Genomic DNA, 54532 nt, shown 5'->3' on the forward strand with positions numbered 1-54532 from the left:
GGTCTGGGGCGAGGCGGGTTCAGGGGCGAGGCCGCTTCGAGGCTGAAGACGTAGGCGATGACCTGGGCCACGGCGTGGTACAGGTCTTCGGGTACTTGGTGCTCGACTTCGGTGGTGAAGTAAATGGCACGGGCCAGGGGGGCGGCTTCAAAGATGTGGATGCCGTGGTTTTTGGCTTCGGCGCGAATCAGGGCGGCCATGTGGTCGGAGCCTTTGGCCACCATGATGGGCGCACCGTCGCCGGTGGGGTCGTACTCGAGGGCGACGGCGAAGTGTTCCGGGTTGGTGATGACGACGTCGGCGTCTTTGATGCGGTCCATCATGCGCGAGTTGGCCATTTCGCGTTGACGCCTGCGGATCTGCGCCTTGACTTCGGGGCTGCCTTCCATTTGCTTGTATTCGTCTTTGACCTCTTGCTTGGTCATGCGCATTTTTTTGGTGAAGCTGTGCTTTTGCCAGGGCACGTCGATCATGGCGATGACGGCCAGGCTCAGGGCCACCAGCAGGCCCGATTGGAGGATCATCTTGCCTGCCGCATCCAGGGCGGGCTCCAGTCCCATTTGGCCAATTTGGACAAGCGAGTCCATGTTGGCCATGAGCGACCACCACAGCACGGTTGCCACCAGCACAAATTTGAGGATGGCTTTGCCCAGTTCAACCAAGGCGTGTGTGCCAAAGATGCGTTTAAGCCCGCTGATGAGGTTGAGCTTGGAGCCCTTGGGCATGACGGCACCGAGGGAAAACAGGTAGCCCCCGGTGAGTCCCGAGGCGATGATGGCGGCCACCAGGGTGAAAAGGATGACGGGCATCACAAAAATGAAGGCGGACAGCAAGTGCTCGCCAAAGTGGGCGGGCAGGAGCAGGGGTTTTTCGATCAGTTGGCGGTCAAACACGAAGCCTTTCGCAAACACGGTGGACAGCCGGCTGATGAGCCAGCTGCCCATGACCATGAGTATGGCAATGGAGCCAATGACAATGACGGCGGCAGGCAGTTCCATGGAGCGGGCGACCTGGCCATCGTCGCGCGCTTTTTTGAGCTTTTGCGCCGTCGGGTCTTCGGTTTTGTCTTGTGCGCTGTCAGACACGGGGCGCTCCTATGACGTCACGAACCAGCGAAAAGCCTTGAACCCAAAGCCACTCGATACGCCCGCCAATGCTGTCGAGCGAGATGATCAGAATGACCAGGCCCGCCATGATCATGGCGGGAAAGCCGACAGCAAAAATATTCAGGCTGGGTGCGGCGCGTGTGACGATGCCCAGGCCGACGTTGATGAACAGCAGCGAGACCATGACGGGCAGGGCCATCAGCACGGCGCCCAAAAACATCATGGAGCTCCATTGCAGCACCCGGCCGTAGACGGCTTGGTTGAGGATGTCGGTGCCAATGGGCAGGCTGTTGAAGGATTCAAGGATCAGTCCCAGCAAGATGGCATGGCCCCCGAAGCCGACAAAGATGAGGGTGGACATGACGATGAGCAGCTGCGAGATGACGGGTACGTTGCCCATGTTGGGGTCGATCATGTTGGCCATGGACAGGCCCATGGCGGCGGCGATGCTTTGGCCTGCCACCACCACCGCAGCGACCACGATTTGCAGGATCAGGCCCATGGTGGCGCCGATCATGATTTGGTTGAAGACTTCGAGCAGCCCTTGGGCGCTGGTGGGGTCGATCACGGGCCAGGTGTAAAGGGGGTAGACCAGCCAGGCCAGCACCAGCGCCACCAGGATGCGCATGCGGGTGTTGAAGGCGCTGAGCGAGAAAATAGGCGCGGTGATCATGAGGGCCGAGATGCGCAGCATGGGCCACAAAAAGGTGTAAAACCTTTCGACGACATCGGCGGCCAGGAAGTTCATGGGTTGACCTGCGAGCGGCTCAGACGAACAAGGTCGGGATGCGCTCGAAAATGCTGCGCGTGAAGTCGACCAAGGTGACCAGCATCCAGCTGCCAAACAGCAACAAAGCCAGGGCCATGGCAATCAACTTGGGGATGAAGCTGAGTGTCATTTCGTTGATGGAGGTGGCGGCCTGGATGATGCCGATGAACAGACCCACGGCCAGCGCCACCAACAGCAGCGGGGCGCTGACCAGGGCGATGGTCCAGAGGGCGTGGCGGCCCAGGTCGATGACGGTGGCGGTGTCCATGGTGATGTCCTTTAGGGCATGGCAAAACTGCCAGCCAGTGAGCCCATGATCAGGCTCCAGCCGTCCACCAGCACGAACAGCATGAGTTTGAAGGGCATCGAGATCATCATGGGCGAGAGCATCATCATGCCCATGGACATGAGCACGCTGGCGACGATGAGGTCGATGACGACGAAAGGGATGTAGATCAAAAAGCCGATGGTGAAGGCGCTTTTGAGCTCGGAGGTGAGGAAGGCGGGCACCAGGGTGGTGAAGGGCACGTCTTGCGGGCTGGTGAAGTTGGTGTTGCGCGCGATGTCCATGAACATGGCGATGTCGTCTTCGCGGGTTTGCAGCAGCATGAAGGCGCGGATGGGTTTTTCTGCCGCGGCCAGGGCTTTGTCGAAGCTCATGCCCTGGTTCATGTAGGGCAGCAGCGCGTTTTGGTACACATCGGTGAGCACCGGGGTCATGACAAACAGGGTGAGAAACAGCGACAGCCCAACGATGACCATGTTGGGAGGGGTCTGGCCGGTGCCCAGGGCTTGGCGCAGCAGCGACATGACGATCACGATGCGCACGAAGGCGGTCATCATGAGCAAGACCGAGGGCAGCACCGACAGCGTGGTCATGAGCGCCAGCAGCTGCAGCGTCAGGCTGTATTGGGTGCCCTTGCCCGTGTTGGTGGCGGTGATGGCGGGCATGTCAGGGGCCGCTTGCGCCAACAGGGGCAGCAGGCACAGGACAAGGGTAAAAATCAGCCCAAGGGAGAGGCGGCGCTTCATGGCGTGTGGGTTTCTATGGGTTCAACAGGTGCAGGCGAAGGCTCAGTTGCAGACGCAGAGGCTTGCACGGGCCAGGGGGACAGGGCGGTCATTTGGTGGGCCGTCACGCCGACCAGCACGTCCTGGCCGTCGACCTGGATAAGGAGAATTTTTTGTCGAGGGCCGACGGACATGCTTTCAATCGTTTGTAAACGTTGTGCGTTTTTGCGCAGGAAACTGGCGCCGCTTTGCATTTTTTTAAGGCCCCACAGCACGGCCAGCAGCAAGCCGATGACCAGCGCGAAACTGAACGCGTATTGCAGCCAGTCAGTGAAGGTCCATCCGGTGTTCATGGCGGGCTTTAGAGGTTGTCCAGCCGCTCAGAGGCGGGCACCACACGGGTCAGTCGGATGCCGTAGCGGTCGTTGACGAGCACGACCTCACCCTGTGCCACCACGGTGTTGTTGACCAGCAGGTCAAGGGGTTCGCCTGCGATGCGGTCGAGTTCGACCACGCTGCCTTGGGTCAGGCGCATGAGGTCACGGATCTTGATTTGGGCGCGGCCCACTTCAATGGAGAGCGTGACCGGGATGTTTTGCAACACGTCGGTGTGGATTTGGCCTTTGTCCGTGGCTTCGGTGGGGGGCAGTTCGCTCATGCGCGTTCCTTGTTGTGGGGTTCAGGTGGGGGCGTTGGGGCTGATGGCAGTGACGATCTTGATCGCCACTTGGCCACCCAGGGCCCCGACTTCGACGTCGTAGACCGGCATGTCTTGAATCAGGGCACGGGCGTGATCGGCTTTTTTGAAGGGCAGGATATCGCCCGGTTGCATGGTTTGAAGCTGTTGCAAGGACAAGCTGAGTTTGCCCAAGTGAATTTGTATTTCCAGTTCGGCGTCGTGTACGGCGTCGTTCAGTAGGGCGCGCCAGACTTTGTCGGAGTCTTCGTTGCCATCACCGGTTTGCACGCGGCTGCGCAGCAGGTCTCGCACGGGCTTGAGGGCCACATAGGGAATGACCATGTCGACATAACCTGAGCCTTGCGAGGTCGCTTCAGATTCGAAGCGGCTGAGGATGACGAGGTCGTTTTCGTCGACGATCTGGGCAAACTGGGGGTTGATTTCGGAACTGATGTGCTCGAATTCGACCGGGGTCAATGGGGACCAGGCTTCTTTGAAGGATCGAAAGAAAACCTGCAGGATGATTTTGATGATGCGGGTTTCGGTGGGTGTGAACAGTCTGCCGGGGGGCAGTTGGCCTACGCCTCGTCCGAAGCCACCAAAAAAGCTGTCGAGGGAGCTGAACACCACAGTCGGCTCGATCACGACCATGGCGTAGCCGCGCAGGGGGCTCATGCGCACGACGTTGACGGAAAGGGGCGCCTTGAGGTCTTTGAGGTAGTCACCAAAGCGCATGATCTGCGTGCGCGTGGGGTTCATGCGGGGGCTGGTGCGCAGCACTTCAAGCATGCCCAGTCGGAACAAGCGGATGAAGCGCTCGTTGATCATGTCCAGCGATGCAACGTTGACGCCCAGGCTGCTGTCTTCCGCGGCCAGATCGTGTTTGCGCACCTGCACGTCCAGGTTGTAGCCCGGTGTGGTGTTGCTGTCTTCGTCGCTCAAAATGGCCGACAAAGCGGCCAGTTCTTCACTGGACAAAAGGGATTGGGATTCAGCCATGGTCAAGCAGTAGGGTGGGGTTCACTGGGCCACAAAGCTGGTGAAAAACACTTCTTCGATGCCGCCAAAGTCTTCGTATTTTTCCAGGACGGCGTTGAGTTCAAGGCGGATTTTTTCGGCCATTTTTTTGCGGAAATCAGGCTGGCTCAAATCGGCATCCGTGGTCAGGCGCATCACGTCGAGTGCGGTCGAGCGCAGCGCAAACTCATGTTTTTTGACGTTTTTGAAGACGCGCTCGTCGTAGTGGGTCATGATGGCCAGCTTGACCTGAATCACTTTGCGTGAGTTGGTCAGGTTGGCCACCAGTTCTTTTTCGAGTTCCATGTAATGGTTTTCGAAACGGGTCAGCTCGGGGGAGTCTTTGGTGACCTTTTTGGGCTGCGCCTCGCTGGCTGCATTTTTGGCCCCAGAGGCTTCTTTCTCCAGTGCCTTGAGTTGGGCTTCGGCCGCGGAGGTGTCTTTTTTGTCGAAAAAGCCCGTCACAAACAGGGTGCCCACCACGGTGCCTGCCAAGACCAAGATGGCCACGACGGCGATCAGGATGATCTTGACCAGAGGTGATTTCTTTTTGACTTCGACTTCGGTTTCTTCATCTGCCATGGTTCGTCCTCGTTGGTTGGCGGTCAGACCAAAACGTCCAGGCCCTCATTGGGGTCCTTGACGCGCGGTGCTCGGGCTATTTCTGGGGTGGTTTCCTGGCCGCTTTCCTGGGCCTGCGTGGGCTTGCCCTTGGAAAAACCAGGTGTCGGGTCTCCGCCACTTTGGCCGGTCTGACCTCCACCTACATGGATATTAGCAACATCCATGCCCATTTGGCTCAGTGTTTCCCTGAGTTTGGTCATGCCATCTTGCAACAGATCGCGGGTGACGGCGTTGGGTGCCGTAAATATGGCATCAAATTCGCCGCTTCGCATCCGCATTTCAATTTCGATGTGGCCCAGTGTGGCGGGGCGCAGTTGCAGTTTCAGGTGCCATTGGCCTCTTTCCATCTCGGACAGGATGCGTTGCCCCACGGCTTGGCCCATTTTTGCGGCCAGGTTCTGGATGTTTTCGCTGCGCGCGTTGGTGTCGGGCAGGTCGGGCGCAGGGCCGCTGGTGTTGGTGGTGTCGTTGCGCAGGTTGGCCTGGGCGTCCCAGCGGGCGGCAAAGTTGGCGTAGGCCGTGCCGTGGGTGCCTGTGCTGTGGGCGCCGCCTTCGGTGCCAAGCAGCTGTTGGAGCGTTTCGCCGCCCCAGTCCGCGCCCAGGTCCAACTCGCTGAGGCAGATGTCGGCTTCTTTTTGAGCGATGTCGGCCTGCCGCTGCACGCTTTGGATGGCGTTGCGTTGCATCCAGAAGGCTGCTGGGGGCGGCATGCGCAGCATGGGGAGGGTGAGCGCTTCTTCGGTGCTGGGGCTTGCCGCGGGCTTTGGGGCCTGACCCGCGTCGTCGGCCATGGCCCCAAGGACTTGCGCTGCGGTCAGGGCATGGCCGAGCAAGCTTGTGGCCGCGACGGGGTTTTGTCCATTGGCGCTTGCGCTGACTTGCCCTGTGGCGGCCCCGGTCTGTGCGGGCGCCAGTGAGGCGAGTTGGATCGGCGGCAGGCTGCCTTGGACGTTGCCCTGGCCCTCGCTGGCCCCGAGGGCAGCGCCTGTGGTCACGACATTGGCGCCGCTGGGGTGGGTGGTCAGGGTGCCTGCATGGCCGCCAAAAAGCCAGTGGACGGCATTTTCGTCCAGGCCCTGGGCGCGGGCAAATGCTTCCAGGCTTTGTGGGTCCGGGGGAGAGGTTTCTGGCGTGATGACACTCAGGTGAGGCCCCAGGGTGACGGCTTTCAAGGTCAGGGCATTCAGGGGTTCGGCGGCGGTGCCGAGCACGGCCGCTTGCCCGTCCAGGGTGACGGGGACGGCAATTTCCTGCCCTGGCTGTTCTGCCAGCTGCGTTTCCTGGTCCGCGATCTCGGCTGAGCTTTCGGCCTGGGCTTGGATCAGGTCAGACATGAGTTGCCCAAAGCTTTGGCCATCCGGGCTGGGGATGGCGTCTGATTTGAATTCAAAAGTACCGGCATTTGGGGTGGCGCTGGTTGGGCTGAGGTTGTCGCTGAGGGTGATGGTCATGGGTTGAGCTTTTCTAAAGTTGTCTGTACCTGAAACGGCGGCGGCCAATCTTTGCCGTTTTTCGGGCTTGGTCTTGTGATGAGCAAGTTGCGCACCAACTTCGGCTGGTTCGCTCCAAAGTCATGTTTTGGGGTTCGCTGCTGTCAGTTTGGTTGGCACACAGCTTGCTTTATGGTGTTGAGCAACCGTTAAACCTTGATTTTTTCTCCCTAAAACAGCGGCATTTTGAACATGAACACCTTGACCCTGTCAACGATCCGACAGAATTTGTCACGCTACGATCTGGCGGGCTTGGGTTTGCCCGTTCTGGTTCTGTTGATCATGGCGATGTTGGTGGTGCCACTGCCCCCCTTGCTGCTGGACATCTTGTTCACCTTCAACATCATGATCAGCTTGGTGGTGATCATGATCGCGATTGGCACCCGCAAACCGCTTGAGTTTTCGTCTTTCCCCTCGGTTTTGCTGTTTGCCACCATGTTGCGGTTGGCGTTGAACGTGGCGTCCACCCGTGTGGTGCTGGTGCATGGCCATGAGGGGCCTGATGCCGCCGGTAAAGTGATTGCGGCTTTCGGCGAGTTCGTCATCGGCGGCAACTATGTGGTGGGTTTTATCATCTTCGTGATCTTGATGATCGTGAACTTTTTTGTGGTGACCAAGGGCGCGGGTCGCGTCTCCGAGGTCAATGCCCGCTTCACACTGGATGCGATGCCTGGCAAGCAGATGTCGATCGATGCCGACTTGAACGCCGGGGTCATCGATCAGGAAACTGCCAAAAAACGCCGGGAAGAATTGGCCCAGGAGTCTGACTTCTTCGGCTCCATGGACGGTGCCTCCAAATTCGTCAGTGGTGATGCGATTGCGGGTTTGTTGATTTTGATCATCAACATCGTCGGGGGCTTGGCCATCGGCATTGGCCAGCACAACTTGCCGGTGGGCGAGGCGACCAAGTTGTATGTCCTGTTGACCATCGGTGATGGCTTGGTTGCCCAGATTCCTTCTTTGTTTTTGTCGTTGGCCACCGCCATCATCGTGACCCGGGTGACGACCTCCGAGTCGATGACCGAGCAGGCGAGCAGCCAATTTTCGAATGTGCCGGCCTTGTTCATCTCGGCCGGCATTTTGACCATCATGGGATTGGTGCCAGGCATGCCCCATCTGGTGTTTCTGACGTTGGCTGCCGCCACAGCTGGGATGGGTTTCATGGTGTTGCGCAAACAGATGCAACTGGAGCAAAGTTTGGCCGCGCCGGCTTTGCCGGCCAATGAAGGACCCAAGGAGCTGGACTGGGACGATGTGGAGCAGGTGGATTTGATTGGCTTGGAAATTGGCTATGGCTTGATCCCCTTGGTCAACCAAGAGTCGGGTGGCCAGTTGATGGCGCGCGTCAAGGGTGTGCGCAAAAAACTGTCGGCCGAATTGGGCTTTTTGGTGCAGCCGGTGCGCATTCGCGATGCCCTGAACCTGGAGCCGGACGCCTATCACATTGTCCTCAACGGCGTGGTGCGTGGCCGAGGCGAGGTTAAGGTGGGCCGGGAGTTGGCCATTAACCCCGGCAAGGTGTATGGCAAGGTGGAGGGCCAGCCGACCAAGGAGCCTGCTTTCGGTTTGGAAGCTGTCTGGATCGAGCCTGCTTGGCGTGATCAGGCCCGTGCCTTGGGCTACACCGTGGTGGACCCGAGCACGGCGATTGCCACCCACATGAACAAGGTGTTGCGTGACAGCGCTCACGAACTGTTGAGCCATGACGAAGCCCAAAAATTGCTGGACAAGCTGGCGGCCAAGTCGCCCAAACTTGTGGAAGAACTGGTGCCTGGCAAGTTGTCTTTGGGCGTGGTGACCCGCACATTGCAAAATTTGTTGCAGGAGTCTGTGCCGATTCGCGACATGCGCACGGTGGTGGAGGCTTTGACCGAGGTCAGCGGCCGCACGCAAGATCCCGACCAATTGGCGCAGCTGGTTCGCCCCAAGCTGGGCCGCATGATCGTTCAGGGGTTGCTGGAAAACCGCGACACCTTATCGGTGCTGACTTTGGATCCTCAATTGGAGCAGTTGCTGCACAACGTGCTCCAACAAAACAATGGTTCGGCTGGCATGGTGCTTGAGCCCAGTCTGGCCGAAAGCCTCTTTACTGCTTTGCGCGAAAGTGCCCGCACCACCGAAGAGCAGGGCTTTGCGGCTGTGTTGGTGGTTTCGCCTGCGATTCGCCCTTGGATGTCCAAGGCCGTGCGCTTTCGTGTCAGCGACCTGACGGTACTGTCTTACAGCGAAATACCAGACGATCAGCCGGTCAAAGTGATCAACACCGTGCAAGCCGATCCCCGCAACAACCCTTCCGTTACCAAGGCCTGATAGATCATGGAACTCAAACGCATCCTCGCTCGCGACAGTCGCTCTGCCAACGAAAAGGCCATCCAGTTGTATGGATCGGACGTGTTGATCATCTCCACCCAGCGCCTGGACAATCAAACCGAATTGATCGTGGCAGTGGACCTGGATGACAAGCCCGCGCCAGAAGTGTCCGCGCCGGCTGTTGCTCAGGCGAACGGCCAAGACGGAGCGGCGGCGCCTACGGTGCCGTTTTCCAAGTTGTTCCAAAGCGCCAGTTCTTTGGCGCCTTTGTTACCCGAGGCGTTCTTGCCTGATCTGGGTCAGCCGCTGCCAGCGGCAGTGGCCGCGCCAACCGTCGTGGTGTCAGCCCCGGCGGTGAAAGAGGTGGAGGCACTGGCCGAGCAATTGCGCCATGAGGGCCAACGCAGCCAGGAAATCGTGGAAATGCTGCGCCTGGAAATGGCAGCGTTGCGCAAGGACTTTAGCCTGTCGCGACAGATGATGCCTTGGCAAGATGGCCTGCGTTTGTCACCCGCCATCCAGCAACTGTCTTTGGCCATGAGCGAAGTGGGCGTGCCTGCGGGTCTGCGTGCTTTGCTGACCGACAGCATCCAGGAGCTGGAAAGTGTTCAGGAAGCCTGGCCCGTGATGCAGAGTTTGTTGGTCAGTGCTTTGAAACGTCCGGCCATGGCGCCGCCCGAGTCGGGTGTGCACGCGCTTTGCGGTCCTTCGGGTTCGGGCAAAACCTCCATGGTGGGACGCCTGGCTTATGCCGCAGCCCAAGTCCATGGGGTCGATCAACAGGTCATGGTCAGTTTTGCCGATCAGCGCCCTGGTTCCTGGGCCCAGATGCAGTTGTTGGCTGCACAGTCGGGTGTGGCTTGCATGCGCGCCGCCAACTCGGACATGTTGCGCATTTTGTTGCAGGAGCTGGAAGGTAAAACGGTATGGATTGACACGTGCGGGACCGATTTCTGTGCCCAAGCCGAGTTGCTGCAGGCCGAGCATCCCAAGGTCTTGCGTCATGCCGTGTTGCCGGTTGATGCTACAGTGACCAGTGTGCAAAAAATTCTCCAAAATTCTGCTGTGAGCTGGTCCTCCTTGATGTTGAGCAAGGTGGACGAAGCCGCTTATCCTTGGGCGCTGATCAAGGGCTTGAGCGAGCAGCCCTTGGGAGTTTCCTGTGTGGCGGGTTCCAGCCGCATTGATCACGCGGCAGCGCCTTTTGAGGCGTCACGTTTGGTGCAATTGGCGCTGAGCCCTTTGGTACAGCATTTGCCACTGGCGTCCGTTGCGCAAACCGCGATGCCTGCGCCTACAGTGGCGCTTGCGCCGACCCCTGCGCCTGTCCGCGTGTCCCGGGCCAAAAAGCCACCGGCTGCCAAAGCGCCTAAAACCCTCACCAAGGCTGCGAAGTTGCGTGGCAATAACCCGGTGGATGAAGACATCGTGATCCCGACTTTCATGAGCTGCTTGCCCACGCCCCCCTTGCGCCGACCCTCCGCCAAAGCATCTTCCACCTCGAAAGTTGCGCATGGATAAGCCTAATTTTCCTCAGGTCATTGGTGTGGCCAGCGGTAAGGGGGGGGCTGGCAAAACCACGGTGTCCATCAATTTGGCGGTGGCCTTGGCCATGCGTGGCCACAAGGTCATGCTGCTGGACGCCGACCTGGGCATGGCCAACGCCCAAATTGCCTTGGGTGCTTTTGCCCCTTTCAATATCAGCCATGTGCTGAACGGCGAAAAAACCTTGGATGAAGTGCTGGTGACCACCAAGCAGGGCATTCGCTTGGTGCCGGGTGCTTCGGGCTTGCGTGACATTGCAGCGCTGAATACCTCGCAAATTGCCAGCATGGTTCGCGCCTTTGACACCCTGCAAGAGCCAGTGGATTACCTGGTGGTGGATGTGGCGGCGGGCATTGCCCCGGCCGTTCTCGACTTCATGGCCGCTTGCCAGCGCCGTTTTGTTGTTGTGTGTGACCAGCCGGCGTCCATTGCCGATGCTTACGGCTTGATCAAGGTCATGGCCACCGAGCAGTCGCTGGATGAGATTTACCTGATCCCGAACATGGTGGGCAGTGCTCACGAAGGAAGGCAATTGCACCGCCGCCTGAACGATGTGTGCAACCGTTTCCTGGGGGTTTCGGTCAGGTTTTTGCAATCCATTGAAGCCGATGAGTTGGTCTTGCAGTCCTTGCGCAAATACCAGTCGGTGCTTGAATTTGCCCCTGGCAGCGCCGCAGCGCGCGATTTTCGGGCTTTGGCCGAGGCCATCGATCAGCTGCCGCCTGTGGACGGGCCGTCGGGACGTCTGCAGTTTTTCGCCGAGCGCATGTTGCGCGTCTCTGCGCTGAGGTGATCAACGTGTCCAACTCCATATCCCTTTACGAACAGGTGGATAACCGCCATGAGTCATTGATCATCGCGCACATGCCGATGGTCAAGCGTGTGGCCATTCACCTCAAAGCCCGTGTTCCCCCTTTCATGGAACTCGACGAGCTGATCCAGGTGGGGATGGTCGGGCTGATCGAGGCGGCTCGTTCGTTCGATCCGACCAAAGGGTTTGAGTTTGAGCACTTTGCGTTGAGCCGCGTTCGTGGGGCCATCCTGGACGAGGTGCGCAGACAGTCCTTTTTGCCCCGCTCGGCTGTGGCTTTCAATAAAAGTGAAAACGAGGCGGTGCATGTGTTGGCCGCCGAGCTGGGCCGAGCGCCCACCCAGTCCGAGCTGGCCTTGTTCATGGGCAAGGAACTCGACGAGTTCCAACGTGAGCGTGGCCAGGCCAAGCGTTTTGAGACCTATTCCATGGAAGTGGTCACCGAAGAGGTGATGAGCATGCCGGGGGACAGCGCCATGCAGCCTGAGGTCATGGTGGAGGAGGCCGAATTCATGGATGCCGTGGTGCAGGCCATCGACGATTTGCCCGAGCGCGAGAAGCTGGTGATGAATCTCTACTATGTGGAAGAGTTGAACCTGAAAGAGATTGGTGAAGTGCTGGGCGTCAGTGAGTCAAGGGTAAGTCAGATTTTGTCCACGGTGGTCAAAAAACTGCGGCTGACGCTGCAAGTTGGATGATGAAATGATAAAATTAACAGCACTATGGCATCCCTGTTTTCACTCTTTACGCCCAAAGATCCTGACGAAGAAATGAGGAAGGCGGAAGCGCTTTTCGAAAAAATCATCGCTTCAAAATCGGATTCTCGAGAAAGTAGGAGCTTGCGATTGCGCATGGGGATGCTCTGTCGTGCGCACCTGGACAAATCGTTTGTTGCGGGCGCGGAACAGATGGCCTCTTGGCAGGAGTTGGCGGCTTTGGCAATCGCCAAAGGAAATGAGAAGCCGCCGCCGCCCGAGCCCTCGGTTTTTCAAAAAATCAAGGCAGGTGATAACGAAATGTACGTTTATCTGCCTGAAGACTATGCCCATGAAGCGTTTTTTCTGGGCGGGCGCTATCAACGGGCTGAAATTACTGCGCTCAAGGCCATAGAGACCGTGCAAGGCTTGGCCAATCAACTGTGCTACTACGAGTTGAAACTGCCAGAGCCTTTCCAGGTCTTGCAGTTTTTGCGGGACGAATTGGCCCAGTCACCAGACAATGGGCCCCCCTCCCCGGATGCCCTGAAGCCTTGACGCACGGACTTGGAGTGAACACTTATGGACGCTTTTGTGTCTGCTTTTTCAGCCATGGGTATTTTGGTGCTTTTGGTGTGCGTCATTTACCTGCTTGACCGAGTCAATAACCTTGAGAAACAAACCCGTCAATTTGGCGAATCCCTTAAACCTCAAAAAGTGGTGGTTCCCGCTGGGCCTTTTGCTGGCTTGAGTTCGAAAAAGCTCTGGGATGCGATGACAGGGCGGGTCCCCGAGGGGGTAGACCCTGATGAGGTCGAAGAGGCGCGGCCCCACTATGAGACGGTTTTGCACAAGCACGTGGACGCGATCTTCCAAGAGGGTGTCAAGGATGGTCAGCGTGGCATGTTGGGTGAACCCAAAAACACCAAATTGATCAACACCTCCCGCGGCCCTGTGGAGTCGTGGTTGCCCTTGGCACAGGTCAATACCCTTTACAAGTGTGGTCTGGACAGTGCCCAGCTGCCGTCAGATCAACTGGATGCGGTGCGAGCGGCCCTGGATGAAGCGGGCCTAACCCTTTACAGCAAAGCGATGGTGAACTTGGCCCAGCCGCTGTCCGCCAGCTTGATGCCTCTGCCGGTTGCCGAGTTGCCGGTTTTGGCGCCTCCTGCGGCTCCTTGATTTTTTTCTGCCTCGTTGCGCTTTGGGGGCTCAAGTTTCCCCCAGCCTTTCCGATACTGTTTGTACAAGCAGTTGATAAAAGGTTTTCACCATGCGTTCATATTCAAGGTTGGCTCAAAGTTACGGTTCGGTACAAGTGGTCACAGGCGTTGCCACAGCGGACAATGTCCAACTGATCCAGATGCTGTTTGACGGTCTGGCCGAGAGTCTGGCTTCGGCCAAGGGCCACATCCAAAACAACGCGATTGAAGAAAAGTCCAAAGCCTTGTCACGCGCCGGCCGCATTGTGGTGGGTTTGCAGGGGGCGCTGGATTTCGAGCGTGGTGGCGAGTTGGCTCAAAACCTCAACGAGTTGTATGCCTATGTGACCCGCCGCTTGTTTCATGTCAATGCTTACAACGATTTGACAGCGCTCGAAGAAGTTCAAAGCCTCATCAAGGACATCACAGAGGCCTGGAAGTCACTGCCCAGCCTGCTGGGCCAGAATCAGCCAGCTTTGCGCTACACCACTTGAAGTGTTGCGCCCTCCTGAAGCAGCCTCTTGATGGGGCAAGAGTTCTATCTTGACGAAGCTCTGGCTTTCGCAGGGTTGGGGGGGAGTGGTCTGCCCGACAGGGATCGAACCTGTGACCCACAGCTTAGAAGGCTGTTGCTCTATCCAACTGAGCTACGGGCAGAAAAAATACGCAGCATGAACACTGAAAAATAAACACCCAGCATAAACACAAAAGGCCCTTGATGGGCCTTTGTTGTTGAATTCAATAGGGTCAATGCGCGGGTTGGGCATGCATTGAAATGGTCGGAGCGGCGGGATTCGAACTCGCGACCCTCTGCTCCCAAAGCAGATGCGCTACCAGGCTGCGCTACGCTCCGACTGGTCAGTATTCTAACCCCCAAAAGAGGGTGGATCAGAGACGTTGGTCAAAAAAATCTGATTAGTTTTTGGCGCCATGCGCCAATGCGCGTTCGCGGCTGGCGGCCAGCGTCTGGGCGTCTGGTGCTGACAAGTCCCAAGCTTGCATGTGGTCCAGGCTGATGTCGGCCAGGGCATCAATCCACTGCGCGTGGTTGTTCAGGCAGGGGATGTAGCTGAAGCTTTCGCCCCCCGCATGAAGATAAGCTTCTTTCGCTTCTTGCTGGATTTCTTCCAGTGTCTCCAGGCAGTCGCCTGTGAAGCCGGGGCAGATCACATCCACCTTTTTCAGGCCTTGCTGTGCCATCACCACCAGCGTGGGTTCGGTGTAAGGCTCCAGCCATTTGGCCTTGCCAAAGCGCGATTGGAAGGTGAGTTTGTATTGGTCTTTGGACAGGCCCAGCGCCTCGGCCAGCAGGCGGCCGGTCTTCATGCATTCGCAGTGATAAGGGTCACCCAGGTGCAAGGTGCGCTCGGGCACGCCGTGAAAGCTCATGACCAACTTCTCGGCCTGGCCGTGGATGGCCCAATGTTCACGAACTGTTTGCGCCAGCGCGGCGATGTAGCGCGGGTCATCGTGGTAGTGGTTGACAAAGCGCATCTCGGGGATGAGCCGGGTTTTGAGGCCCCAGCGGTAGACCGCATCAAACACGCTGGCGGTGGTGGTGCCGCTGTACTGTGGGTAAGCCGGCACGATCAGCACACGCTGGACGCCCTCGGCTTTGAGGTCATCGAGCTGTGAGGGGATGGACGGCTGGCCGTAGGTCATGGCGTAACGAACGGTGACGCTGTGGCCGCGCTCTTGCAGGGCCGTGCCGAGCGATTGGGCCTGCTTTTCAGTGAAAACTTTGAGCGGTGAACCATCTTTGGTCCAGATGCTGGCGTATTTAGCGGCCGATTTTTTGGGGCGCACGCGCAAGATGATGCCGTGCAAGATCAGCCACCAAATGGGTTTGGGGATTTCGACCACGCGACTGTCACCCAAAAACTGGGCCAAATAGGTGCGCAGGGCAGGGGCTGTGGGCGCGCTGGGGGTGCCCAAGTTGCAATACAGCACCGCTGTGCGGGCGGCCTGACCATGCTGGAAGGAGGGTTCTTTTTGGAATGCCATGCGTTATTCTCCCACCACCATGATTGACATTTCTAAAATCAAAGCCATTTCCCTCGATTTGGACGACACCTTGTGGCCAGTTTGGCCCACGATTGGACGTGCGGAGGCTTTGTTGACGGCATGGTTGACCGCGCATGCCCCCAGCACTGCGGCGCTGTCGGCCGATGTCGAGCTCAAAAAAGCCGTGCGGGCCGAAATCAACGCCCGCCATGCCGATCGGGCGCATGACCTGTCGTTTTTGCGTCTGCAGTCGATACGCGCTTTGTTGCAGCACGCCGGTGACCCGGTGCACTTGGCTGAGGCCGCTTTTGAGGTGTTTTTTGCCGAGCGCCAGCGGGTGGACCTGTTTGACGACGCCTTGCCCGCACTCTGTTTTTGGAGCGCCAAGTACCCGATCGTTGCGCTGTCCAACGGCAATGCCGATGTCCACCGCGTGGGCATTGGCCAGCACTTTCACGCCAGCGTGAGCGCCCAGTCTTTGGGGGTGGCCAAGCCGGACTTGCGCATTTTCATGGCTGGCGCGGCAGCGGCGGGTGTGCAGCCCCATGAGGTGCTGCACATTGGCGACGACGCCCATGCCGACTGCGTGGGCGCTTTGGCTGCAGGCATGCAAGTGGCCTGGCTCAACCGCGAAGGCCACGACTGGACCCATGGCGAGACCCGTCCGCACCTGGTGGTGCGCGACTTGCACGCGCTGTGCGCCAGTTGGCCTGATTACGTGGCGTAGGTCGGGCCTTTATGGTCCGACATGCCTTGTTTTCGCGCAGCGACATTTCATCAGGAGACAGAGATGACTTTGAAAATTTACGGCATCAGCGCATCCCGCGCCGCACGGCCCTTGTGGGCCGCACTGGAACTGGGCGTGTCCTTTGAGCACATGGCCATGACCTACAAGGCGGGCGCTACACGCACGCCGGAGTTTTTGGCGCTCAACCCCAATGGCCACATTCCGGTGGTGGTGGACGAGCGGCCCGAAGGCAGCGTCACCGTGTGGGAAAGCATGTCCTGCGCCCTGTACATCGCCCGCGTGCATGGCCAGGCCGATGGCCAGTCGATCACCCCCGCTACGCCCCGCGAAGAGGCCGAGGCCTTGCGCTGGGGTTTCTGGACGGTGACCGAGCTGGAAAAAGACGCGCTCACCGTGCTGATGCACCGCATGGCCATGCCCGCCGACCAGCGCAAGCCCGAACTGGCCGAGCAAGCCGAAAACCGATTGAAGGTGCCGCTGGCCGTGCTGGAGGCGCATTTGCAAGCCCAGCACGCCCATGGCCAGGCGCATGTGGCGGCCGATCGTTTCACCGTGGCCGATGTGTGTGTGGCCAGCGTGGCCAACTGGATTCGCCCGGCCCCGGGCTTGCTGGCACAATTTCCGGCGGTTTCGGGTTGGCTGCACGCGTGCATGGAGCGGGAGGCGCAAAAACGCGTGCGGGCGATGCCGTGAGGGTGAAGCCCGCTGATGTATGCGTTTCCCGAACGGGAAATTTAGCAAGCCATCACCCGTATTCGTTCATCACAGCAATTGGGCGATGCCATCCGCTTGGCCCGCAAGCAGCTTGCACTCACGCAGCCGCATTTGCCTTGGCTGCCGGGGTGGGGGTGCGCTTTGTGGTGGAGCTGGAGGCCGGCAAGCCCAAGGTGCGGCTGGTGCAGGTGCTGCGCGTCCTACACGCGCTGGGTGGCGAAATCCATATCCATGGCTGGCCAGAGGCTGGCGTTTGACGGTCTTGACAAGAGGTCTAGGGGCACGCCCTTTGCGGTGAGCACTCAAAACCGCCCCAGCGCCTGCATCTTCCACGCCAACCACAGCTTGCGAAGCGGCGTGAGCGCGATGCGCTGGTGCAGCACCTGAAAGCCCGATGCCTCGATCTCGCGCAGCAAGGTGCGGTAGATGCTGGCCATCATGAGGCCGGGTTTTTGGGCGCGGCGGTCGGCCACGGGCAGCAGGGCCAGGGCTTCGTCGTACAGCGCGTGGGCGCGGTCGGTCTGGAACTTCATCAGCGCGGTGAAGCGGTCTGAGTAGTCGCGCTGCATCAGTTCGTTGGCTTTGACGCCAAAGCGTTGTTGCTCGTCCAGCGGCAGGTAGATGCGCCCGCGCATGGCGTCTTCACCCACGTCGCGGATGATGTTGGTCATCTGAAAGGCCAGGCCCAGCTTGTGCGCATAGGCCTTGGTCGCTCCGTCGGTTTGGCCAAAGATGCGGGCAGCGACTTCGCCCACCACGCCCGCCACCAAATGGCAGTATTTCGTCAGGCCCGCAAAGTCCAGATACCGGGTTTGGTTCAGGTCCATTTGGCAGCCTTCGATCACGGCCATCAGGTGGCGGCTTTCGATGCCGAAGGTGGCAGCCAGGGGCATTAGGGCGTGCATGACCGGGTGGTTGGGCTGTCCGGCGAAGGCTTGCAGTACTTCTTTTTGCCACCAGGCGAGTTTGGTCGCGGCGACGCCGGGGTCTTTGATTTCGTCGACCACATCGTCCACTTCACGGCAGAAGGCATAAAAGGCGGTGATGGCCGCACGCCGCTCGGGGGGCAGAAAAAGGAAGGCGTAATAAAAGCTGCTGCCCGAGGCGGCGGCTTTTTGCTGGACGTAGTCTTGCGGGCTCATGGGCTGGGATTCTCGCATCCAAAGGGGGTATTCAAGAGCGGGGCAGGCCAGACATTTTTTGGAATTGCTGGTTCAACACTGCCCCTGAGCCACATCCCAGCGCGATGCGCCAGAGCATGGCGCGCATCTCGTGGCGAGGCATTTTGATGTGCTGGGTCAGGGCCGCTGGCCCGGCCTGGCGCAGCCGTGCCAGGGTGCGTGCGCCAATCAGGGCGGGCAGGGCGCTGGCCAAGCGCAGGCGCAGTGGCTTGAGCGACAGGGCGTAGCGCATGCCATCGGCCAGTTGCGCTTGGGTGTGGTCCAGCCACTGGTTGTACAGCGGGGTCAACGCATGCAAGGCGTCGGCTTGGCCCGTGTTATCGCCCGCTTCATCGCCCGTTTTGGGGCCAATGTGTGCCGCTCGGGCCAGCATCGCCGGGGTCAAGCCCGCTTGGGCCAGGGTTTCGACAGGCCAGTAGCAGCGCCCAGCGGCCAAGTCGGCGCCGGCATCGCGAATGATGTTCAGGCGCTGCAGGCCCATGCCATATTCGCGCCCGATGCGCATCATCTCGGCCTGGGGCAAATGGCTGTAACCGGGCAGGTGGCGGCCGCAGAGTTCGGTCCAAAATTCGCCCACGCAACCGGCCACCAGCCAGGTGTAGTGCGCCAATTCGGCTTCGGTTTGCAAAGCCTGCAGGCCGGGGCCAAAGCGGGTCATGTCCAGCTGTTGGCCATGGGTGATGTGGCGGAGCACTTGGCGCACGCTGGTTTGGTCGGCCTCTGTCAGGGTGTGCAAAAGCGGCAGGCATTGGGGCAAGGCCTGCATCAGGGCGCGTTCATGCGGGTCGGTTTGCTGCGCGGCAAAAGCTTGGGTGAGGCGGTTCAGTTCGGCTGTGCGGGTGGTGCACGCCTGGCGGGCATCGATCGCTTGGCTTATCAGCGTCAGCAAATCTTGCCGCTTGGCCAAGGGCAGGGCTGTGGTGTCGGCCACGGTGTCGGTGGCACGGGCCAACAAGTAGCCGACGGCCACTGGCGCTTGCAGGGCCGCGGGCAGCAAGCGGATGGACAGGTCAAAAGAGCGCGAGACCCGGCGCAGCAGGTGTCGCTGCTCGGCATTCAGTCCTGCGCGCTGTGGCTGCATCAATAGGGGTTTTTTGAGCATGGTCAATCCGTATTGTCGCTTGACAGCTGGAGCTACTTTGAATAGATTACTAACCAGTCAGTCATTATTATTTCCGAAAAATCCCATGCCCTCTTCCTTGTCACTCGCCGCGCGGCGAGTTTTTCATTGGTGTGCCCTTGCGGCCTTTTTGACCACCTTGTGGGCCTGCTCCAAATCCGAAGCGCCGCCAGCGCCTTTGCGCTCGGTCAAGTTGCTCACGGTGTCCGGCACCGATCTGGCTGTGGGTGGTGAGTTTTCTGCCGAAGTGCGGGCGCGTGTGGAGTCTCGGCTGGGCTTTCGGGTGGGGGGCAAGCTGGTGCAGCGGCCTGTGGACGTGGGGCAACGGGTGGCCGCTGGGCAGCTGTTGGCCTTGATTGACGCGCAAGACTACCAATTGGCCGCTCAGGCTGCCCAGGCGCAGGTGAGTGCTGCGCAAAGTCAGCGGGATTTGGCCGCGGCCGAATTCAAGCGCTTCGAAGCCTTGACTGCGCAAAATTTCATCAGCGGCGCGGAGTTGGAGCGGCGCGAAGCCGGCCTGAAGTCGGCCGAAGCGGCTTTGAGCCAGGCCAAAGCCCAAGCGCAAGCGCAGAACAACCAAGCCGGCTACGCGCGCTTAACAGCCAGCCATGCCGGCGTGATCACTGCCATCGAAGCCGAAGCGGGGCAAGTGGTCTCAGCGGGTCAACCCATCGTGCGTTTGGCCCATGAGGGCCCGCGTGACGCCGTGTTTGCCGCGTCTGAGCAACTGGCCTTGGCCTTGAAAATCGGCCAAAGCATGACGGCCACCTTGCTCAGCACCGGTCAGCCTTTGAAAGGAAAAATTCGGGAATTGGCCGCCAGCGCTGATCCGATGACGCGCACCTATGCAGTCAAATTGGCTTTGGATGCCTCGGCCAATTTGCCCTTGGGTGCCACGGTGAACGTCCATGCTGCCCCAATCAGCGGCAGCCAAGCTGAAGTGATCAAATTGCCCACCAGCGCATTGCGCCAAGAGGGCGCGGGCAGCGCAGTGTGGGTGCTGGATGAGGCGAGCATGACGGTGAATTTGAAACCGGTGCAAGTGGCCACGGTGGATGGCAACCAGGTGGTGATCAGTGGCGGCTTGCAAGCAGGCCAAAAAGTGGTGTCTGCGGGCGTGCATGTGCTGACCCCGGGGCAAAAAGTCACGGTTTACGTGGACCCCGCTGCCAAGGCTGCAGCACCTACCCCATCGGGACGGTGATTGGTCATGGCAAGCCACGAGACAAAGTTCAACCTCTCGCGTTGGGCGTTGGAGCACCCGGCCTTGACGCGTTACCTGATGGTGGCGTTGATGGTGCTGGGCATGGCGTCCTACTTTCAGTTGGGGCAGGACGAAGACCCGCCCTTCACCTTCCGGGCCATGGTGGTGCGCACCTACTGGCCAGGGGCCACAGCCCAGCAGGTGGCCGAGCAGGTCACTGACAAGCTCGAACGCACCCTGCAGGAAGTCCCTTACTCGGACAAGATCCGCAGCTACTCTAAGCCGGGTGAGTCGCAAATCATTTTGGAGCTCAAGGATTTCTCCAAAGCCAGCGAAGTGCCGCAGGTTTGGTACGCCGTGCGCAAAAAGATTGGCGACATGCGTGGCACTTTGCCGCCGGGCGTGGTGGGGCCGTTTTTCAATGACGAATTTGGCGACGTGTATGGCGTGATCTACGCCCTGAGCAGCGATGGTTTCAGTTTGGCCGAGGTCAAAGTCCAAGCCGACCGCATGCGGCAAACCCTGTTGCGGGTGCCCGATGTGGCCAAGGTCGAGTTGTTCGGCGTGCAAGACGAAAAGGTCTTTATCGACGTTTCGCAAAAAAAGATCGCACAAATGGGCTTGGACATGGCTTCGGTCTTGGCGCAACTGAGCCAGCAAAACGCGGTCGAGTCGGCGGGCACTTTGCAGTCACCCCAAGACGTGGTGCAGGTGCGTGTGGGCGGTCAGTTTCAAAATCTGGACGATGTGCGGGCCATGCCGATTCGCGGCGGCTCGGGCACGCAACTGCGCTTGGGGGACATCGCTGAAGTCAGCCGGGGCTATGTGGATCCACCCACCGTCAAGGTGCGACACGACGGTGAGCAAGTCATTGCGCTGGGGGTGAGCATGACCAAGGGCGGGGACATCATCGCCTTGGGCAAGGCCCTGAAAACAAGCTCGCAGCAGTTCGAGGCCCAGTTGCCGGCGGGCATCACGCTCAAACAAGTGCAAGACCAGCCTTCGGCCGTGGCCAACTCGGTCAACGAGTTCATCAAGGTCTTGATCGAGGCCGTGGTCATTGTGCTGGCCGTGAGTTTTTTGGCGCTGGGCTTGCACAGACGCCCGGGTGAAAACCCTTTGTGGCGACGCTGGACGCTGGATGTGCGTCCGGGTTTGGTGGTGGGCATCACCATTCCCCTGGTGCTGGCGGTGACCTTTTTGGCCATGAATTACTTTGGCATCGGTCTGCACAAAATTTCGCTGGGCTCGCTCATCATTGCGCTGGGCTTGTTGGTGGACGACGCCATCATCGCCGTCGAGATGATGGTGCGCAAAATGGAAGAGGGCTACGACAAGTTGCGCTCGGCCACCTTTGCGTATGAGCTCACAGCCATGCCGATGCTGACAGGCACCTTGATCACTGCCGCAGGCTTTTTGCCCATTGGCTTGGCCAAGTCGGTGACGGGTGAATACACCTTTGCCATCTTTGCAGTGACCGTGATCGCCTTGATCATCAGCTGGGTGGCTTCGGTGTATTTCGTGCCTTACTTGGGCGCGTGGCTGCTTAAGCCGCCAGCGCATGCCGTGGCTGAGCGCAGCCACGACAGCGCCGACATGTTCGACACGCCGTTTTACCGACAGTTTCGTGCTTGGGTGACTTGGTGCGTCACACACCGTTGGAAGACCATTGGCATCACCATCGCTTTGTTTGTGCTGGGCATCGTGGGCATGGGCAAGGTTCAGCAGCAGTTCTTTCCCGACTCCAGTCGCCCAGAAATTCTGGTGGACCTGTGGCTGCCCGAAGGCGCGCCTTTTGGGGCGAGTGAAGAAGTGGCCAAGCGGGTCGAAAAACGCTTGGCGCAAGAGCAGGGCGTGCGTTCGGTGACCACCTGGGTGGGCTCTGGAGTGCCCCGTTTTTATTTGCCCATGGACCAGGTTTTCCCGCAAAGCAATGTGTCTCAACTGATTGTTTTGCCCAAAGACTTGCAGGTGCGAGAGGCCTTGCGCATCAAGCTGCCCGCTTTGTTGGCGCAAGAGTTCCCTGAGGTACGTGGTCGCGTGAAGCTGCTGCCCAACGGGCCACCCGTGCCTTACCCGGTGCAGTTTCGGGTGGTCGGCACCGAGCCTTTGGTTTTGCGCCAAAAGGCCGAAGAGGTCAAAGCCGCCATGCGCTTGAACAACAACACCCGTGGCGTGAACGACAACTGGAACGAGTCGGTCAAAACTGTGCGCTTGGAAGTTGACCAGGCCAAGGCCCGTGCCTTGGGCGTGACCAGTCAGTCCATTGCGCAGGCCTCGCGCACCTTGTTGTCGGGCACCCCTGTGGGCCAGTTCCGGGAGGGGGACAAGCTGATTGACATGGTCTTGCGCCAACCTCTGAACGAGCGAGATGCTTTGTCTGATTTGGCGCAGGCCTATGTGCCCACCGCTTCGGGCAAATCGATTCCGATCTTGCAAATTTCCAAGCCCGTCATGGGCTGGGAGCCGGGCGTGATGTGGCGTGAAGGCCGCCAATACGCCATCACGGTGCAGTCGGACATCGCCGAAGGCTTGCAGGGCGCCACGGTCACGGCGCAACTCAAGCCTGAGCTGGACCAGCTGCAAGCCCAATGGGCGGCCAAAGGGGAGATGGATTACCGCATCCAAGTGGCGGGCGCGGTGGAGCAAAGCTCTAAAGGCTCGGCTTCGATTGCGGCGGGAGTGCCCATCATGCTGTTCATCACCTTCACTTTGCTGATGTTGCAGTTGCAAAGCTTTAGCCGCTCGGTGTTGGTGTTCCTGACGGGCCCCTTAGGCATGGCCGGTGTCGCCGCATCTTTGTTGGTCTTGGACCGCCCGTTTGGCTTTGTGGCCTTGTTGGGAGTGATCGCGCTCATGGGCATGATCCAGCGCAATTCGGTGATTTTGATCGACCAGATCGAGCAAGACCGTGCTGCCGGGGTGGAGCCGTGGATGGCCATTGTCGAGTCGGCCGTGCGCCGCCTGCGCCCCATTGTGCTGACGGCCGCGGCCGCTGTGCTGGCCATGATCCCGCTGTCGCGCAGCGTGTTCTGGGGGCCAATGGCCGTGGCCATCATGGGCGGCCTGATCGTGGCCACGGCTTTGACGCTGCTGGCGCTGCCTGCCATGTACGCGGCTTGGTTCAGGATTGAGCGTCCCAATCAAGACCGTGCCTGAATCTATCCTACTGAAGCGGCTAAAATATAAAGTTGACCGATTTCAACCGGGCGGTCAGGTGCGTCAGGTGGCCTTCGGGCCGTCCAGCGAGCCTGACGCCCTTTTTGTTTGGACCTGCGCGGGTGGCGAAATTGGTAGACGCACCAGGTTTAGGTCCTGACGGTGGCAACACTGTGCGGGTTCGAGTCCCGCCCCGCGCACCAACTGACTTGTGGACAAAGGGGTAACCCGGCGGCCTGAGAGACATTCAATTAACCGAGAACGACAATGACTGTGACTGTTGAAACCCTTGAGAAGCTGGAACGCAAGATCACCCTGACTGTGCCCGTGACGACCATTCAGTCCGAAGTGGATGCACGCCTGAAGAAAATGGCCCGCACGGTCAAAATGGACGGTTTTCGTCCTGGCAAAGTGCCTATGAACGTGGTCGCCCAGCGCTATGGTTACTCGGTTCAGTACGAAGTGATGAACGACAAAGTGGGTGAGGCCTTCTCGGTGGCCGCCAATGAAGCGCAAGTGCGCGTCGCCGGTCAACCCCGTATTTCCGAAAAAGAAGGCGCGCCTGAGGGCGAGCTTCACTTTGAAGCCATCTTCGAGGTGTACCCCGAAGTCAAACTCGGCAACCTGGCCGACACCCAAGTCGAAAAGTTGACCGCCGAAGTGTCTGACGCCGCCATCGACAAGACCGTGGACATCTTGCGCAAGCAGCGCCGCACCTTCGCCCAGCGCCCTCAAGAGGCGACGGCCCAGGACGGCGATCGCGCGACCATCGACTTCGAAGGCAAGATCGACGGCGAAGTGTTTAACGGCGGCAAAGCTGACGACTTCCAGTTCATTTTGGGTGACGGTCAGATGCTCAAGGAATTTGAAGACGCCGTGCGTGGCATGAAGTCCGGCGAAAGCAAGACTTTTCCGATGGCGTTCCCTGTCGACTACCACGGCCAAGATGTGGCCGGCAAAACCGCCGACTTCATGGTCACCGTCAAGAAAATCGAAGCGGCCAATTTGCCCGAAGTCAACGAAGCCTTGGCCAAGTCTTTGGGCATTGCCGACGCTTCGGTGGACGGCCTGCGCACGGACATCCGTAAAAATCTCGAGCGCGAAGTGAAGTTCCGCTTGCTGGCCCGCAACAAACAAGCTGCCATGGAGGCTTTGGTGGCCAAGGCCGAGCTGGACCTCCCCCAGGCCATCGTGCAAAATGAAATCGAACGACTGAAAGATGGCGCCCGTGCCGACCTGAAGCAACGCGGCATTAAGGACGCCGACAAGGCCCCCATCCCTGACGACATCTTCCGTTCCCAAGCCGAGCAGCGCGTGCGCTTGGGGTTGGTGGTGGCCGAAGTCGTGCGTGGCAACACCTTGCACGCCAAGCCCGAGCAGATCCAGGCCCACATCCTGGAGCTGGCTTCCAGCTATGAGCGGCCCGACGACGTGGTGCGTTGGTACAACAGCGACAACCAGCGCATGGCCGAAGTCGAGGCCGTGGTGATCGAGAGCAATGTGTCCGAATTCGTTTTGGGCCAAGCCACAGTGGTTGAAAAAGCCATCTCGTTTGAAGAACTGATGGGTCAGCAGGCCTGATGGGGTTTTGAACCCCTCGAACCGTGGGGCTTGCGCTGAACTTGTGGTTCGGCTGACAAGCCCCATCTCATTGGGGGGCTTGATCACTCAGGTTAAAGTTCTATTCATATTTTTGGAGAAATGATGAGCACACTGGACATCACAAGCTTGGGCATGGTCCCCATGGTCATCGAGCAATCGGGCCGCGGCGAACGCGCCTACGACATCTATTCGCGTTTGCTCAAAGAGCGCGTGATCTTTTTGGTCGGCGAAGTCAATGACCACACGGCCAATGTGATCGTGGCCCAGTTGCTGTTTTTGGAGAGTGAAAACCCTGAAAAGGACATTTCGTTGTACATCAACTCGCCCGGCGGTTCGGTGAGTGCGGGTATGGCGATCTACGACACCATGAACTTCATCAAGCCCGATGTTTCCACGCTGTGCAACGGCATGGCCGCCAGCATGGGCGCGTTTCTGTTGTCTGCAGGGGCCAAGGGCAAGCGGTTTTCGCTGCCCAACTCCAAGATCATGATTCACCAGCCTTTGGGCGGTGCGCGGGGTCAGGCCACCGAGATCGAGATCGCTGCACGCGAAATCGTCAAAACCCGTGCCCACCTGAACCGCATCCTGTCCGAGAACACCGGCCAGCCGCTGTCCAAGATCGAACTCGACACCGAGCGCGACTATTACCTGTCGGCCGACGAGTCCAAAGACTACGGTTTGATCGACGAAGTCATCTCCAAACGCGCTTGAGGGCGGCCGGGCTTTCCGGCGCTCTGGCTGACGGCGTTGACCTCTCAAGGTGAACGCCGTTTTTCTTTCGTTATCATTGATGAATTCCGGATTCCGAGGCGACACATATGGCCGATAAAAAAGGCTCAAGCACTGAGAAAAACCTGTTCTGCTCCTTTTGCGGCAAAAGCCAGCACGAGGTTAAAAAGCTGATAGCAGGTCCGTCGGTTTTTATTTGTGACGAATGCATTGATTTATGCAACGACATCGTGCGCGATGAGCTGGCCTCCACCACCACCGTGGGTGAGGGCACCAAAGAGGGCTTGCCCACCCCGTTGGACATCAAGACCAACCTCGACAACTACGTGATTGGTCAGGAAAAAGCCAAACGCAGCCTGGCGGTGGCGGTGTACAACCACTACAAGCGACTGAAACACAAAGAGAGTGCCAAGAAAGACGAAGTTGAGCTGGCCAAGAGCAACATCTTGTTGATCGGCCCCACAGGCTCGGGCAAGACCTTGCTGGCCCAGACCATGGCCCGCATGCTGGACGTGCCCTTTGTCATGGCCGACGCCACCACTTTGACCGAAGCCGGTTATGTGGGGGAAGACGTTGAAAACATCGTCGCCAAGCTCTTGCAAACCTGCAATTACGACGTCGAACGTGCCCAGCGCGGCATCGTCTACATCGACGAAATCGACAAGATCACCCGCAAGTCAGACAACCCATCGATCACCCGTGACGTGTCGGGCGAGGGCGTGCAACAAGCCTTGCTGAAATTGGTCGAAGGCACCATGGCCAGTGTCCCCCCGCAAGGCGGGCGCAAGCACCCCAACCAGGACTTTTTGCAGATCGACACGACCAACATCCTGTTCATTTGCGGCGGTGCGTTCGCGGGTCTGGAAAAAGTCATCGAGAACCGCACCGAATCCGGCGGCATTGGCTTTGGCGCAACAGTCAAGAGCAAAAAGCAGCGCTCGCTCACCGACGTCTTCAACGAAGTCGAGCCGGAAGACCTGATCAAGTTTGGCTTGATCCCCGAGCTGGTGGGCCGCCTGCCGGTGGTGGCCACTTTGGCAGAGCTCAGCGAAGATGCCTTGGTGCAAATTCTGACCGAGCCAAAAAACGCGGTGGTCAAACAGTTCACCAAATTGCTGGCCATGGAAGGTGTCGAACTGGAGGTGCGTCCCAACGCCCTCAAGGCCATGGCCCGCAAGGCGCTGGCTCGCAAGACCGGTGCCCGAGGCCTGCGCTCCATCATGGAGCAAGCCCTGATTGACACCATGTTTGAATTGCCCAACCAGTCGAACGTTGAAAAAGTGGTGGTGGACGAGTCGGTCATCGATGACAACAAGCCGCCGCTGCTGGTTTACCACGAGTCGGCCAAGCAGGCCTGACCCACAGAGGCCGCACCGCCATGAATACCCTTGTTCAAGACTGGGTTGAAATCGCAGGTTCGGCAACCATGTGCAGTTGAATTGACCCGAGGGACACACCATGTCTGGACACACACCTTTGCCGCCCACTCTGATTGAACTGCCCATGTTGCCGCTGCGCGACGTGGTCGTGTTTCCTCACATGGTGATTCCGCTCTTTGTAGGGCGCCCCAAAAGCATCAAGGCGCTGGAGTCGGCCATGGTCGCCGAGCGCCGCATCATGCTGGTGGCCCAAAAGACGGCCGCCAAGGACGAACCGGGCGTCGAAGACATGTTCGACGTGGGTTGCGTGTCCACCATTTTGCAGATGCTCAAACTGCCTGACGGCACCGTGAAGGTGCTGGTTGAAGGCCAGCAACGCGCCTTGGTCAAATCCATCGCGGACGGTGAGGCGCATTTTGTGGCCGCCGTCACCCCGGTGGACCCGGTTTCCGAGCAGTCCGATGACAGCAGCGAGATCGAGGCCCTTCGCCGCGCCGTGATGCAGCAGTTTGACCAGTACGTCAAACTCAACAAAAAAATTCCACCGGAAATCCTGACCTCGATTTCCAGCATCGATGATCCCGGACGCCTGGCCGACACGATCGCAGCCCACTTGCCGCTCAAGTTGGAAAACAAGCAACAAGTGCTCGACTTGGCCAACATCAAATCCCGTTTGGAAAACCTGTTTGCTCAGTTGGAGCACGAGGTGGACATTCTGAATGTGGACAAGCGCATCCGTGGCCGCGTCAAACGCCAGATGGAAAAGAACCAGCGCGACTTCTACCTGAATGAGCAGGTCAAGGCCATCCAGAAAGAGCTGGGCGATGGCGAAGAGGGCGCGGACATCGAGGAAATCGAAAAGAAGATCAAGGCCGCCAAGATGTCGGCCGAGGCCCGCAAAAAAGCTGAGGGAGAGCTGAAAAAACTCAAACTCATGTCACCCATGTCGGCCGAAGCCTCGGTGGTGCGCAACTACCTGGACGTGCTCATTGGCTTGCCTTGGGGCAAAAAAACCAAGCTCAAGCACGACCTGGCCAACGCCGAAGAGGTGCTCAACCAGGACCACTTCGGCCTGGACAAGGTCAAAGACCGCATCCTGGAATACCTCGCGGTGCAGCAGCGCGTGGACAAGGTCAAAGCACCTATCTTGTGCCTGGTGGGACCACCCGGCGTGGGCAAGACCTCGCTGGGTCAATCCATTGCCAAGGCCACGGGGCGTAAATACGTACGCATGGCGCTGGGCGGCATGCGTGACGAAGCCGAAATTCGCGGTCACCGCCGCACCTACATTGGTGCCTTGCCCGGCAAGGTGCTGCAAAACCTGAGCAAGGTGGGCGCCAGGAACCCGCTGTTCTTGCTCGATGAGATCGACAAGCTGGGCACGGATTTTCGGGGTGACCCGTCGAGTGCTTTGCTGGAGGTGCTGGACCCCGAGCAAAACCACACTTTCGGTGACCATTACGTCGAGGTCGACTTTGACCTGAGTGATGTGATGTTCGTGGCCACCTCCAATTCGATGAACATTCCTTCGGCCCTGCTCGACCGGATGGAGGTGATCCGTTTGTCGGGTTACACCGAAGACGAAAAAACCAGCATCGCCATGAAGTATTTGCTGCCCAAGCAATTGACCAACAACGGCGTGAAGGACTCAGAGCTGCAGGTGACCGAAGAGGCCGTGCGCGATGTGGTGCGTTACTACACCCGCGAAGCTGGTGTGCGGTCGCTGGAGCGCGAGCTGGGCAAGATCTGCCGCAAGGTGGTCAAGGCCTTGCTGCTCAAGCAAATGACGCCTCAGGTGGTCGTCAACGAAGACAACCTGAATGATTTTTTAGGGGTGCGCAAGTACACCTATGGCCGTGCCGAGCAAAAAAACCAGGTGGGCCAGGTCGTCGGATTGGCCTGGACCGAGGTGGGCGGCGATTTGCTGACCATTGAAGCAGCCCTGATGCCCGGCAAAGGCGTGATCACCCGCACCGGTTCGCTGGGTGATGTGATGAAAGAGTCTGTGGAGGCCGCCCGCACCGTGGTGCGCAGCCGCTCGCGCCTTTTGGGCATCAAGGACGAGGTCTTTGAGAAGAAAGACCTGCACATCCACGTGCCTGACGGCGCCACGCCCAAAGATGGCCCGAGTGCAGGCGCTGCCATGACCACGGCCATGGTGTCGGCCATGACGGGCATTCCGGTGCGTGCCGATGTGGCCATGACCGGTGAGATCACGCTTCGCGGCGAAGTCACGGCCATTGGTGGCCTGAAAGAAAAATTGCTGGCGGCATTGCGCGGTGGCATCAAAACCGTGTTGATCCCCGAAGACAACGTCAAGGACTTGCAGGACATTCCTGAGAATGTCAAAAATGGTCTGGAAATCGTGCCCGTCAAGTGGATCGACCAGGTGCTGGAAGTGGCTTTGGAAGCCAAGCCCACGCCCTTGAGCGACGAAGAAGTAGCCGCTGCAGCCTTGACCGCCGTACCTTCGACGGTCAAAGTCGATGCGGTGAAGCATTGACGCAAAATTTTCAGGTCGGACGCCAAGTCGGCCTGAAATTGAACTACAATTTGGCAAATGCAGCAAACATGTCATACAATGCTGGGTTATCTAAAATACGCGGGAATAGCTCAGTTGGTAGAGCGCAACCTTGCCAAGGTTGAGGTCGCGAGTTCGAGCCTCGTTTCCCGCTCCAAATAGCCGAAAGAAGTGCCAACATCTTTCAAACAAAAAGGGAAGCTATCGCTTCCCTTTTTTGGTTTTGGTGTGTTTCAAGTTTTCAGACCATCGTGTCCGCGTGGTTTCAAAAGTGGATTTTGTCGTTGTATAATTCAATTCTTATTGCGGGAATAGCTCAGTTGGTAGAGCGCAACCTTGCCAAGGTTGAGGTCGCGAGTTCGAATCTCGTTTCCCGCTCCAGACATTGAAAGAACGGGCATGTTTTTTCACCAAAATGGGAAGCTCCAGCTTCCCATTTTTGTCATGACCAGGTTTTTGGCGCGATAGCAAAGCGGTTATGCAACGGATTGCAAATCCGTCGAGCCCAGTTCGACTCTGGGTCGCGCCTCCAAATATTTCTAAATGAAATCAACAACTTAGCCCACTTTTAGTGGGCTTTTTTGTGCCCGCATTTCCTTGAAAATCCCCCCAAATCCTGGCCTCTGCTACGCAAATCCGTAGCCATGCTGCGCATTAACGGATCATTTAATCCGATGAGACCAGTTGACATCTGAGCATTCATCCCCCGTCTTGTACGCATGGCAATCACCCGTCTCAACGCTTGCTAGAACGGCGGGTCAACGTGGTTCAACAGATGCCACTGGTGCTGCTGCACGTTTTAATAGCCCGCGTGGCGTTGCTGTGGACGCTAATGGAAAAATCTATGTGTCAGATCAATCAAATAGCACCATTCGCAAAATCACAATGACGCCTTGACGGTCTAATCAATTTTGCCATCACAAGTTTGTTGACTTTCATTGAAAACTGGCTCAGTTTGTCTGGCTAATCAACACACGTCGGCCTCTGGCAGTGGCTTGGGTTGGTCCATCGTGAGGCACATTGCGGTATTGCAGCGCATCGATGTGCAAGTGGGTCATTCCGTTGATTTGGGTGGTTTGAAGGTGACCTTGCGGTACCCACAAAACGCATCACAAAAACCATCGTAAAAATGGTGCCCCAGGGCACATCCAACAATAAGCCCGACAGGCGACTTGTTGATATTTCGTGACTCATAAACTATAATATTCATCATTAATAGTAAAAGCATGAAAATCTTGTCAGGGATTGTGAGCGCTGCTCACCAACAGTCTGCTTTTTTCCGTCTGCCCGCAAGGGTGGCCCATGTTGTGTGGCGTGATCAATTTGGATCAGGCCCATTCACCGATCGATGCAATTCATTTACAAAGACTTAGGCCCCAGGAAAATTGGCGAAACGGTCGTGGTGACCCTGACGAACCCTGCGAATGTGCGGCTCATGGACGATCTCAATTTTGCCAATTACAAAAAAGGGGTCAAACACATCTACACAGGGGGTGTGGTGCGGCAAACCACTGTGCGACTTGAAATCCCCACATTAGGCCATTGGCATCTTGCAGTGGACACCCAAGGCTTGCAAAGCTCGGGGTCCTTCGGTGCCACCGTGAAAATCATAGAAGGCTGATCAGGGCTGGCGCCGGCCAATCTGCCCTGTGCAGGGCCTGGATCGTTCGCCGGTGTGGGGATCCCCAGGAGTCAGCCAAGTTCTGGCCTTGTCCGTGCCTCAGTTGGCCCGGGCCACCCACACGGTGGCGCCTTCGGGGCCGTAAAGTTCAGCATGCGGGACATCGCGTGCCAGGCGGAAAAAATCACCCGCCTGAAGGTGCTTGACTTCGGCGCCCAGTGTCAACCAATACTCACCACGCGCCACATAGGCGCTGACATCAAAAGGGTGGGTGTGGGTCTCGAGCTTCAGGTCAGCGTCCCACTCCCGCACGATGATTTCGTCAAAACCTTCATCTTGGGATTGGGCGGTGAAACTCTCGAAGGTGGGTGTGGTCATGGGTGTTTCCTGTGAGGGATGAAAAAAGTGGGGTGCTTCGGACCGCTGCAGGCCGTGCGGCTCAGGCCTGATACCAGTCCTGGACGGCGGCCACATAGCGCGCTACACCTTCGGCCACGGTGGCTGCATCGAGCGCACCATAAGACAGGCGCTGGTAGTTGGCGCTGGCCGTGTCGTTCAGGCCGAAAGCAAAGCCGGGCAGGGTGGCCACGCGGTACTTTTCGGTCATGGCGCGGTTGAAGGCCATCGGGTCGGCCACGCCAGGCAACTTCATCAGCACATAAAAAGCGCCTTGGGTGTTTGGAAATTCAACCAGATCCCCCAGGCCTTGCAGTGACTGGTTGACCTGCGCACGCACCTGGGCCAGGGCTTGTACCTTGGGTTGCACCCAGTCGCGGCCGAGTTGCAGGGCTTGCAGCGCCAGCAATTGCGAGGCCACCGGGGCGCAGATCAGGTTGGTGTCTTGCACCTTGTTCATGGCCCCAAACAGGTCGGCCGGGAACACCACATAGCCGACTCGCCAGCTCGCCATGCCGAAGTTTTTGGACATGGAGTAAAACGACAGGGTGTGGCCTTGGGCCCCAGGAATGGACGCGGGAGAAAAGTGCCGGGCACCGTCGTAGGTGAAGTATTCGTAGGCTTCGTCGCTGAAGTGGTAAAGCCCTGAGCGGGCGCACAAGGCGTTCACTGCGCGCAGGCTTTCTTCGCTGTACACCGCGCCGGTGGGGTTGTTGGGCGAGACCGTGACGATGGCGCGGGTGCGGGGCGTGATGGCGGCGGCCAGGGCATCGACATCGAGGCGCCAGTCGCTGTGTGTGGGCACGGGCACAGGGACGCAGCCACACATGCGGATGGCCATTTCCTGGTTGAAATAAAACGGCATGGGCAAGATGAATTCGTCGCCCGGGTCGGCCACCGCCAGCACGCTGTTGAGAAACGCCATGTTGCTGCCTGCCGTGACCATGACGATCGACTCGGTGCCGCAATGGACATGGTTCTCGTCGGCCAGTTTTTGCCGAAAGCGGTCCACCAAAGAGGGGATGCCGCCCACGGCCTGGTATTTGTTCAGCTGGCCATCGGCCATGAGCGCGGGCAGCTCGGCCACGGCTCGCGCCGGGGGGCCGTAGTTCACCACGCCTTGGCCCAGTGAGATGGTGCCGGGGTTATCGCGCACCAGCTTGGCGATGGTGGGAATGATGGGGCTGTCCATCGCATCCATGCGGGCAGATTGGCGCTTCATGGGGTGTTCCGTGTTGGGAGGCTTGAGAAATCGGTCACTTGCCGTTCACTTACCGTTAATGGCCAGCAACTCGACCTCGAACAACAAGGTGGCTTTGGGCGGGATCACATTGCCCGCGCCGCGATCGCCATAAGCAGTGGCTGGCGGGCAGGTCAGCTTGGCTTTGCCGCCCACTTTCATCAGCTGCACGCCCTCTGTCCAGCAGGCGATGACGCGGCTCAGGGGAAACTCGATGGCCTCGTTGCGTTTGTAGGAGCTGTCGAACTCCTTGCCGTCGGGCAAGGTGCCTCGGTAATGGACTTTGACGGTGTCTGAAGATTTGGGGCTGGCGCCCGTGCCGTCTTTCAGTGATCGGTAGACCATGCCCGAGGCCGTGAGTTGCGCGCCAGGCTCTTGCGCCGCAGCGGCGGTCACCGTGTTTTGGGCCCAAGTGGGCGTGCAGGCCAACAAGACCAGGGACAGGGCGGCTGCGCGGGGTATTAAAAATGTGTTCATGGGGTGATTTTTGTGCAAATGAGGCAATGGGGGCTTCACTTTGGAGACAAGTTGGGCTGTTGCATTATCCGAAAGTCTGGGCTTGGGCCCATTGCCCCATGCGGGCGCTGCGTTCATGTTGCCCCGAACTAAACGTCCTGGATGCCCTGAAAGGCGCCAGGCAGTCGCGCAGTGGTCGCCATTCACATGAACGAGGGTCCCCGAATGGACCTGCGCCAGGCGTTTTTTTGCATAAACTGCCAGTTCAACTCAGGAGATGCACAACATGGCTTTGACGCTTTTGGCTTTTGACACCCCCAACGCCCGCAAAATCACCGTGGCCCTTGAGGAGATGGGTTTGCCCTTTGCCGTGCGAGTGGTGGACATCACCCAAAAAGAGCAATTCGATCCGGCATTTTTGAAGATCAGCCCGAACAACAAGATCCCGGCTTTGGTGGACACCGAAGGGCCCGATGGCCAGGCGCAAACGGTGTTTGAGTCTGGTGCAATCTTGATTTATTTGGCCGAAAAAACCGGAAAATTCTTACCCGCTCAAGGCGCGGGTCGGGTGGCTGCACTGGAGTGGCTGATGTTTCAGATGGGTGGCTTTGGCCCCGCGCCGGGTCAGGTGCACCATTACGCAGCCTTGAGCAACGAGGCCGACAAACGTTACGGTTTTGAGCGTTTCATGGCCGAGACTTTGCGCCTGTATGGCGTGATGGACCGCAGATTGGCGGCCCACGAATTTTTTGCCGGTGAGCTGTCGATCGCAGACTTTGCCATCCTGGGCTGGGTCTGGCGTCACCCGCGCCACCAAGTGGATTTGCAGCAGTTCCCCCACGTTCAGCGTTGGTACCAGGCCTTGATGGCACGGCCCGCGGTGCAACAAGGCTTTGCTGTGGCGCTGCGCCGGGCGTGATGCGGCTGCAAAACAGGCCGCCGCCGGTGCGCTGGCCCGCAAAAATGGCAAGGGGCGGAGGGATGAGCGCCCCTCCGTCCCCCGAAATCCTTGCGCCAAGCGGGGCCGCTGTCTGAAACAGGGCCTATCTTGTGGCTTAATACCGTTTTGCATTTTTTATCCGGAGCCACAGATGGGCAACAAAATCGTCACCGAAGCAGATCGTAAATTCACTCCCCCACTTCCCGCATTGCCAGGCGTGACATTGCGCACCGGCGGCCGTGGTCAGCGTGTGAGCCTGGAGCGCGGTGTGGCCACACGCAGCAAGAAAAACCCCGGCAAGCGCTCCACCAAGGGCGGTTGAACCCGGTGCGCCCGGCGTTTGCCGGGCCAGTGCCGAGCCACTGATGAACTCAGTGGCTTTTTTTTCGGTTGATGCGGAACCTGCACTGGCTGGGCCGCTGATCAAGGAGAGCGCAATGTTGATTTCTTACGGCGCCGTGCTGGTGGCCGGCATCATGCCGGTGGTGTGTGCGGGCATCGCCAAGTCGGGCTTTAAGGGCTATGACAACAGCGACCCCCGCGCTTGGCTGGCCAGTCAAACCGGTTTTCGGGCCCGGGCCAATGCCGCGCAGGCCAACTGCTTTGAGGCATTCCCGTTTTTTGCTGTGGGCATCATCTTGGCCTTGCTGACCGGGGTCGATCCGGCCACGGTGGACGCACTGGCCCTGTTCTTCATCGCGGCCAGGGTGGCCTACGTGTCTTTCTACGTGACCAACAAAGCCAAATGGCGCACCATGGCCTGGTCGGCGGCTTACCTGACGGTGTTGGCACTGTTCGCGCTGGCCATGCTGAATTTGCAGATCGACTGAAGCCAAAAACACCGCGTTATCAAGGCACAATAAGCGCTCTGCCCCGGTGGTGAAACTGGTAGACACACCGGACTTAAAATCCGTTGCTTCGTTCATAGCGGGCGTACCGGTTCGATTCCGGTTCGGGGCACCAATTGAGGAAAACACCATCATGAACCACGACAACGCACCGCTCGAAATTCACGTGCATGGTGATGTGCCAATCAAACCCGGCACCGACATCCAGGCGATACAGGAAGCGCTCAAGCCCCTTTGGCATTACGCAGGGGCGCGTTCTTGGCAAGAAGGCGCTGTGAGCCTTTACGAAGAAGAGCCGGGCATCCATTTTGATGCCACCACCCACCGCTTGAACCTGTGCTGGACCGTGCGCGGCGACGAGAATTTCCGCATGGTCATGGACGATCTGTGCATGAACCTCAACGACTTGTCGGCGGCGGGCACCCAGATCGAGGTGACCTTTTACGACACCGAATTTGACGACGAAGACGAGGCCAACGGGAGTGAGTCCCGAGACGATTTCGTGATGATGTTTGTGGGGCCTGATCCGGGCGCCATCATGCAGGCCCAGCGCGACCTGTTGGTGCACGATGTGATCAACATGATGGAGCGCCACTTTGACGGGGCCGAGTTGTCGGGCGTGGTGACCGAGATTGACAAGCTGTTCAGCCAGCGCTTTGACAGCCTGGTCAGCTCTCTCGAGCTTGGCAAACCGCCGCGTGGCTCGGGAGGTTCAAGCGGACATGGCGGCAGTGGCGGTGGACGCCGCCCAAGGCATTTGCACTGATCGGGGCGCACCATGAGTCTTGACCGTCTTCGTTCCGCGCTGAACCCGGGCGTGCGCTTGCGCGAAGTTTTTGGCTGGGCCATGTATGACTTCGCCAATTCGGGCTATACAACGGTGGTCATCACGGCGGTGTTTGCGGCCTATTTTGTGGGCGGCGTGGCCGACGGGGCCGACTGGGCCACCTTGGCCTGGACATCGGGTTTGAGCGTGTCTTATCTGATTGTGATGCTCACCATGCCGGGGTTGGGCGCTTGGGCCGACCGGGTGGCAGGCAAAAAACGCATGATGATGTGGGTCACAGCGGGCTGTGTGATCAGCACAGCGGCCTTGGCGCTGGTGGGGCCGGGTCAGGTGGCGCTGGGCTTGTTCATCCTGGTGCTGTCCAACACCTTCTTTTCTTATGGCGAGTCGCTGACCGCTTCGTTTTTGCCTGAACTGGCCAAGCCTGAAGCCATGGGCCGTGTGAGCGGTTGGGGCTGGTCTTTGGGCTACATCGGCGGCATGCTGACGCTGGGCATTTGCCTGGCTTATGTGCTGGCAGCCCAAGCGCGTGGCGAGACGGGTGGGCAGTTTGTGCCGGTCACCATGCTGATCACGGCGGCCATCTACGGCGGTGCGGCATTGATTACTTTTAGATTATTGCGAGAGCACTCGCCAGCCCGTCCTGAAGTGCCGATCCAGTCGGTCATACAAAGCCTGCGAAGCTTGCGCCAAACTCTGCGTGAAGCTTTGCCTTACCGCGATTTCACCCAGTTGCTGGCCTGCGCCGTGGCCTACCAGGGCGGCGTGGCGGTGGCCATCACCCTGGCCGCCATTTACGCCGAGCAGGTCATCGGGTTTCAGCCGCAAGAAACCATGGTGCTGATCTTTGTGCTCAACATCGCGGCTTTTGTCGGGGCCTTGCTCTTTGGCCACATGCAAGACCGCTTGGGTCACAAGCTGGCCTTGTCGCTGACCCTGCTGGGCTGGGTGGCCACCTGTTTCATCGCGGCGCTGTCTACCGACAAGGCCACGTTCTGGTGGGCGGCCGGGATCGCTGGTTTTTGCATGGGATCGAGCCAGTCTGCGGGTCGCGCCATGGCGGGGCTGATGGTGCCGCCCCATCGCTTGGGCGAGTTTTTTGGCCTGTGGACCTTTGCCATTCGGCTGGCCAGCATTTTGGGGCCGCTGACCTATGGCCTGATCACCTGGATGAGCGACGGCAACCAGCGCCTGGCGATCGGATCGACCTCGTTACTTTTCGTGCTGGGGCTGGTGTTGCTGATGCCGGTGAATGTGGAACGCGGCCGATTGGCGGCGCAATCGAATCCTTGAGCATTTCAGTAGGTCGGTGCCTTGAGGTCCGACAAGTTGTGTGATGCACCGTTGCCGTTTGAAATGTCGCTTCGCGAGAGTATGAATGTCGGACCGTAAAGGCGCCGACCTGCGAACATCATGGGGCTGGGTTGCTTAACAAGGCAGGAATGGCCCAGCAGACCTCTGGAGGCAAGCCCAGCCAGCGCTGGGCGGCGGCTTGCAGGCCTTGCAAGTCACCTGTGGTCATCAAGCGCATGGGCTGCGCAGCCCCATGGGGAGCCTGCGTGTTCAGCAACTGAGCCGCCGCCAGCAAGCGGTGTGTTTGACGCGCCACCGGTTCGCCCGTTGAAACCAACTGCACATCGGGTCCCAGCAACTGGCGCAAATGCTGTTGGACAAACACATAGTGGGTGCAGCCCAGCACCAGGGTGTCGATGTCGCCAGGGGCGCAGCCGAAGCTGCCCATGGCCTGGGTGTAGGTCTGCAGCAAGTGCATGATTTGCGCTTGCGCAGCCACTGCCTCATCGGGCAGAGTACTTTGTTCGATGGCCAAGGCCAGGCCGTTGCAAGCTTGCACCTCAAAATGCGCCTCGCTTTGCACGCTGGCCAACAGCCGCGCGAACTTGTCGCTGGCCACGGTGCCGCGGGTGGCCATCACGCCAATCTGGCCAGTCTGGCTCAGGGCCACGGCGGGTTTGAGCGCGGGCTCTACACCGACCAGCGGCAGTTGTGGGTGTTGCGTGCGCAGCTCATGGATGGCGGCGGCGGTGGCGGTGTTGCAGGCCACGACCAAGGCCTTGATGTGGTGCTGCGCCAGCAGGTACTCGGCAATCGCGTGGGTGCGCTGGCGGATGAAGGTTTCGCTTTTTTCGCCGTAAGGCGCGTGCGCGTTGTCGGCCAGGTACACAAAGCGCTCGAGCGGCAGTTCTTTTTGCAGGGCCTGCAGCACGCTCAGGCCGCCGATGCCGCTGTCAAACACGCCAATGGGGTGTGTTGGATCGGTGCTCATGGGGTGTTGGGCCTGAAAAAGGCCGCTTGCGCGGCCTTGTAGAGCTGGGGTGCATCAGCCAGCGGTCACGCCAATGCCCTTGAACTCGCCGGTGGCAATGCGCTTTTGCCACTCGGCAGGTCCCGTGATGTGGGCGCTGGTGCCGCCCGCGTCCACAGCCACCGTCACAGGCATGTCCACGACGTCAAATTCGTAGATGGCTTCCATGCCCATGTCGGCAAAACCCACCACTTGGGCATGCTTGATGGCCTTGGACACGAGGTAGGCCGCTCCGCCCACGGCCATCAGGTAGGCCGATTTGTGCTTTTTGATGGCTTCGATGGCGACGGGGCCGCGTTCGGCCTTGCCGATCATGGCGATCAGCCCGGTTTGGCCCAGCATCATTTCGGTGAAGCCGTCCATGCGGGTGGAGGTGGTGGGGCCGGCTGGGCCCACGGCCTCGTCGCCCACGGGGTCGACCGGGCCCACGTAATAAATCACGCGGTTCTTGAAACTCACAGGCAAGGGTTCGCCCTTGGCCAGCATGTCCTGAATGCGCTTGTGCGCAGCGTCGCGGCCGGTCAGCATTTTGCCGTTGAGCAGCAGGGTCTGGCCGGGTTTCCAGGCTGCCACCTGCTCGGGCGTCAGCTGGTTCAGGTCCACACGCTGGCTTTTTTCGGTGTCGGCCGTCCAGCCCACGTTGGGCCACAAATCGAGCGAAGGCACTTCCAAATACGCTGGACCCGAGCCATCAAGCACAAAGTGCGCGTGGCGGGTGGCGGCGCAGTTGGGGATCATGGCCACGGGTTTGCTGGCTGCGTGGGTGGGGTACAGCTTGATTTTGATGTCGAGCACGGTGGTCAGGCCCCCCAGGCCCTGCGCGCCGATGCCCAGAGCGTTGACCTTGTGGTACAGCTCCAAACGCATGTCTTCCACTGGGTCGAGCTTCTCGCCTTGGCTGGATTTTTCGAGCAGCTGGTACATGTCCAGGTCGTCCATCAGGCTTTCTTTGGCCAAGAGCACGGCTTTTTCGGCCGTGCCGCCGATGCCGATGCCCAGCATGCCGGGTGGGCACCAGCCTGCGCCCATGGTGGGCACGGTTTTGAGCACCCAGTCGACGATGCTGTCGCCGGGGTTGAGCATGATCAGCTTGGACTTGTTCTCGCTGCCGCCGCCTTTGGCCGCCACGGTCACATGCACATGGTGACCGGGCACGATCTTGGTGAAGATCACGGCGGGCGTGTTGTCCTTGGTGTTTTTGCGGTTGAAGTGCGGGTCCGACACGACGGAGGCCCGCAGCATGTTGTCGGCAAAGTTGTAGCCTTGGCGCACGCCTTCGTTGACAGCGTCTTCCAGGCTGCCGGTGAAGCCGTCGAACTTCACGTCCATGCCGACTTCGAGGAACACGTTGACGATGCCGGTGTCCTGGCAAATCGGGCGGTGCCCGATGGCGCTCATCTTGCTGTTGGTCAGGATTTGCGCAATGGCGTCCTTGGCGGCCGGGCTTTGTTCGCGCTCGTAGGCGCTGGCCAGGTGCGAGATGAAGTCAGCTGGGTGGTAGTAGCTGATGAACTGCAGGGCGGCGGCGACGGATTCAATCAGGTCGGCTTGTTTGATCAGGGTGGTCATGGGGGTTTGATCTCGAGAAAATCAAAAAAAGGTCGTCATCGGGCGCTCAGTGCGCCTTTTCGTGGTGCGACATGAGGCGGTCGGCGTAGGCAATGGCGATGGCGCTGAACAAGAATGCCATGTGGATGATGGTTTGCCACATCAGCACTTTTTCGTCGTAGTTGGCCGCGTTGATGAAGGTTTTGAGCAGGTGGATCGAGCTGATGCCGATGATGGCCGTGCCCAGTTTCACTTTGAGCACCGAGGCGTTGACGTGACTCAGCCACTCGGGCTGGTCCGGATGGCCTTCGAGGTTCAGGCGCGAGACAAAGGTTTCATAACCGCCCACGATGACCATGATCAGCAAGTTCGAAATCATGACCACGTCAATCAGAGCCAACACGACCAGCATGATCACGGTCTCATTCAGGGTCGTGAGCGGCGCATCGGCTTTGTAGCCAATGCTGCTGACCAGCGCCTGCAGCGCGGTTTGGCTGCCAAACGCCGCTTCGAGCAGGTGCACCAACTCCACCCAAAAATGGAACACATAGACCGCTTGTGCGGCGATCAGTCCCAAGTAAAGAGGCAATTGCAGCCATCGGCTGGCAAAAATAAAGTTGCTCAAGGGGCTCAATTTGCCTTGAGGGGCGGGCGGCTGGTTGGACATGGATTTCCTGAAAGTTGCATAAAGGCAGTGCCTTGGGGCGAACACTGATTTTAGGCGGTAGAAGTCCGATTTAATATCGGATGGCTGCAAGCCTGATGTCAGTCAGTGCTTTGTAAGAGCGAAAGCAGACATTTGCATCAGTTAAAAAACGACCATGTCATTGAGGAGACAAATCTGATGAGTTCCACCCTTTACCAACCCAGCGCCGATTTCGTGAAAAACGCCCATATTTCGGGCATGCCCGCTTATGAGGCGCTTTGCAAAGAAGCCGAAACCGATTACGAAGGCTATTGGGCCCGTCTGGCCAAAGAGCTGATCACTTGGAAGACCCCCTTCACCCAGGTGCTCGACGAATCGAATGCGCCCTTTTTCAAGTGGTTCGAAGACGGCACGCTGAACGCGTCCTACAACTGCCTGGACCGCAACGTCGAAAAAGGCCTGGGCGACAAGACGGCCATCATTTTTGAAGCCGACGGCGGCGAAGTCACCCGGGTCACCTACAGCCAGCTGCTGGCCAAGACCTGCCAATTCGCCAACGCGCTCAAAAGCTTGGGCATCAAAAAGGGTGACCGCGTGGTCATCTACATCTCGATGTCGATCGACGGTGTGGCGGCCATGCAGGCCTGCGCCCGCATCGGCGCGACCCACTCGGTGGTGTTTGGTGGTTTTTCAGCCCAGTCGCTGCGCGACCGCATCGAAGACACCGGTGCGGTGGCCGTGATCACTGCCGACAACCAGGTGCGCGGTGGCAAGTTGCTGCCCCTCAAATCCATCGTGGACGACGCCATCAACTTGGGCGGTTGCGGCGCCATCCAGAATGTCTTGGTCGTCAAGCGCTCGGGCGCCGACATCGCCATGACCGCAGACCGTGACCTGTGGTTGGCCGAGCTGGCCGACCAACAAGCCACCACCTGCGAGCCCGAGTGGGTAGGTGCCGAGCACCCCCTGTTCTTGCTCTACACCTCGGGCTCCACCGGCAAACCCAAAGGCGTTCAGCACAGCACCGGCGGCTATTTGCTGCACGCCGCCCTGACCACCCAATGGACCTTCGACTTGAAAGCCGACGACGTGTTCTGGTGCACCGCCGACATCGGCTGGGTCACGGGCCACACTTACATCACCTACGGCCCTCTGGCTTTGGGTGGGACTGAGATCGTGTTCGAGGGCGTGCCCACTTACCCCGATGCTGGGCGTTTTTGGAAGATGATCCAGGACCATAAGGTCTCGATCTTCTACACCGCGCCCACCGCCATCCGCTCGCTCATCAAGGCCGCGGAAGCCAACGACGCCGTGCACCCCAAGAGCTACAACTTGTCGAGCCTGCGCTTGTTGGGTTCGGTCGGCGAGCCGATCAACCCCGCTGCGTGGGAGTGGTACCACAAGCATGTGGGCGGCAGCAATTGCCCGATTGTGGACACCTTCTGGCAAACCGAGACGGGTGGCCACATGATCACGCCGCTGCCTGGTGCCACACCCATGGTGCCCGGCTCTTGCACGCTGGCCTTCCCCGGCATCCAAGCGGCCATTGTGGACGAAACCGGCAAAGACATGCCCGATGGCCAAGGCGGCATTTTGGTGGTCAAGCGCCCCTGGCCTTCCATGATCCGCAACATCTGGGGCGACCCTGAGCGGTTCAAGAAGAGCTACTACCCTGAAGACTTCAAGGGCAAGTACTACCTGGCGGGCGACGGCGCGATCCGTGACGAGAAAACCGGTTACTTCACCATCACCGGCCGCATCGACGACGTGCTGAACGTGTCGGGTCACCGCATGGGCACGATGGAAATCGAATCGGCCTTGGTCAGCTGCACCGAACTGGTGGCCGAAGCCGCCGTGGTGGGGCGCCCCGACGACACCACCGGTGAAGCCATTTGCGCCTTCGTGGTGCTCAAGCGCTCGCTGCCAAGCGGGGAAGAAGGCAAGGCGATTGCCAAGCAATTGCGCGACCACATCGCCAAGGAAATCGGCCCGATCGCCAAGCCCAAAGACATCCGCTTTGGCGAAAACTTGCCCAAGACCCGTTCCGGCAAGATCATGCGCCGCCTGCTGCGCTCGCTGGCCAAAGGCGAAGCGATCACGCAAGACATCTCCACGCTTGAGAACCCCGCCATCTTGGGTCAGTTGGGCCAGGCGTATTGATGGCGCATGCCGGACGTGATCCGGCATCCATGCAAAACGGCAGCCGAGGCTGCCGTTTTTTTGGGGGGTGTGCATCCTGTCGTCTCATGAACAGGATGCGTGACGCTATGGCCTTTTTTAGGTTTTCATGGCCAGGCCCAGGCGCTCGATGGTCGCTTTTTCGGACTGGAAGGTGTTGCGGATGAACTGGGTGTATTCCTCGGTGCCCATGTAGATCACCGATTGGTCGTATTTGTCGAAGCTGGCCATGACGGCCGGGTCTTGCAGCGTGCTTCTGAAGGCGTCGTGCAGGCGTTTGACCACGGCCGGGTCCATGCCCTTGGGGCCACCGATGCCAAAGGGCGAGTCGGACACGGTGTCGAAACCGAGTTCGTTGAGCGTGGGCACGTTGGGCCAGCGCTTGGTGCGTTTGCTGCCGTAGGTGGCCAGCAGGCGCATGGTGCCCGCTTCGACCTGTGGGGCCCAGCCGGTGGCGTCGCTGTGCGACATGACATGGCCGCCCAAGACCGCTTGCACGCCATCGGCGCTGCCTTTGAAGGGAATGTGGGTGACGTCGATCTTGGCTTTGCTGGCGAATTCGGCAAAGGCCAGGTGCGGTGTGGTGCCGTTGCCCGTGGAGCCATAGGTGAACTTGCCCGGGTTGGCTTTGGCAAAGGCCACCAAGTCGGCAATCGACTTGATGGGCGAGTCGGCCCGCACCACCACGCCAAAAGTGTAGCCGGTCAGGCAGGCGATGTAGGTGAAGTCTTTGAGCGGGTCGAACTGCATTTTTTGCATGTGCGGCAAACGCGCCACGCCGATGGTGATTTGCGACAGGGTGTAGCCGTCGGGCTGGGCACGCACCAGCTCATTGGGGCCCATCATGCCGCTGGCGCCGGGTTTGTTTTCGACGATCACTTGAACGCCCAGCGCTTTGGAGGCGCTTTCGGCCAAAGCGCGCATCACGGCATCGGTGGAGCCGCCTGCAGGCCAGGGGCAGATCAGTTTGATGGGTTTGGCCGGAAAGGCCTGGGCTTGGGCCAAGTTGGGGAAGGTCACCGTGACCGCGGCGGCGGCGGATGCTTGTACAAAAGTGCGACGGCTGGTGCCTGGGGTGTTCACAAAGGGCTCCTGTTGGAATGGGTGTGACCATTGCAATGGAAGCGGCGTGAACTGGCAAGAGGGCAAACCTGAGCCGCTGCCTGCGTGTGGTCGCTTGCGCGACTGAAGCTCAGTCGCCCTGCACCACGCCTTCGCGCCGGGCATCGGCGCCGCCAAACCAGCCTTTGGGGGTGCGCTCGATCGCCTGCAGGCCGCTGGTCATGTCCATTTCGCGCACCTCGTGGCCGCGCGCTTTCAGGGCGTCCACGGTGCTGCGGTCAAAACGCTGGGCTTCCAAAAAAGTGGGGCCACCCAGCGTACCGAAATTGGGCAGGTCAATCGCTTGCTGCGCGTTCAGGCCCCAGTGCAGTGTGCCCGTGAGCAGCTTGGCCGTGTAGTGGATGATGGCCGCGCCCCCGGGGCTGCCGCCGCTCATGAGCAACTGGCCTGTGGCTTGGTCAAACACCAGGGTGGGCGACATGGACGAGCGCGGGCGTTTGCCGGGCTCGACCCGGTTGGCGATGGGGCGGCCCTGCGCGTCGGCAGGGGCGAGGCTGAAATCGGTCAACTCGTTGTTGAGCAAAAAGCCGCCGGGGCGAGTCGGGTCGGTGGTCACCATGCGGCGCGAGCCAAAGGCGGCTTCGATGGTGGTGGTCATGGCCACGGCGCGGCCTTGTGCATCGACCACGCTGATGTGGCTGGTGCCGTATTCGGTTTGTGGGGGCATGGGGGCAAAACTGGTCGTTTGGCCACCGGGCTGGCCCGCTGGGGCCGCTTTCATGGCCTGGACACCGATCAGCTGGCTGCGTTCGCGCAGGTAGCCGGGGGCCAGCAAGCTGCGCCAGTCGCCTGCGGGGGCGCTCACAAATTCAGGGTCGGCCACAAACTGCGCCCGGTCGGCAAACGCCAGGCGCGAGGCTTCGGTGTAACGGTGCAGCCAGTCGGGTGCGGGCAGGCTGCCTGCCAACTCGGGGCCTTGGGGCTGGGTGTGGCCCAGCATGCCCAAAATTTGGCCTATGGCGATCTGGCCCGATGACGGTGGCGGGAAGCCGCAGATGCGGTAGGCCCGAGCTGAGGCGGTGTGGTCAAAACACAGGGCCTCGCGCATGCGGGGTTGGTAGTTGGCCAGGTCTTGCAGGCTCAGGGTGCCGGGGCGCGGTGCTTGCGCCGTGCGGGCCACCATGGCCTGGGCCACCGGCCCTTCGTGCAGGGCGCGGCTGCCACCCTCGGCAATGCGGCGCAACACATGGCCGTATTCGGTGTTGCGCAGCACATGGCCCACGGGCCAGGCTTGGCCATCGGCTTGGTAGAAAAAGCGCAGGGCCAGCGGGTCTTTTTTGAGCAGCGCATCGGCTTGCAGCAAGCTGTGCAAACGGGGGCTGACCCGAAAGCCTTGCTCGGCCAGCGTGATGGCAGGCGCCATCAACTGCGCCCAAGGCAGGCGGCCGTGCTGGCGGTGGGCGGCTTCCAGCATGCGCACCACGCCGGGCACGCCCACCGAATGGCCGCTTTGCACCGCGTCCGCGAAGGGCAGCGGTTGGCCCTGGTCTAGAAACATGTCGCCGCGTGCGCCAGCGGGGGCGGTCTCGCGCCCGTCGTGCGCGGTGACTTTTTGGCCATCAAAGTGCAGCAAAAACGCACCGCCGCCAATGCCGCTCGACTGCGGCTCCACCAGGCCCAACACCATCTGCACCGCAATGGCGGCATCGAGCGCCGAGCCGCCGGCGCGCAACACCTGGTGACCGGCATCGGTGGCCAGTGGGTTGGTCGCGGCCACGGCCTGGCGCGTGAAGGCCCAGCCGGGTTTGCTGGTGTTGCCGCTGGCCGCTTCGGGTTGCGTGGCCTGATCGGGCACGCTGTAGCGCAGGGCGTTGACGGGTGCTTGAAATGCTGGCCAGGTCGCACAGGCATTCAAGAGAGAGACACTGGTCAATACCAGCGTAAGACGTAAAGCTGCAAGGTTGGAGGTCATAAGCCGCTTTTGGATGGGTGGCGTTCTCGGACTGGTCTGCACAGGCGCCGTACTGCTTCAGGCCCTTAAAACACGCTGCTGCAAATGGGTTCTGAAATGACGCCGGGTGTGGATGAACAGGTGAACCAGCACGGTCTGGTCGTCAAACTCATAAATCACTCGGGTTTGGCGAACCAGGCGTTGTCTGAATTGGGGCAAACCCAGGGCCCGAAGCTCCTCAAGCGGCGTGCCACTTTCGGGGTGTTCGCCGATGTCACGCAGGGTGTTTTTGAATTCTTGATTGACCTCTTGCCAGACGGTGGCGCCAAAGCGTGTGATGACGTAGGGCTGAATGTCCCGAAAGTCTGGCTTGGCGGCATCCAGAATTTGGATGCGCCGTGTCATGGCTGTTGATCCATCTCGGCAAAAAAGGCGTCCACGTCGGTGACGCGCCCCTGCGCCGACTCTTTCTTACCCATGGACACCAATTTGAGCAGCGCAAAGGTTTCTTGCTGCCTTTCGTACTCAGCAATGTCCATGACCACCATCTTGGCTTCGCCGTTTTGGGTGATGATGAGGGGCTCCGGGTTGGTGGCGAAGTCTTTCACAATCTCAGCGGCATGGCTCTTGAGGTAAGAGATCGGCTTGATTTGCGTGGACAGGCTCATGGTTTCAACCGGTGATGGGACTGGGCCTGAATATAGTCCAAATTTGGTTTTTGTTCAGAACTTGTGTGCGTTGTGCAGCGCCACCTTCAGTTGCGGCAAAAGCCGCTGGGCCTCCATTTCGCCCGACTGCCGGGCCAGTCGGAACAATGCGGGAGTGGGGCGGCTGGCAAAACCCATGTCAGGGTGGATCGCAAAATCAGCGTGTTCGAGCGCCGGATCAATCAAGGACAATAGCAGACGGTCTCAACATGGAAGGGGTCGACATGTCGTCTTTACCGTTTGCTGAAAGCCTGGGCGGCTCCGTACTGGCTTGGTCGGGGCTGAGCACGGCACAAAAAATACTCTGTGGATACGGTGTCTTGATGGCCTTGGTTCTGCTGCCCACCTTGGCCTTGTCTTGGGTTGATGTGCGCACACTGCGGGAGGTGGGCATCTGGGCCAAGCCGATGAAGTTCATGGCGGGGACGGCACTGTTTGCCTTGACCACCGTCTGGTTGACCATGCTGGTGCCTGGCAAGGTGGGCCAGGGTCAAAGCTTTCAGTGGATCGCTGCTTTGATCATCGTCACCTCTTTGTTTGAGGTGGTGTACATCACTTACCAAGCTGCGCACGGTGAGGGCTCGCACTACAACACCACCGACCCTTTGCGGGCGATTTTGTTTGGCCTGATGGCTGTTGCCGCGGTGGGCTTGGTGGCATCGCAAGCCTGGCTGGCGTGGGTCATTTGGAAAGCTTTGGGGGGAGCGGTGCTCACACCCACCCTCTTGACGGTGCTTTTGGGCTTGGCCCTGACCTTTGTGTTGTCCACCGTGAGCGGTTTCATGTTGGGCGGCAAACAACCGCCAGCTGGCGTGGGCTGGCCGGTGGTGGGTTGGCACACTTGGCAAGACTTGCGCCCCGCGCATTTTTTGGCCGTTCACGCTCAGCAATTCATCCCAGTGGCGGGCATCTTGGCTGAGCGGATGGCAGGTCAGGTTGCCATACCGGGGGTGCTGACCTTCACGAGCGCGTACATCGCGGCGTGGTTCGCCTTGAGTTGGATGGGCATGGCTGCCTGATTCAGTGGGCCTGCTGGGGGCTTACTTCGGAGCCAGTCGAATCGCGCCGTCCAACCGGATGACTTCGCCATTGAGCATGTCGTTTTCGATGATGTGCTTGGCCAGCTTGGCGTAGTCTTGCGGGGTGCCCAAGCGGCTGGGGAAGGGCACGCCGGCGGCCAGGGCGTCTTGCACTTCTTGCGGCATGCCAAACAGCATGGGGGTGCCGAAGATGCCGGGGGCAATCGTCATGTTGCGGATGCCGTTGCGCGAGAGGTCGCGGGCAATGGGCAGGGTCATGCCGACGATGCCGCCTTTGGATGCGGCGTAAGCGGCTTGGCCAATCTGGCCGTCATAAGCGGCCACGCTGGCGGTTGAAATGAGTACGCCGCGCTCGCCGGTGGCTTCGGGTTCGTTTTTGCACATCGCTTCCGAGGCCAGGCGGATCATGTTGAAGGTGCCCACCAGGTTGACCATGATGGTCTTGGTGTAAACGGCCAGGTTGTGTGCGCCGTTTTTACCCACGGTTTTTTCGGCGGGGGCAATACCTGCACAGTTGACCAGACCCACCAGCTTGCCCATGGACGTGGCCTGGGCCACCACGGCCTGGCCATCGGTTTCGTTGCTCACGTCGCATTTGACGAAAGCGCCGCCCAGTTCTTTGGCAATCGCTTCGCCTTTTTCAGCCTGCATGTCGGCAATCACCACCTGGCCGCCGTTGGCCGCCAGCATGCGCGCTGTGCCTTCGCCCAGGCCCGATGCGCCGCCGGTGACGATGAAAACCTTGTCTTGAATGTCCATGTGTTGCTCCTGCATGTGGTTGACGTTACGTCAACGTCAATTATGCCCTTTGGCAAGGTAGGGCCCAAGGGCAAACCGTCTGTTTTTACCGCCCGTGGCGCTGCGGCTTGATGTGCTGCGCGGGCACCTTCCGGGCCAGCGACAACCCGTTGTGGCAGGTGGTGCTGTCGCCTGGCGTGCGGACAGGGGGTGAGCGCAGGCCGCGGGTGTGAGCGGTCATTCGTTGTGGTTCATCTTGTGCAAAAACATGCGCAAGAAAAAAGCGCCCATCAGCAGCATGACCACGATCACGACCAAACTCATCAGGCCGTAGTCGGTGGAAAACAAATCGATCAGCAGTTTCATGGTGCTCCCTTGGGTTGGTGTTGACGCTTCACTGTGCACTCAGGCGTGCGGCCAGTGTCTGATGAAAATCAAATCGGACGCACAAAGTCATGCTCCAATGCGCGGGTTGCTCTTTCCACCTTTTGACCCGCCTCTCCATGTCCAGCCCGTCTTCTGTTAATGCCGCTGTTTCCTCGCCACAAGTCTGGCTCCTGTCGGCCCGCTGGTTTCTGGCGCTGGGGGCGTTCAGTGCCTGCACCAGCGTGGTGTTCAGCGCCGCCTTTGCGCATTTGCCGGTGTTTGCCGGGGGCATGCCCACGGCGGTGCAAAACGCTTTGAGCCAACAGCAATTTCACTCGCTGGGTTTGTTGTTCACCGGGCTGGCGTTGCGGGTCTTTGGGGCATCGCGTTGGCTGCAGGCGGCGGGCTGGCTCATGCTGCTGGGTTTGCTTTTGTTCAGCTTCAACCTTTATGCACGGCACGTGTTGGGGATGCATGCCTTGCGCGCGCTGGTGCCTTGGGGCGGTGCGGCCTGGATAATGGCCTGGCTGGTTTTGGCCATGGGGCTGGCACAGGGAAGTGAAAAAATCAATCGAAAGGCTTGATCGGAAAGCTTTTTTCTATGGGGTCGATAGGAACTACTCATGAGTAGAAACCCTAGGTTGCATTATGATTGCGACCAATGAGTTTTCTCATTCGATAGTTTTTTTAAACCACCCCAAGGAAATGACCATGTCCTCTTTGATCAATACCCAAGTCCAGCCCTTCAAAACCCAGGCCTTCCACAACGGCAAGTTTGTGCAGGTGTCCAACGAAACCCTCAAGGGCGAATGGTCTGTGCTGATTTTCATGCCCGCCGCCTTCACCTTCAACTGCCCCACAGAAATCGAAGACGCGGCCGACAACTACGCCGAGTTTCAAAAAGCCGGAGCCGAGGTCTACATCGTGACCACCGACACCCACTTCTCGCACAAAGTCTGGCACGAGACATCGCCTGCTGTGGGCAAGGCCAAGTTCCCCTTGGTTAGCGACCCGACACACACCCTGACACGCGCTTTTGGCGTGCACATTGAAGAAGAAGGCCTGGCATTGCGCGGCACCTTCATCATCAACCCCGAAGGCATGATCAAGACCGCCGAAGTGCACTCCAACGAGATCGCCCGCGACGTGTCCGAGACCCTGCGCAAGCTCAAAGCCGCCCAGTACACCGCCGCCAACCCCGGCCAAGTGTGCCCCGCCAAGTGGAAAGAAGGCGCCAAGACTTTGGCTCCTTCCATCGACCTGGTCGGCAAGATCTAAATCTCGGGTGCCCTGCTGGTCAGGGCGCTGAGTTCAACGCATGCGGGCCACAAGCCTGCGTGCCTTGCGCTCAACGCATGCCCCCCCCAATTCGCCCAAATTCACCCCAATTTCCCCTGTTCCCTGGCCTGCGCCACAAGTGCGGGTCCAAGTTCACTGCCCCCTGAAAACCGGAGATCACCATGCTCGACGACACCCTCAAAGCCCAATTGAAGCAATACCTGGCCTTGCTGCGCCAGCCGATCCGCCTGATCGCCTCGTTGGACGACAGCGAGACCGGCACCGAAATGAAGAGCCTGCTGGAGACCATCGTGGGCCTGTCGGACAAAGTCACTTTGGACACCACAGGCAACGATGCCCGCAAGCCGTCTTTTGTGGTGGCGCGTGAAGGTCAAACGCAAGGCGTGCGTTTTGCCGGTTTGCCTTTGGGCCACGAGTTCACTTCTTTGGTCTTGGCCCTGCTCTGGACCGGTGGTCATCCCCCCAAGGTCGAGGCCGACGTCATTGACAGCATCAAGGCCCTTGAAGGCAACTTCAATTTCGAGGTCTACATGTCCCTGAGCTGCCACAACTGCCCCGACGTGGTGCAGGCCTTGTCGCTCATGGCCATCGTTAATCCGCAGGTCAAAACCGTGGTGATCGAAGGCGGCGCTTTTCAGAAAGAGGTGCAAGAGCGCCAGATCATGGCGGTGCCCATGGTCTTTTTGAACGGCCAAGTGTTCGGCTCAGGCCGCATGAGTGTGGAAGAAATTGTGGCCAAGCTCGACACCAAAGCCGGTGAGCGCGACGCCGCCAAGCTCGACGCCAAAGAACCCTATGAAGTGCTGATCGTCGGCGGTGGCCCTGCGGGTGCCGCCGCTGCGGTGTATGCCGCCCGCAAAGGGATCCGCGTGGGTGTGGCCGCCGAGCGTTTTGGTGGCCAGACCAACGACACCATGGCCATTGAAAACTACATCTCGGTGCTGGAGACCGATGGCCCCAAGTTTGCCGCTGCGCTCGAAGCGCAGGTGCGTCAGTACGGCGTGGACATCATGAACCTGCAGCGCGCCGCCCAAATCATCCCCGCCACCGAAACCGGTGGTTTGGTGCAGGTCAAGATGGAGAATGGCGGCACCTTGCAGGCGCGCACCGTGATCTTGTCCACCGGTGCCCGCTGGCGCAACGTCAACGTGCCCGGCGAAGCCGAGTACAAAAACAAGGGCGTGGCCTATTGCCCGCATTGCGACGGCCCGCTGTTCAAGGGCAAGCGCACCGCCGTGATCGGTGGCGGCAACTCGGGTATCGAAGCGGCCATTGACTTGGCGGGCATCGTCAAGCACGTCACGGTGTTCGAGTTTGCCGACCAGCTCAAGGCCGATGCGGTGCTGGTGGCCAAGCTCAAGAGCCTGCCCAACGTCACCATCCACACCCACGCGCAGACCACCGAAATCACGGGCGATGGCGGCAAAGTCAACGGCATCCGCTACAAAGACCGCACCACTGGCGATGACCATTGGGTCGAGTTGGAAGGTGTGTTTGTGCAAATTGGCCTGGTGCCCAACACAGAGTTCCTCAAAGGCACGGTTGAGCTGAGCAAATTCGGCGAGATCGTGGTGGACGCCAAAGGCCACACCAATGTGCCCGGCGTTTTTGCAGCGGGCGACTGCACCACAGTGCCTTTCAAGCAGATCGTGATCGCTGCGGGTGAAGGTGCCAAAGCGGCCTTGAGCGCCTTTGACCACCTGATCCGTACCCCGGCCGCTTCTGTGGCTACCCCGGTGGCGCAGACCCCAGCCGAAGCCGAACTGGCTTAAGCTGCCCTTTTTTCTTGTGAAGCAGGAGTTTGACCATGCCGTGTTTTCTGATTGATCCTTCCCAAAAGACCCTCACTGCCGTCGAGGGCGGCGGTGACTTGGCCGGGGTGCGCGCGTTGATTGGCTTTGAGACGGTTGACAGCGACGAGATCGATGCCAACGGCGACCGGCTGTACTTTGACGAGAAATGCTTCATCCGCCAAACACCTGGTGTGGGGCGTTTTCAGCTGGACAGTCTGGCCCCGGTGGCGGGCATGGGCGTGGTGGTGGGCTCTGGTGCCCAGGGCAGCCTGCTGACGCCGCAAGTCAGCCTTGAGGCCTTGATCGCGCGCGTCAAGTTCCTGTGATATCGGACGTCACTTGAAGCCCACCCGGTCCAGCATCTGCTGCACCTTGATCTGGTTCATGCCCACGGCGCTGATCGGCAGCAACTCGCTTTTGAAGTTGCCACCCGTCATGGCTTTGAGGGCCGGGTTGTCAAAGCTCACGCCTTTGGCGGCTGGCCACTCGTTGTTGCCGTTGGCAAAGTGGTTTTGTGCAGCGGGGCTGGCCAGGTATTCCAAAAATTTGACCGCGTTGTCGGTGTTTTTGGCATGGCGGGCCACAGCGCCGCCGGCCACGTTCATGTGCGTGCCCCAGCTCGATTGGTTGGGGAAGACCACACCGACTTTTTCGGCCACGGTTTTGTCGGCAGGATTGGACGACCGCATCATGCGGGCCAGGTAATAAGTGTTGGTGACAGCCACGCCGCATTCACCCGAGGCCACGCCTTTGATTTGGTCCGTGTCGCCGCCTTTGGGACTGCGCGCCATGTTGTCCACCAGACCTTTGAGCCAGGCTTCGGTTTTTTGCGGACCCAGGTGCTCGGTCATGGCGCCAAACAAGCTCAGGTTGTAAGGGTGTGAGCCGCTGCGGATGCACAGGTTGCCCTTGAGTTTGGCATCGGCCAGTTTCTCGTAGCCGTCCACATCGGTTTTGTTGAACTTGAGCTTGTCGTACACGATCACGCGCGCCCGCGTGGACAGGCCAAACCAGGCCGTGCCACCGTTGTCGGCGGGTTTGGCCCGCAGGTTGGCGGGAATGGCTTCGTCGAGTTTGGCGGACTTGATGGGCAAGAAAAGGCCATCGACCTCGGCGCGCCACAGCCGGGCGGCGTCGACCAGCAAGATCACGTCGGCCGGGGAGGCTGCGCCCTCGGCCTTGAGTCGGGCGAGAATACCGGCATCATCGGCATCCACGCGGTTGATCTTGATGCCCGTGGCTTTGGTGAAGTCGCTGTACATGACTTCATCGGTGGGGTAATGCCGGGCAGAGTAGATGTTCAGCACTTTATCTTGCCCCAGGGCCGATGCGGCGCTCAGGAGGCAGGTGATGCTCAACAGGGTTTTGGACGGTGTCATGGTTTCTCTGGTACTGCTGGGGTGAATGGTCAAAGTTTAAGCCAAATGCGAATCGTTATCAATAAGATTTGAGGAATACATGCAAACAGTGCAAGGGATAAGCCATGGCTTGCGGGTCGAATCCGCAGGGTCAGCCAGGGCGGGTGGTGGGCTCCGGCGATTGGGGCAGCGGTTCGGTTTGGTGTTGACACTGGTGGTTTTGACGGGCTGCGGCAGCTTGCCGTCCAGCAAGCCGCAAGAACCCAGCCCGCCTGCGGCCGAGCGGCGAGAGGTTCGGCTGGGGCTGGCGCTGGGTGGCGGCGCGGCGCGTGGGTTTGCCCATGTGGGCGTGATTCAGGTGCTTGAGGAGGCGGGGCTCAGGCCCAGCCATGTGGCCGGCACATCGGCGGGGAGTTTGGTGGCCGCCTTGTACGCCAGCGGCAAAACGCCTGCCGAGCTGGTGCGTGTGGCCGAGTCCATGCAGGAGGCCGAAATCACCGACTGGATGCTGCCGATTTTGAACCGGGGTGCTTTGCGTGGCGAGGCCTTGGCCAAGTACGTGAACACCCAGGTGGGCGGCAAAACCATGGAACAGATGCAAATACCGCTGGGCATTGTGGCCACCGATTTGGGCAGCGGGCAGGCGATCACCTTCCGGCGGGGCAACACGGGCGCGGCGGTGCGGGCGTCGAGTGCGGTGCCAGCGGTGTTTCAACCGGTTCGGTTGGGCGATCGTGAGTACGTGGACGGGGGCCTGGTGTCGCCTGTGCCGGTGCGCCAGACGCGTGAAATGGGGGCCAACTTTGTGATTGCGGTGGACATTTCCAGCGACCCGGAGGGCAACCCCTATGGAGACACCTTCCAGATTTTGATGCAGACCTTTGCCATCATGGGCAAAAGCATCAACACCCTGGCGCTCAAAGAGGCCGATCTGGTGATTCGGCCCGTTTTGGCTGGCATCAAAAGCGCCGATTTCAGCGCCCGTTTGCGATCGATTGAAGCCGGGCGGGTGGCGATGCGGGCGGCTTTGCCCGCTTTGAAAGTGCGTTTGGCCCAGTTTGAAGAGGGGCGGTGAACGGACTGGGGTCCCCGATCAAGTCATGGGACACCGGGTCAAACGACGCGAGAGGACAAAGCCTAGCCAAAAAAAGGGCCGATCTTGCGATCGGCCCTTTAACGGATCCCTGTTTCCCAGATGAAATTCAAAGAGACCCGAGGAGACAACTGGCAAAAACAAGCGGCAGAGGCTTGCAAAGCCTGCCGGTTAAAAAATTACTTTTTCTTGGCAGCTTTGGGGGCAGCCGTCTGCGCCACCGCAGTCAGGTTGGACTCGGCCAGTTCGGTGGCTTGCTTGACGGCTTTTTGCACGGTTTCGAATGCGGCGTTGGCGGCGGTCACGGCACCCTTCATCATGGCCACGGCTTGTTCGGAGCCGGCAGGGGCGTTTTGGGCGGCGCTGTCCACCAGGCTGGCGAACTGCTTTTGCGCGGCGGCACTTTGGGCTTCGAAGGCCTTGGTGAACTCGCTGCCCGTGCCCGACGCGATGTCGTACAGGTGGCGGCTGTAAGCGGCTGTTTTTTCAGCCAAGGGCTGAAACAGGTTGGCTTGCATCGCC

General features: G+C 59.5%; 57 protein-coding genes and 7 tRNA genes (1 of these 64 cut by a window edge). 35 read left to right on the forward strand and 29 right to left on the reverse strand.

The window, feature by feature from the left end; genetic code table 11:
• The 9 genes from flhB to Q0O99_RS07795 form a co-directional block, all read right to left on the reverse strand.
• The coding region (gene flhB, locus Q0O99_RS07755) for a flagellar biosynthesis protein FlhB (RefSeq protein ID WP_293750141.1) at positions 1-1085 on the reverse strand (1085 nt) is incomplete at its 3' end.
• Positions 1078-1854: a flagellar biosynthetic protein FliR gene (fliR, locus tag Q0O99_RS07760; RefSeq protein ID WP_293750143.1), complete on the reverse strand. Its 777-nt coding sequence runs from the start codon at positions 1852-1854 to the stop codon at positions 1078-1080. The genes flhB and fliR, both read right to left, overlap by 8 nt.
• A 19-nt stretch (positions 1855-1873) precedes the next feature.
• A complete protein-coding gene (fliQ, locus tag Q0O99_RS07765; RefSeq protein WP_108352217.1) occupies positions 1874-2143 on the reverse strand; it encodes a flagellar biosynthesis protein FliQ in 270 nt (89 codons plus the stop codon).
• An 11-nt stretch (positions 2144-2154) separates the two neighbouring features.
• Positions 2155-2907, reverse strand: a complete 753-nt coding sequence (gene fliP / locus Q0O99_RS07770) for a flagellar type III secretion system pore protein FliP (RefSeq protein ID WP_293750147.1) — start codon at positions 2905-2907, stop codon at positions 2155-2157.
• On the reverse strand, positions 2904-3239 hold the full coding sequence (fliO, locus tag Q0O99_RS07775) for a flagellar biosynthetic protein FliO (RefSeq protein ID WP_293750149.1): 336 nt from the start codon (positions 3237-3239) through the stop codon (positions 2904-2906). The genes fliP and fliO overlap by 4 nt, the downstream gene beginning before the upstream one ends.
• An 8-nt stretch (positions 3240-3247) precedes the next feature.
• Positions 3248-3544 carry a flagellar motor switch protein FliN gene (gene fliN / locus Q0O99_RS07780; protein ID WP_293750151.1) on the reverse strand — a complete coding sequence of 99 codons (297 nt, stop codon included), beginning with the start codon at positions 3542-3544 and terminating at the stop codon, positions 3248-3250.
• A 21-nt stretch (positions 3545-3565) separates the two neighbouring features.
• A complete protein-coding gene (gene fliM / locus Q0O99_RS07785) occupies positions 3566-4564 on the reverse strand; it encodes a flagellar motor switch protein FliM (RefSeq protein WP_293750153.1) in 999 nt (332 codons plus the stop codon).
• A 21-nt stretch (positions 4565-4585) separates the two neighbouring features.
• The gene (gene fliL / locus Q0O99_RS07790) at positions 4586-5164 is read right to left on the reverse strand and encodes a flagellar basal body-associated protein FliL (protein WP_293750155.1); all 579 of its coding nucleotides are present in this window, start codon (positions 5162-5164) and stop codon (positions 4586-4588) included.
• 23 nt (positions 5165-5187) lie between these two features.
• Complete coding sequence (locus Q0O99_RS07795) at positions 5188-6657, reverse strand: flagellar hook-length control protein FliK (protein WP_293750157.1); 1470 nt, start codon at positions 6655-6657, stop codon at positions 5188-5190.
• Positions 6658-6888: 231 nt separating this feature from the next.
• Here Q0O99_RS07795 and flhA point away from each other — a divergent pair, with 231 nt between their 5' ends.
• The 7 genes from flhA to fliS all read left to right on the forward strand — a co-directional run bounded on the left by flhA (position 6889) and on the right by fliS (position 13753).
• The gene (gene flhA / locus Q0O99_RS07800) at positions 6889-9006 is read left to right on the forward strand and encodes a flagellar biosynthesis protein FlhA (protein ID WP_293750158.1); all 2118 of its coding nucleotides are present in this window, start codon (positions 6889-6891) and stop codon (positions 9004-9006) included.
• A gap of 6 nt (positions 9007-9012) precedes the next feature.
• Entirely contained in the window at positions 9013-10527 is a 1515-nt protein-coding gene (locus Q0O99_RS07805; protein ID WP_293750160.1) for a hypothetical protein, read from the forward strand.
• A complete protein-coding gene (locus Q0O99_RS07810; RefSeq protein WP_293750162.1) occupies positions 10520-11344 on the forward strand; it encodes a MinD/ParA family protein in 825 nt (274 codons plus the stop codon). The genes Q0O99_RS07805 and Q0O99_RS07810 overlap by 8 nt, the downstream gene beginning before the upstream one ends.
• 5 nt (positions 11345-11349) lie before the next feature.
• Positions 11350-12060 (forward strand): RNA polymerase sigma factor FliA, encoded by a 711-nt coding sequence (gene fliA / locus Q0O99_RS07815; protein WP_293750164.1) that lies wholly within the window; start codon positions 11350-11352, stop codon positions 12058-12060.
• A gap of 24 nt (positions 12061-12084) precedes the next feature.
• A complete protein-coding gene (locus Q0O99_RS07820; protein WP_293750166.1) occupies positions 12085-12615 on the forward strand; it encodes a hypothetical protein in 531 nt (176 codons plus the stop codon).
• A gap of 288 nt (positions 12616-12903) precedes the next feature.
• Positions 12904-13239: a hypothetical protein gene (locus Q0O99_RS07825; RefSeq protein ID WP_293750168.1), complete on the forward strand. Its 336-nt coding sequence runs from the start codon at positions 12904-12906 to the stop codon at positions 13237-13239.
• Positions 13240-13330: 91 nt separating this feature from the next.
• Complete coding sequence (fliS, locus tag Q0O99_RS07830; protein WP_293750170.1) at positions 13331-13753, forward strand: flagellar export chaperone FliS; 423 nt, start codon at positions 13331-13333, stop codon at positions 13751-13753.
• Positions 13754-13839: 86 nt separating this feature from the next.
• On the opposite strand, the gene Q0O99_RS07835 is transcribed toward fliS, so the two are convergent.
• The 3 genes from Q0O99_RS07835 to hemH form a co-directional block, all read right to left on the reverse strand.
• Positions 13840-13916 (reverse strand) — tRNA-Arg (locus Q0O99_RS07835).
• 119 nt (positions 13917-14035) lie between these two features.
• Positions 14036-14112 (reverse strand) — tRNA-Pro (locus Q0O99_RS07840).
• 62 nt (positions 14113-14174) lie between these two features.
• Positions 14175-15263, reverse strand: a complete 1089-nt coding sequence (gene hemH, locus Q0O99_RS07845; RefSeq protein ID WP_293750172.1) for a ferrochelatase — start codon at positions 15261-15263, stop codon at positions 14175-14177.
• 19 nt (positions 15264-15282) lie between these two features.
• Here hemH and Q0O99_RS07850 point away from each other — a divergent pair, with 19 nt between their 5' ends.
• The 3 genes from Q0O99_RS07850 to Q0O99_RS07860 all read left to right on the forward strand — a co-directional run bounded on the left by Q0O99_RS07850 (position 15283) and on the right by Q0O99_RS07860 (position 16982).
• Positions 15283-15990, forward strand: a complete 708-nt coding sequence (locus Q0O99_RS07850; RefSeq protein ID WP_293750174.1) for an HAD family hydrolase — start codon at positions 15283-15285, stop codon at positions 15988-15990.
• 63 nt (positions 15991-16053) lie between these two features.
• A complete protein-coding gene (locus Q0O99_RS07855) occupies positions 16054-16704 on the forward strand; it encodes a glutathione S-transferase family protein (protein ID WP_293750176.1) in 651 nt (216 codons plus the stop codon).
• Between the two features lie 137 nt (positions 16705-16841).
• Positions 16842-16982, forward strand: coding sequence for a hypothetical protein (locus Q0O99_RS07860; protein WP_293750178.1), 141 nt, complete (start codon positions 16842-16844; stop codon positions 16980-16982).
• Positions 16983-17027: 45 nt separating this feature from the next.
• Here the strand turns inward: Q0O99_RS07860 and hpnD are convergent, their stop codons facing one another.
• Both hpnD and Q0O99_RS07870 read right to left on the reverse strand, forming a co-directional pair.
• Positions 17028-17867: a presqualene diphosphate synthase HpnD gene (gene hpnD, locus Q0O99_RS07865; RefSeq protein ID WP_293750180.1), complete on the reverse strand. Its 840-nt coding sequence runs from the start codon at positions 17865-17867 to the stop codon at positions 17028-17030.
• Between the two features lie 31 nt (positions 17868-17898).
• The gene (locus Q0O99_RS07870) at positions 17899-19008 is read right to left on the reverse strand and encodes a squalene/phytoene synthase family protein (RefSeq protein ID WP_293750182.1); all 1110 of its coding nucleotides are present in this window, start codon (positions 19006-19008) and stop codon (positions 17899-17901) included.
• An 85-nt stretch (positions 19009-19093) separates the two neighbouring features.
• Between Q0O99_RS07870 and Q0O99_RS07875 the strand changes: the two genes are divergently transcribed.
• The 12 genes from Q0O99_RS07875 to Q0O99_RS07930 all read left to right on the forward strand — a co-directional run bounded on the left by Q0O99_RS07875 (position 19094) and on the right by Q0O99_RS07930 (position 31241).
• Positions 19094-20230 (forward strand): efflux RND transporter periplasmic adaptor subunit, encoded by a 1137-nt coding sequence (locus tag Q0O99_RS07875; protein ID WP_293750184.1) that lies wholly within the window; start codon positions 19094-19096, stop codon positions 20228-20230.
• 6 nt (positions 20231-20236) lie between these two features.
• Complete coding sequence (locus Q0O99_RS07880; protein ID WP_293750186.1) at positions 20237-23389, forward strand: efflux RND transporter permease subunit; 3153 nt, start codon at positions 20237-20239, stop codon at positions 23387-23389.
• Between the two features lie 116 nt (positions 23390-23505).
• Positions 23506-23592: transfer RNA gene (locus tag Q0O99_RS07885), tRNA-Leu, on the forward strand.
• Positions 23593-23656: 64 nt separating this feature from the next.
• Positions 23657-24970 carry a trigger factor gene (tig, locus tag Q0O99_RS07890; RefSeq protein WP_293750188.1) on the forward strand — a complete coding sequence of 438 codons (1314 nt, stop codon included), beginning with the start codon at positions 23657-23659 and terminating at the stop codon, positions 24968-24970.
• Between the two features lie 123 nt (positions 24971-25093).
• The gene (gene clpP, locus Q0O99_RS07895; RefSeq protein ID WP_293750190.1) at positions 25094-25702 is read left to right on the forward strand and encodes an ATP-dependent Clp endopeptidase proteolytic subunit ClpP; all 609 of its coding nucleotides are present in this window, start codon (positions 25094-25096) and stop codon (positions 25700-25702) included.
• A 107-nt stretch (positions 25703-25809) separates the two neighbouring features.
• Positions 25810-27078: an ATP-dependent Clp protease ATP-binding subunit ClpX gene (gene clpX, locus Q0O99_RS07900; protein WP_293750212.1), complete on the forward strand. Its 1269-nt coding sequence runs from the start codon at positions 25810-25812 to the stop codon at positions 27076-27078.
• Positions 27079-27178: 100 nt separating this feature from the next.
• A complete protein-coding gene (gene lon / locus Q0O99_RS07905) occupies positions 27179-29602 on the forward strand; it encodes an endopeptidase La (protein WP_293750214.1) in 2424 nt (807 codons plus the stop codon).
• Positions 29603-29701: 99 nt separating this feature from the next.
• A tRNA-Gly gene (locus tag Q0O99_RS07910) sits at positions 29702-29777 on the forward strand.
• Between the two features lie 148 nt (positions 29778-29925).
• Positions 29926-30001 (forward strand) — tRNA-Gly (locus tag Q0O99_RS07915).
• A 77-nt stretch (positions 30002-30078) separates the two neighbouring features.
• Positions 30079-30152 (forward strand) — tRNA-Cys (locus Q0O99_RS07920).
• A gap of 179 nt (positions 30153-30331) precedes the next feature.
• Entirely contained in the window at positions 30332-30517 is a 186-nt protein-coding gene (locus tag Q0O99_RS07925; RefSeq protein WP_293750216.1) for a hypothetical protein, read from the forward strand.
• Between the two features lie 451 nt (positions 30518-30968).
• Positions 30969-31241, forward strand: coding sequence for a DUF1883 domain-containing protein (locus Q0O99_RS07930; protein ID WP_293750218.1), 273 nt, complete (start codon positions 30969-30971; stop codon positions 31239-31241).
• Positions 31242-31340: 99 nt separating this feature from the next.
• Here Q0O99_RS07930 and Q0O99_RS07935 read toward each other — a convergent pair whose 3' ends face one another.
• The 3 genes from Q0O99_RS07935 to Q0O99_RS07945 all read right to left on the reverse strand — a co-directional run bounded on the left by Q0O99_RS07935 (position 31341) and on the right by Q0O99_RS07945 (position 33354).
• The gene (locus Q0O99_RS07935; protein WP_293750220.1) at positions 31341-31619 is read right to left on the reverse strand and encodes an AraC family transcriptional regulator; all 279 of its coding nucleotides are present in this window, start codon (positions 31617-31619) and stop codon (positions 31341-31343) included.
• Between the two features lie 61 nt (positions 31620-31680).
• The gene (locus tag Q0O99_RS07940) at positions 31681-32859 is read right to left on the reverse strand and encodes a pyridoxal phosphate-dependent aminotransferase (RefSeq protein WP_293750222.1); all 1179 of its coding nucleotides are present in this window, start codon (positions 32857-32859) and stop codon (positions 31681-31683) included.
• Between the two features lie 45 nt (positions 32860-32904).
• Positions 32905-33354: an FKBP-type peptidyl-prolyl cis-trans isomerase gene (locus tag Q0O99_RS07945; protein WP_293750224.1), complete on the reverse strand. Its 450-nt coding sequence runs from the start codon at positions 33352-33354 to the stop codon at positions 32905-32907.
• Positions 33355-33619: 265 nt separating this feature from the next.
• On the opposite strand from Q0O99_RS07945, the gene Q0O99_RS07950 reads away from it, so the two are divergent.
• The 6 genes from Q0O99_RS07950 to Q0O99_RS07975 all read left to right on the forward strand — a co-directional run bounded on the left by Q0O99_RS07950 (position 33620) and on the right by Q0O99_RS07975 (position 37201).
• A complete protein-coding gene (locus Q0O99_RS07950; RefSeq protein WP_293750226.1) occupies positions 33620-34252 on the forward strand; it encodes a glutathione S-transferase N-terminal domain-containing protein in 633 nt (210 codons plus the stop codon).
• A 172-nt stretch (positions 34253-34424) separates the two neighbouring features.
• On the forward strand, positions 34425-34595 hold the full coding sequence (locus tag Q0O99_RS07955) for a hypothetical protein (protein WP_293750228.1): 171 nt from the start codon (positions 34425-34427) through the stop codon (positions 34593-34595).
• Positions 34596-34710: 115 nt separating this feature from the next.
• Complete coding sequence (locus Q0O99_RS07960) at positions 34711-35103, forward strand: MAPEG family protein (protein ID WP_293750230.1); 393 nt, start codon at positions 34711-34713, stop codon at positions 35101-35103.
• A gap of 40 nt (positions 35104-35143) precedes the next feature.
• Positions 35144-35236, forward strand: a tRNA-Leu gene (locus Q0O99_RS07965).
• A gap of 18 nt (positions 35237-35254) precedes the next feature.
• Complete coding sequence (locus Q0O99_RS07970) at positions 35255-35887, forward strand: DUF6806 family protein (protein WP_293750232.1); 633 nt, start codon at positions 35255-35257, stop codon at positions 35885-35887.
• A 12-nt stretch (positions 35888-35899) separates the two neighbouring features.
• Complete coding sequence (locus Q0O99_RS07975) at positions 35900-37201, forward strand: MFS transporter (RefSeq protein ID WP_293750233.1); 1302 nt, start codon at positions 35900-35902, stop codon at positions 37199-37201.
• A 118-nt stretch (positions 37202-37319) separates the two neighbouring features.
• Here Q0O99_RS07975 and murI read toward each other — a convergent pair whose 3' ends face one another.
• From murI to Q0O99_RS07990, 3 genes are read right to left on the reverse strand one after another with little or no spacing between them, the layout of a single operon-like run.
• A complete protein-coding gene (murI, locus tag Q0O99_RS07980; RefSeq protein WP_293750234.1) occupies positions 37320-38192 on the reverse strand; it encodes a glutamate racemase in 873 nt (290 codons plus the stop codon).
• 54 nt (positions 38193-38246) lie between these two features.
• The gene (locus Q0O99_RS07985) at positions 38247-39800 is read right to left on the reverse strand and encodes a fumarate hydratase (RefSeq protein WP_293750236.1); all 1554 of its coding nucleotides are present in this window, start codon (positions 39798-39800) and stop codon (positions 38247-38249) included.
• 46 nt (positions 39801-39846) lie between these two features.
• Positions 39847-40446, reverse strand: coding sequence for a TIGR00645 family protein (locus Q0O99_RS07990; protein ID WP_293750238.1), 600 nt, complete (start codon positions 40444-40446; stop codon positions 39847-39849).
• Positions 40447-40623: 177 nt separating this feature from the next.
• Here Q0O99_RS07990 and acs point away from each other — a divergent pair, with 177 nt between their 5' ends.
• Complete coding sequence (gene acs / locus Q0O99_RS07995) at positions 40624-42585, forward strand: acetate--CoA ligase (protein ID WP_293750240.1); 1962 nt, start codon at positions 40624-40626, stop codon at positions 42583-42585.
• 117 nt (positions 42586-42702) lie between these two features.
• On the opposite strand, the gene Q0O99_RS08000 is transcribed toward acs, so the two are convergent.
• From Q0O99_RS08000 to Q0O99_RS08020, 5 genes are all read right to left on the reverse strand, one after another.
• Positions 42703-43686, reverse strand: a complete 984-nt coding sequence (locus Q0O99_RS08000) for a tripartite tricarboxylate transporter substrate binding protein (RefSeq protein ID WP_293750242.1) — start codon at positions 43684-43686, stop codon at positions 42703-42705.
• A 109-nt stretch (positions 43687-43795) separates the two neighbouring features.
• Positions 43796-45637, reverse strand: a complete 1842-nt coding sequence (locus tag Q0O99_RS08005; protein ID WP_293750244.1) for a gamma-glutamyltransferase family protein — start codon at positions 45635-45637, stop codon at positions 43796-43798.
• A 57-nt stretch (positions 45638-45694) separates the two neighbouring features.
• The gene (locus tag Q0O99_RS08010; protein WP_293750246.1) at positions 45695-46021 is read right to left on the reverse strand and encodes a type II toxin-antitoxin system RelE/ParE family toxin; all 327 of its coding nucleotides are present in this window, start codon (positions 46019-46021) and stop codon (positions 45695-45697) included.
• A complete protein-coding gene (locus Q0O99_RS08015) occupies positions 46018-46284 on the reverse strand; it encodes a type II toxin-antitoxin system Phd/YefM family antitoxin (RefSeq protein ID WP_293750248.1) in 267 nt (88 codons plus the stop codon). The genes Q0O99_RS08010 and Q0O99_RS08015 overlap by 4 nt, the downstream gene beginning before the upstream one ends.
• A gap of 54 nt (positions 46285-46338) precedes the next feature.
• Complete coding sequence (locus Q0O99_RS08020; protein WP_293750250.1) at positions 46339-46515, reverse strand: hypothetical protein; 177 nt, start codon at positions 46513-46515, stop codon at positions 46339-46341.
• Between the two features lie 131 nt (positions 46516-46646).
• Between Q0O99_RS08020 and Q0O99_RS08025 the strand changes: the two genes are divergently transcribed.
• Positions 46647-47342 carry a hypothetical protein gene (locus Q0O99_RS08025; RefSeq protein WP_293750252.1) on the forward strand — a complete coding sequence of 232 codons (696 nt, stop codon included), beginning with the start codon at positions 46647-46649 and terminating at the stop codon, positions 47340-47342.
• A gap of 21 nt (positions 47343-47363) precedes the next feature.
• On the opposite strand, the gene Q0O99_RS08030 is transcribed toward Q0O99_RS08025, so the two are convergent.
• Both Q0O99_RS08030 and Q0O99_RS08035 read right to left on the reverse strand, forming a co-directional pair.
• Complete coding sequence (locus Q0O99_RS08030; protein ID WP_293750254.1) at positions 47364-48122, reverse strand: 3-hydroxyacyl-CoA dehydrogenase; 759 nt, start codon at positions 48120-48122, stop codon at positions 47364-47366.
• Between the two features lie 216 nt (positions 48123-48338).
• The gene (locus tag Q0O99_RS08035; protein WP_293750256.1) at positions 48339-48467 is read right to left on the reverse strand and encodes a DUF3149 domain-containing protein; all 129 of its coding nucleotides are present in this window, start codon (positions 48465-48467) and stop codon (positions 48339-48341) included.
• 137 nt (positions 48468-48604) lie between these two features.
• On the opposite strand from Q0O99_RS08035, the gene Q0O99_RS08040 reads away from it, so the two are divergent.
• The 4 genes from Q0O99_RS08040 (at position 48605) to Q0O99_RS08055 (ending at position 51885) form a co-directional block, all read left to right on the forward strand.
• The gene (locus Q0O99_RS08040) at positions 48605-49051 is read left to right on the forward strand and encodes a DUF423 domain-containing protein (protein ID WP_293750257.1); all 447 of its coding nucleotides are present in this window, start codon (positions 48605-48607) and stop codon (positions 49049-49051) included.
• Positions 49052-49178: 127 nt separating this feature from the next.
• Complete coding sequence (gene ahpC / locus Q0O99_RS08045; RefSeq protein ID WP_293750259.1) at positions 49179-49745, forward strand: alkyl hydroperoxide reductase subunit C; 567 nt, start codon at positions 49179-49181, stop codon at positions 49743-49745.
• Between the two features lie 182 nt (positions 49746-49927).
• A complete protein-coding gene (gene ahpF / locus Q0O99_RS08050; RefSeq protein WP_293750261.1) occupies positions 49928-51538 on the forward strand; it encodes an alkyl hydroperoxide reductase subunit F in 1611 nt (536 codons plus the stop codon).
• Between the two features lie 35 nt (positions 51539-51573).
• Complete coding sequence (locus Q0O99_RS08055; RefSeq protein WP_293750263.1) at positions 51574-51885, forward strand: hypothetical protein; 312 nt, start codon at positions 51574-51576, stop codon at positions 51883-51885.
• 9 nt (positions 51886-51894) lie between these two features.
• On the opposite strand, the gene Q0O99_RS08060 is transcribed toward Q0O99_RS08055, so the two are convergent.
• Positions 51895-52938 carry an extracellular solute-binding protein gene (locus Q0O99_RS08060; protein ID WP_293750265.1) on the reverse strand — a complete coding sequence of 348 codons (1044 nt, stop codon included), beginning with the start codon at positions 52936-52938 and terminating at the stop codon, positions 51895-51897.
• Positions 52939-53017: 79 nt separating this feature from the next.
• Between Q0O99_RS08060 and Q0O99_RS08065 the strand changes: the two genes are divergently transcribed.
• Positions 53018-53992: a patatin-like phospholipase family protein gene (locus tag Q0O99_RS08065; RefSeq protein ID WP_293750266.1), complete on the forward strand. Its 975-nt coding sequence runs from the start codon at positions 53018-53020 to the stop codon at positions 53990-53992.
• A 197-nt stretch (positions 53993-54189) separates the two neighbouring features.
• Here the strand turns inward: Q0O99_RS08065 and Q0O99_RS08070 are convergent, their stop codons facing one another.
• Positions 54190-54532: the 3' portion of a phasin family protein gene (locus tag Q0O99_RS08070; protein ID WP_293750268.1), read on the reverse strand. The gene runs 191 nt beyond the window's last position; only the last 343 of its 534 coding nucleotides appear in the window; its start codon lies off the right edge, out of view — the gene reads right to left on this strand; its stop codon occupies positions 54190-54192.

Source organism: Limnohabitans sp. Rim8, assembly GCF_945901735.1.
Taxonomy (GTDB): Bacteria; Pseudomonadota; Gammaproteobacteria; order Burkholderiales; family Burkholderiaceae_C; genus Limnohabitans_A.

Bases quoted from the DNA above. Each gene is read 5' to 3' on its own strand.
- fliR (WP_293750143.1), bottom strand. From the start codon at position 1,854: ATGAACTTCCTGGCCGCCGATGTCGTCGAAAGGTTTTACACCTTTTTG.
- fliQ (WP_108352217.1), bottom strand. From the start codon at position 2,143: ATGGACACCGCCACCGTCATCGACCTGGGCCGCCACGCCCTCTGGACC.
- fliP (WP_293750147.1), bottom strand. From the start codon at position 2,907: ATGAAGCGCCGCCTCTCCCTTGGGCTGATTTTTACCCTTGTCCTGTGC.
- fliO (WP_293750149.1), bottom strand. From the start codon at position 3,239: ATGAACACCGGATGGACCTTCACTGACTGGCTGCAATACGCGTTCAGT.
- fliN (WP_293750151.1), bottom strand. From the start codon at position 3,544: ATGAGCGAACTGCCCCCCACCGAAGCCACGGACAAAGGCCAAATCCAC.
- fliM (WP_293750153.1), bottom strand. From the start codon at position 4,564: ATGGCTGAATCCCAATCCCTTTTGTCCAGTGAAGAACTGGCCGCTTTG.
- fliL (WP_293750155.1), bottom strand. From the start codon at position 5,164: ATGGCAGATGAAGAAACCGAAGTCGAAGTCAAAAAGAAATCACCTCTG.
- Q0O99_RS07795 (WP_293750157.1), bottom strand. From the start codon at position 6,657: ATGACCATCACCCTCAGCGACAACCTCAGCCCAACCAGCGCCACCCCA.
- flhA (WP_293750158.1), top strand. From the start codon at position 6,889: ATGAACACCTTGACCCTGTCAACGATCCGACAGAATTTGTCACGCTAC.
- Q0O99_RS07805 (WP_293750160.1), top strand. From the start codon at position 9,013: ATGGAACTCAAACGCATCCTCGCTCGCGACAGTCGCTCTGCCAACGAA.
- Q0O99_RS07810 (WP_293750162.1), top strand. From the start codon at position 10,520: ATGGATAAGCCTAATTTTCCTCAGGTCATTGGTGTGGCCAGCGGTAAG.
- Q0O99_RS07820 (WP_293750166.1), top strand. From the start codon at position 12,085: ATGGCATCCCTGTTTTCACTCTTTACGCCCAAAGATCCTGACGAAGAA.
- fliS (WP_293750170.1), top strand. From the start codon at position 13,331: ATGCGTTCATATTCAAGGTTGGCTCAAAGTTACGGTTCGGTACAAGTG.
- hemH (WP_293750172.1), bottom strand. From the start codon at position 15,263: ATGGCATTCCAAAAAGAACCCTCCTTCCAGCATGGTCAGGCCGCCCGC.
- Q0O99_RS07850 (WP_293750174.1), top strand. From the start codon at position 15,283: ATGATTGACATTTCTAAAATCAAAGCCATTTCCCTCGATTTGGACGAC.
- Q0O99_RS07855 (WP_293750176.1), top strand. From the start codon at position 16,054: ATGACTTTGAAAATTTACGGCATCAGCGCATCCCGCGCCGCACGGCCC.
- hpnD (WP_293750180.1), bottom strand. From the start codon at position 17,867: ATGAGCCCGCAAGACTACGTCCAGCAAAAAGCCGCCGCCTCGGGCAGC.
- Q0O99_RS07870 (WP_293750182.1), bottom strand. From the start codon at position 19,008: ATGCTCAAAAAACCCCTATTGATGCAGCCACAGCGCGCAGGACTGAAT.
- Q0O99_RS07875 (WP_293750184.1), top strand. From the start codon at position 19,094: ATGCCCTCTTCCTTGTCACTCGCCGCGCGGCGAGTTTTTCATTGGTGT.
- Q0O99_RS07880 (WP_293750186.1), top strand. From the start codon at position 20,237: ATGGCAAGCCACGAGACAAAGTTCAACCTCTCGCGTTGGGCGTTGGAG.
- tig (WP_293750188.1), top strand. From the start codon at position 23,657: ATGACTGTGACTGTTGAAACCCTTGAGAAGCTGGAACGCAAGATCACC.
- clpP (WP_293750190.1), top strand. From the start codon at position 25,094: ATGAGCACACTGGACATCACAAGCTTGGGCATGGTCCCCATGGTCATC.
- clpX (WP_293750212.1), top strand. From the start codon at position 25,810: ATGGCCGATAAAAAAGGCTCAAGCACTGAGAAAAACCTGTTCTGCTCC.
- lon (WP_293750214.1), top strand. From the start codon at position 27,179: ATGTCTGGACACACACCTTTGCCGCCCACTCTGATTGAACTGCCCATG.
- Q0O99_RS07930 (WP_293750218.1), top strand. From the start codon at position 30,969: ATGCAATTCATTTACAAAGACTTAGGCCCCAGGAAAATTGGCGAAACG.
- Q0O99_RS07935 (WP_293750220.1), bottom strand. From the start codon at position 31,619: ATGACCACACCCACCTTCGAGAGTTTCACCGCCCAATCCCAAGATGAA.
- Q0O99_RS07940 (WP_293750222.1), bottom strand. From the start codon at position 32,859: ATGAAGCGCCAATCTGCCCGCATGGATGCGATGGACAGCCCCATCATT.
- Q0O99_RS07945 (WP_293750224.1), bottom strand. From the start codon at position 33,354: ATGAACACATTTTTAATACCCCGCGCAGCCGCCCTGTCCCTGGTCTTG.
- Q0O99_RS07950 (WP_293750226.1), top strand. From the start codon at position 33,620: ATGGCTTTGACGCTTTTGGCTTTTGACACCCCCAACGCCCGCAAAATC.
- Q0O99_RS07955 (WP_293750228.1), top strand. From the start codon at position 34,425: ATGGGCAACAAAATCGTCACCGAAGCAGATCGTAAATTCACTCCCCCA.
- Q0O99_RS07960 (WP_293750230.1), top strand. From the start codon at position 34,711: ATGTTGATTTCTTACGGCGCCGTGCTGGTGGCCGGCATCATGCCGGTG.
- Q0O99_RS07970 (WP_293750232.1), top strand. From the start codon at position 35,255: ATGAACCACGACAACGCACCGCTCGAAATTCACGTGCATGGTGATGTG.
- Q0O99_RS07975 (WP_293750233.1), top strand. From the start codon at position 35,900: ATGAGTCTTGACCGTCTTCGTTCCGCGCTGAACCCGGGCGTGCGCTTG.
- murI (WP_293750234.1), bottom strand. From the start codon at position 38,192: ATGAGCACCGATCCAACACACCCCATTGGCGTGTTTGACAGCGGCATC.
- Q0O99_RS07985 (WP_293750236.1), bottom strand. From the start codon at position 39,800: ATGACCACCCTGATCAAACAAGCCGACCTGATTGAATCCGTCGCCGCC.
- Q0O99_RS07990 (WP_293750238.1), bottom strand. From the start codon at position 40,446: ATGTCCAACCAGCCGCCCGCCCCTCAAGGCAAATTGAGCCCCTTGAGC.
- acs (WP_293750240.1), top strand. From the start codon at position 40,624: ATGAGTTCCACCCTTTACCAACCCAGCGCCGATTTCGTGAAAAACGCC.
- Q0O99_RS08005 (WP_293750244.1), bottom strand. From the start codon at position 45,637: ATGACCTCCAACCTTGCAGCTTTACGTCTTACGCTGGTATTGACCAGT.
- Q0O99_RS08010 (WP_293750246.1), bottom strand. From the start codon at position 46,021: ATGACACGGCGCATCCAAATTCTGGATGCCGCCAAGCCAGACTTTCGG.
- Q0O99_RS08015 (WP_293750248.1), bottom strand. From the start codon at position 46,284: ATGAGCCTGTCCACGCAAATCAAGCCGATCTCTTACCTCAAGAGCCAT.
- Q0O99_RS08025 (WP_293750252.1), top strand. From the start codon at position 46,647: ATGGCCTTGGTTCTGCTGCCCACCTTGGCCTTGTCTTGGGTTGATGTG.
- Q0O99_RS08030 (WP_293750254.1), bottom strand. From the start codon at position 48,122: ATGGACATTCAAGACAAGGTTTTCATCGTCACCGGCGGCGCATCGGGC.
- Q0O99_RS08035 (WP_293750256.1), bottom strand. From the start codon at position 48,467: ATGAAACTGCTGATCGATTTGTTTTCCACCGACTACGGCCTGATGAGT.
- Q0O99_RS08040 (WP_293750257.1), top strand. From the start codon at position 48,605: ATGTCCAGCCCGTCTTCTGTTAATGCCGCTGTTTCCTCGCCACAAGTC.
- ahpC (WP_293750259.1), top strand. From the start codon at position 49,179: ATGTCCTCTTTGATCAATACCCAAGTCCAGCCCTTCAAAACCCAGGCC.
- ahpF (WP_293750261.1), top strand. From the start codon at position 49,928: ATGCTCGACGACACCCTCAAAGCCCAATTGAAGCAATACCTGGCCTTG.
- Q0O99_RS08055 (WP_293750263.1), top strand. From the start codon at position 51,574: ATGCCGTGTTTTCTGATTGATCCTTCCCAAAAGACCCTCACTGCCGTC.
- Q0O99_RS08060 (WP_293750265.1), bottom strand. From the start codon at position 52,938: ATGACACCGTCCAAAACCCTGTTGAGCATCACCTGCCTCCTGAGCGCC.
- Q0O99_RS08065 (WP_293750266.1), top strand. From the start codon at position 53,018: ATGCAAACAGTGCAAGGGATAAGCCATGGCTTGCGGGTCGAATCCGCA.